The organism is Streptacidiphilus melanogenes, assembly GCF_000787835.1.
GTDB lineage: Bacteria > Actinomycetota > Actinomycetes > Streptomycetales > Streptomycetaceae > Streptacidiphilus > Streptacidiphilus melanogenes.
This window is the reverse complement of sequence record NZ_BBPP01000002.1, coordinates 187,437-244,919: the sequence shown is the minus strand read 5'-3', so window position 1 is coordinate 244,919 and position 57,483 is coordinate 187,437. Positions and strand designations below refer to the sequence as shown.

The window sequence follows — 57,483 nt, the reverse complement described above, 5'->3', positions numbered from 1 at the left end:
CCGAACGACAGCACCGCGCCGACGCAGTTGATCTGGTCGATGGTCGGCGTCGGGCTGTTCATCGCCGTCGTCGTCCTGCTGCGCGACTACCGGGTCCTGCAGCGCTACGCCTACGTGCTGGCCCTGAGCACCTTGCTGCTGATGATCATCCCGGCCTTCCTGCCCGCGGTCTACGGGGCCAAGATCTGGATCAAGATCGGCCCGCTCTCCTTCCAGCCGGGCGAGATCGCCAAGATTGCGCTGGCGATCTTCTTCGCCTCCTACCTGGCCCAGCACCGCGACGCCCTCGCCCTGACCGGACGCCGGATCTGGCGGCTCGAGCTGCCCCGTGGCCGCAATCTCGGCCCGATCCTGCTGATCTGGTTGATCGGCGCCGTGATCCTCTTCCTGGAACAGGACCTCGGGACCCTGTTGATCTTCTTCGGTCTCTTCGTGGTCATGCTCTACGTCGCGACGGCACGGACGGGCTGGATCGCGGTGGGTCTGCTCCTCGTCGGCGTCGCGGTGGTTCCGGTGGCGCTGTGGGAGCCGCACGTCCACGTCCGCTTTCTCGACTGGCTCGACCCGATGCGGACCATTCGACTGGGGCAGGGGCCCAGCCAGCTCGCCCAGTCCATGTTCGCCTTCGCGGCGGGCGGCCTGCTCGGCACCGGCCTCGGGCTCGGGCACTCGTACCTGATCGGCTTCGCGGTGAAGTCGGACTGGATCCTGGCGACCTTCGGCGAGGAGATCGGCCTGGTCGGCCTGGCCGCTCTCTTTCTCCTCTACGCGATCGTCGTGGTCCGCGGCTACCGGATCGGCCGCGAGCTGCGGGACCCCTTCGGGCGGCTGCTGGCCATCGGCCTCGCCTCCCTGCTGGCACTCCAGGTCTTCGTGGTGGCCGGCGGTGTCACCGATCTCATCCCACTCACCGGGATGACCATGCCGTTCCTCGCCCAGGGCGGTTCCTCGCTGGTGACCAACTGGATCCTGATCGCGCTGCTGGTGAAGCTCGGGGACGCGGCACGCCGCCCCCGCCCGCCGGTCCCGCAACTGATCACCCCGCCCCCGGGCACCGACGCGGGTGTCGCGTCCCGCACCGGACCTGGCCGTGACGACAACGACCGCGACGACGCCGGCCGCGACGCCGACCGCGACGACGGCAGCGAAGGCGAGCGGGCCGACGAAGACCGGGGCGACGATGAGGCGAGGGACGACGACGAGACGCTGGCGGTGCCGCACGCATGAACCGGAGGACCACGCGTGGGCAGGGCGACCAGGGCGGCCGACCAGGGCCGCCGCCCGGCGCCGTGCGGCTCTCGCTGAGCCGAACCGGCCGCCGGGCCGGGCTCTTCTGTCTGGCGCTGATCCTGCTCCTGCTCGCCAACGCCACGCGGCTGCAGGTCTTTCAGGCCAAGTCGCTCAACGAGAACTCGGCGAACCAACGCAACGTCATCGCCCGGTACAGCCAACCCCGCGGGAACATCATGGTGGCGGGAGATACCGTCACCGGGTCCAAGAAGACCGGCGGCACCCTCGCCTACCAGCGGACCTACACCGACGGCCCGCTCTACGCGCCGGTCACCGGCTTCTCCTCACAGACCTACGGCAACACCCTCCTCGAAGGCGTCGAGGACCAGATCCTCACCGGTCAGGACAGCCGGCTTTCGACGAACCCGGTCTGGGACGCGGTCTCCCGGGCCACCGTGCCGGGCGGCAACGTGTTCACGACGATCAACCCCAAGGCGCAGCGCGCCGCGTTCCAGGGGCTCGGCGGCAAACGCGGCGCCGTGGCCGCGATCGAACCGACGACGGGACGAATCCTGGCCCTGGCCAGCACCCCGTCCTACGACCCGAACGGGATCACCGGCACCGGACCGGCCACGGTCGCCGACTGGACGCGGCTGAATGCGGACACGACCCAGCCGATGCTGAACCGCGCACTGCGCCAGACCTATCCGCCGGGCTCGACCTTCAAGGTCGTGACGCTCGCCGCAGCCCTTCAGTACGGGCTCTACAGCGGGGTCGACGTCCCGACGAACTCGCCGGACCCGTACACGCCCAAGGACACGGACCACCCCATCACCAACGAGTCGGCGAGCGACGCCTGCACGAACGCGACGCTCGCCTACGCGCTCCAGGTGTCGTGCAACACCGTCTTCGGCAAGGCCGGTGTGGACGTCGGCGAGCAGAACATGGTGCGGATGGCGGAGGCACTCGGCTTCAACCAGTCCAGCCAGACGATCCCGGTGGGAGTGGCAAGGAGCAACTTCGACACCGACCTGACGAGTCAGGCCTTCCTGGCGCTGTCCTCCATCGGTCAGTACGACACCGCCGCCACGCCTCTGGAGATGGCCCAGGTCGCGGCTGCGGTGGCGAACAACGGGACGCTGATGCAGCCGCGGCTGGTGGACAAGCTGACCCGGGCCGACGGCAGTACCGTGCGGACCTTTGGGAACAGGACGTTCAGCCGGCCGTTCTCGGCGGACGTCGCCGCGCAGATCCAGCAGGCGATGGTGGGCGTGGTCGACAGCGGTACGGGCACGAACGCGCAGATCCCCGGGGTGGTCGTCGGCGGGAAGACCGGGACGGCGCAGAACGGCGTCGGCAACAGCGGCACGCCCTACGCGTGGTTCATCTCGTACGCCAAGCCCAGCGCCACGGCTGCCTCGCCCGTCGCGGTCGCGGTGGTGATCGAGGACAGCGACGCCAACCGTGCCGACATCAGCGGCGGCGGTCTGGCGGCTCCGATCGCGAAGGCCGTCATGCAGGCCGTCCTGTCGGGTTGAGCCCACGCATGGCGGCCCGGAACCGGGATATGGCGGCCCGGACCCGGATATGGCTGGCCACGGTCAGAAGACTCGGCGGCGGACGGGTCGGGCGGGGCGCCCAGGGCCTAGGGTGGCTGCATGCCGAAGATCGCTGTCGTCGGAAGCATCAACCTTGACCTGGTCGTGCCGGTGCCCAGGCATCCGCGACCGGGGGAGACCGTGCTGGGCGGCGATCTCGCCGAGCATCCGGGCGGCAAGGGTGCGAACCAGGCGGTGGCCGCGGCGCGGCTGGGCGCCTCGGTGGCGATGCTGGGGCGCGTCGGGGCCGACGACGCGGGTGCCCGGCTGCGGCGTGTGCTGGATCTGGAGGGCGTGGACACCACTCGGGTCCTGCCGGTCGACGGGCTTCCGACGGGTCGGGCGTTCATCGCCGTGGATCACACGACCGGTGAGAACTCGATCATCGTGAGTCCGGGTGCGAACACCGCTCTCTCCCCGGAGCACTGCGCCTCCGAGGGAGCACTGCTCCGCGATGCGACCGTCACTCTCCTCCAGCATGAGGTCCCGCCCGAGACCGTCGCCGCAGCGGCCCGGCTGGCGGGCGGAACGGTCCTGCTGAACCCCGCCCCGGCCCGCGAGTTGACCCTCGATCTCCTGCACATGGTCGACATCCTGGTGCCGAACCGCGAGGAGTTGGCGAGCCTGGTCGGGCACAGCCTCCCGGACCTGCACGCCGTCGCCGACGCGGCCCGGCAACTGCGCGGCCCCGGCGCTGTCGTGGTCACCCTGGGCGCGGAGGGCGCGCTGCTCTGCGAGGACGGGGCGGTTGCCTTCGTTCCGCCCCACCCGGTCACCCCGCTCGACACCACCGCGGCGGGCGACGCCTTCTGCGGTGCGCTGGCCTGCAGCCTGGTCGACGGTCACGGACTCCACGAGGGTGTCCGCCGGGCGAATGTCGCCGCAGCGCTCAGTACGACGCTCGCAGGGGCTCAGCCCTCCCTGCCGACCCGGTCGGAAGTCGCCCACGCACTCGGGGAGTAAGCCGGCTCCGGCGCCGCAGCCGCCGTGCCGCGCCGGATGACGCCCGCAGGTGCGCCACCCAGGCCCGGGGTTGTCCGTGGCCTGGGCGGCGACAGCGCGAGGCGAAGGCGCAAGCACCGTGCGGGGTCAGCGACGTGACGAGGACTCCGAAACGTCAGTGGTTCTGGCCGGTGCCCAGCGCGGCGCCGAGTGCGGCGGTCAGGCTGCCATCGGCGGTGTCGCCGTCCATCGACCAGACGAAGGTGCCGCGCAGCCCCTGCTCCCGGATGTACTGGCCCTTGTACCAGAGGGAGAGCGGGTTGTCGTAGGTGTAGAAGGTGCCGCTGGCCTGGTCGTACTTGTAGGGCTCTTTGGCGATCGGATCCCAGTAGGTCTGCCCCGGGGCGGTGACGACCTGGTTGTAGTTGGGCGTGCCGCCGCCCGCGGTGGCGGGCTGGAAGAGCCCGTCGCCACGCGGGCCGGGCGCGACGCCCGTCCAGGTGTGGGCGTAGTAGGGGATGGCGAGACCGATCTTGTCGGGCTGCACGCCGTGCTGCTCGTAGTAGCGCACAGCCTGATCGATGCTGAACTGGTTGTCCGTCGGATTCGGGTCGCGCGGGTCCTGGTGGAGCGCGGAGGCGAAGTCGGTGGGGCCGGCCGCCTCCCAGCTGCCGTGGTAGTCGAAGGTCATGACGTTGAACCAGTCCACGACCTTGGCGAGCTGCGGCAGTTGCAGCTTGGCGGCGGCGGTGGGGTTCGCGGAGGTGTTGGCGGTCAGCAGGTAGCGCTCGCCGCTCGCGCGTCCGGCAGCGTCGAGCTGGTGGCGGAACTCCTGCATGAGCGCGGTGAAGTTCGGCGTGTCCTGCGGGCCGTAGGGGTTGCCGTTGCCGGGCAGGCCCGGGTACTCCCAGTCGACGGCGAAGCCGTCGAAGATGCCCGCGGCGGTTCCCGCCGGGAGGCCGGGGATGTCGCCCTTCAGGTACTGGTCGACGCAGGAGGCGACGAACTTCTGCCGGGACGCCGCGCTGGCGGCGAGCTGCGAGAACTGGCCGGACCAGGACCAGCCGCCGATGGACATCACGATCTTCAGGTGCGGGTAGCGCGCCTTGAGCTCGCGCAGCTGGTTGAAGTTGCCCAGCAGCGCCTGTCCCGGAGCATCCGCCTGCCCGTTCACGGACTCGGAGGCGGCGAAGGGGCGTTGGTAGTCGGCCCAGCTGTCGCCGCTCGAGCAGAGGCCGTCGGTGGAGATGTCGCTGAACGCGTAGTCGAGCTCGGTGATGTGGCTGATCTCCCCACTGCTGATCAGGTTCTTCTCGAACGAGCCGGAGTAGATGCCCCACTGGGTGAAGTAGCCGATGAGCTGCTTCTGGGAGTGACCCTGGTCGTCGCCACCGCCGAACGCGGGGGAGGCGGCGTGGGCGGGCGTGGTGCCGATCAGCGCGGCGGCGCAGGCGGCGGTCGCCGCGGCGACGGCAGCACGACGGACGGCCGCGGAACGAACGGCGGCACGACGGTTCGCTGGCATGGACTCTCCTCGACGGGATGCCTCGAAGCAGAAGGGGGCGCAGCGCGGGAAGGGCGGTGCGCGGGAGGAGCGAGACAGAGCGGACGAGACGAAGATCGGAGCATTGGCATAGACCAATGAGAGGGAAGGTATAGGCCTCTCTGGCGAGGGGTCAATGGCTCTACGGCCTCCGAACGACAGGGCCTCCGGGCGGCGCCCGGGCCAGGCGTGCCCGGAGGTACGAGCGTGGGCGCAGGCGGCATACGCACGAACCGACGAACCGACGAGCCGGTCGGCCGGTGGTCGGGCGAACGGACCACCGGACGGCCCGGGCGATCGGTAGACCCTGCGGGCCGGCGATCCTCCGGCCCTCCGGCCCTCCGGCCCTCCGGCCCTCCGGCCCTCCGGCCCTCCGGCCCTCCGGCGCCGGGGCCCGGCGGCCTCCGTGGCTCGGACAGCGGCCGCGTGGGTGAACGGATGCACCGACCGAAGGAAAACCGGGCCGGAGGCGATCTCAGGCTGCGCCCCGGGTGTCCGCGACCTGGGAGCGGATTACGCTGGCCCCGTCATGGGGAGCGCACTGCGGAACGCTGTGAGCCGCGCGTGGGGGCGGGGTCGCCGCGTCGCGCGGCTGCTCTGGGATGCCGCCTGGGCGGCGCCGGACCGGCATGTGCCGTTCGCGCCGCAGCTCGGGCGGACGACGCGGCTCGCGCTGGGTGTGACCGGTCTCGTCGTCGTGCTCGTGCTCGCGGCCAGCGCGGACCAGCAGCTGGTGCAGCTCGTGCCCAGCAGCCTGGCCTGGGCGCTGGCCGCACTGCAGGCGCTGCCGCTGCTGCTGGTGGTCTCGCGGCCGCTGGCCGCCTGGCGCCTGAGCACGCTCGGGCTGACGCTGGCGACCTTCGCCGAGGTGGGGCACGCGCCGACGCCGTTCTGGCCGTGGCCGGTCAGCTCCTGTATCGCGTTCGTGGTCCTGGTGTTCGTCACCGCCCAGCGCTACGGCCGTGACATCGCCATCGGAGTCGACCTGCTCACGGCCGGGGCCGTGCTGCTGCCCGCCCTGCTGCTGGTCGACCTGCCGCCGGTGGTGCTGGGTGTCGCGGTCGTCGCGGTGACGCTGGTGCTGGTGCTGGGGGAGTCGATCCACTCGCGGCTCGAGGCCGAACGGCATCTGGAGCAGGCCGAACAGCAGCGCCGCGCGGGGCTGGCCCGGCAGGCTGTGCTGGAGGAGCGCAGCCGGATCGCCCGGGAGCTGCACGACGTCGTCGCGCACCACATGTCGATGATCGCCATCCAGGCGGAGGCCGCCCCCTACAAGGAGCCGGGCCTGCCCGAGCAGACCCGGCGCACGTTCACGGCGATCCGGGAGGCGTCGACCACCGCGCTGACGGAGATGCGGCGGGTCATCGGTCTGCTGCGCGAGGAGGACGAGGGAGCGGAGCGCGCGCCCCAGCCCGGCATCGACGGAATCCCGGACATGGTCCGAGCTGCCCGCGGGGCCGGGATGCAGGTCGACCTGACGCTGACCGGCGGCCCCGACCGGGTTCCGTCGGTCGTGGACGTGTCCGTGTACCGGATCGTCCAGGAGGCCCTGAGCAACGCCGGCCGGCACGCGCCGGGCGCGCATGTGGCCATCGAGGTGGAGCGTTCCGCGGGCGGCGTGCGGATCGAGGTGATCGACGACGGCGGCCCCGGCGGCAGTCGCGCGCCGTTGCCGCCCGGCGGCAACGGCGGTCACGGGCTGACGGGCATGCGCGAGCGCGCCGCCCTGCTCGGCGGGACGCTGCGCGCCGGCCACCGCCGCAGCGGCGGTTTCGCGGTGACGGCGTGGCTGCCGATGGACGGCCCGCGTGTGCGGACCCGCGAGGGCCGTGGAGAATCGAGCACGAACGGCATCACCATCAAGGACCTCACCGCCAACGGCCTCGGTGACGAGGACACCGGCACCACGAGCACCAGCTCGGACGGAAACAGCAGGAACGGAATCGGCGGACCGGCCGGTGTCGACCTCACCGGAGCCGGACACCCCGGCGGTGGCGGCCTCGATGCGCTGGGTGGCCACCTCGACGTGGAGATGGGCGACAGGCACGTGAACGGACAGCGGGACGGGCGCGCCGGTGAACGGCCGAACGGACAGGGGGAACGGTGACACAGGCGGCGGAGCCCGCGGACACGGCACAGCCCGAGGGCATCACGGAGACCGTGCCCGAGGTGCACCCGGGTGTGTACGCGGACGTACACGCGGACCAGCGTCAGAGCGGGCAGCGGGACGCGCGGGATGCACAGGAGACGATTCGGGTGCTGCTGGTCGACGACCAGGAGATGGTCCGGGACGGGCTCGGCGCGCTGCTGTCCAGCGCGCCCGACATCGAGCTGGTCGGCGAGGCCGGCGACGGGATCAAGGCCGTCCATCTGGCCCGGGAGCTCTCGCCCGACGTGGTCGTCATGGACGTCCGGATGCCGGGGATGGACGGGCTCACCGCGACGGGCGCGATCGTGGACGCGGGCGGCGAGCAGGGGCCGCGTGTCCTCATCCTGACCACCTTCGACCTCGACGAGTACGTGTACGAGGCGCTGGCACGAGGGGCCAGCGGATTTCTGCTCAAGGACGCCCCGGCGCGCGACCTCATCAACGCCGTCCGTGTCATCGCGGCCGGTCAGGCGCTGCTCGCGCCGTCGGTGACGCGCCGTCTCATCGCGGACGTGGCGCGCCGCCGGCGCGCCGGGAACCTGCGGCCCGAGGCCGTGGCGAGCCTGACCGCCCGCGAGCTGGACGTGCTGCGGCAGGTGGCCCGCGGGCTGTCCAACTCGGAGATCGCCGACGAGCTGGTGCTGTCGGAGCAGACCATCAAGACCCACGTCGGGCGCATCCTCGCCAAGCTGGAACTGCGCGACCGCACCCAGGCGGTCGTGTTCGCCTACGAACACGGCCTCGCGGGCGGGGAGTGACGCGCGGGAGGCTGTGAACCGCCGTTCGGGTGGCGTCCGGATGGCGGTTTTGCGCAGGCTGGACACGTCGTCACCCAGCGTGCCCGCGCATGCGTGTGCCCCCTACCCGGGAAGGATGGGTGAACAACCCTGTGGTGTGACGACAGGCCGGGCCGGGGCTTCCTAATGTGGCACCGTGACGACGACTCATGCCCGTTCGGGGGAGACACGGCGAGCCGCCGCGCGTCTGCCGCTGCCGCGTCAGCGTGTGCAGCAGCTCGGTGCAGGGCTGCGGGGAGGCGGCGCGGCGGGGGCGTACGGCCGTGCGCCGTGGGTGCTGGGGGCACTAGTCTGCGCCGGGTGGGCCTTCGCGTTCCCCCTGATCTCGAACCTCGCTTCGCAGCGCGCCTGGGGTTGGTCGGCGGGCTCCGGCTACCTGCTGGCCGCGCTGGTCGCCGCCCTGCTTCCGCGCGGGCGGTCGGGGAGCGCCGCCCGGCCGATCCGTGTCGCGGTGGGCATCGCGTTGCTGGGCGGGGTCGTGGTCCCACTCGTGCTGCTGCTGGTGCTCGGTCAGGCACAGTCCGAGGTCTTCGTGGTGCAGCAGTCGGCCGTCCGGCTGGTGCACACGGGCAGCCCGTACCTGCCGCACCCGGCCAAGTGGACGGGCTACACGCCGTACCTGCCGGGCATGGCCATGTTCGGCTTCCCGCATCTGGTGCTCCCCGCCGTCCTGGGTGACGCGCGCATCTGGTTCCTGCTGGCCTTCGTGGTCTGTCTCGTCCTGGCCTGGCGCATCCTGCGGGGCGGACCGCTCGCGGTGCCGTTCGCGGCCGTGGTGGCGTCACCGCTGGTCGCGCTGCCCGCGGCGGTGAGCGGGGTGGACCTGCCGATGATCGGCGGCTGCATCCTGGCGCTGGCCCTGGCCGGACGCGGGAACGCGGCGCGCGCCGGGGTGGTGCTGGGTCTCGTCTGCGCGCTCAAGTGGACGGCGTGGCCGGCCGTGCCCGTCGCACTGCTGCTGCTCCTGCAGGTGGGCGGACGCCGGTCGGCGTTGCGCGGGCTGCTGTGGACTGGGCTGGTGGGAGGCGTGCTGGTGCTGCCCTTCGCCCTGGCCTTCCCGCAGGCCATGCTGGAGCAGGTGGTCCGTTTCCCGCTGGGTCTGTCGAAGGTGCGGACGCCTGCGGGCAGCCCGCTCCCGGGCCACATCCTGGCCCAGATGGGCCCGGACGGGAGGACTGCCTCCCTGGTCCTGTTCGCGCTGAGTGGTCTGGCCGTCTGCCTCTGGCTGGTGGCCCGGCCGCCACGCGACGCGCGTGTGGCGTGCGACCGGCTGGCGCTGGGTGTCGCCCTCGCCTTCCTGTTGGCCCCGGCGGGGCGGTTCGGCTATCTCCAGTTGCCGGTCTTGCTCGTGCTGTGGCCGCGCCTGGCCCTGCGGACCCGGCGTCCTGCCGTCCCGCCGGTTCTGGTGGCGAGCAGTGAGGATCCCGCGGGCGATGCCGCCACGGTTCACAGCGAGGCATCGCGGCTGGCTGTTCACAGTCCAGCCGGGATTCACGGCATGGCCGAGCCCGACGACTCGGTTCACAGTCGGGATGTGGTGCACGCGGGGCCGGTCCACTCCGACCGCCTGCTGCGTCCTGCCGCCACGCGCACCGACCGGGCTGCCCATGCCGACCGCGCCGCCCACGGTGACCGACCCGCACGCGCCGACCGCGCGGACCAGGCCGGTCACGCGGCCAGTGCCGCGGCTCGGTCGTAGCCGAAGTACCGGGCCGCCACGGCACCATCGCGCCGTCTGCGCACCTCGCCTGATGAGGCTTCCGGCCGTGGGTGGCCGCCTCGACGCTCCCGAGTGGCCGTGTCGTCCCGTGCGCGTAGTGTCGTTCGATGACGACCCGAGGCTGAGCATGGGCTGAGAGGAGGGCGGGGCGGGTGGACCATGGCACCGAGACGGGCGAAGAAGCCGGCGCAGTAGCGGGCGCGGGCGCGAACACCGGCGAAGAGGCGAGTGCGGACGCGGGGGCGGTCACGCCCACCGCCACGGAACGCGGACTGACACGTCGAGGGGTGCTGGGGGCGGCGGCGGTCGCGGGGGCTGTCGTCGGGGTGGCCGGCCTGAGCGGCTGCGGGTCGGGCGACGCGACCCCCCGCTCGGTGCACGGGAACCGGCACACCCTGTCGGCGGGGCCGGTGCCGACAGGCGTGCAGTCGGCGGCCACGCTCGCCGAGAACGCCAAGCCCGGGGCAGCCGACTGGCGGATCGCCAGACTCGGTGCGCCCGAGGCCATCGAGGGCTACACCGACAAGGCGTCGGCCCGGCCCGGAGAGCCCGTCGCCCTGAGTGTGTCGACGACCGCGTCCGGGTTCACCGTCTCCGCCTACCGTGTCGGCTGGTACGGGGGCACGCAGGCCCGCCTGGTGTGGCGGTCGGCGCGCATCCGTGGCGAGCGGCAGGCCGCGCCCGTCATCGAGTCCGCCACCCGGACGGTCAAGGCGAGCTGGAAGCCGTCGCTGACGCTGGACACCCGCGGCTGGCCCGAGGGCGCCTACCTGCTGCGGCTCGACGCCGTGAACGGCAGTCAGCGCTGGGTGCCGCTGGTGCTGCGTTCACAGGACGCCCACGGGCGGGTCCTGGTCATGCACGGCACGGCGACCTGGCAGGCGTACAACACGTGGGGCGGTACCAGCCTCTACCAGGGTGTGAACGGCAGCTACGGCAGCCGGGCGCTGAAGGTCTCCTTCGACCGCCCTTACGCGGACGAGGGCGCGGAGAAGTTCCTCGCCTACGAGCGGGCCGTGGTGGTCCTGGCCGAACGCCTCGGGCTGCCGCTGGCCTACACCACGGGCATCGACGTGCACACCGACCCGTCGATACTCGGTGGCGCGACGGCCGTGCTCTCCCTCGGGCACGACGAGTACTGGACGCCGCAGCAGCGACAGTCCGTCACCAAGGCCCGGGACGCGGGCACCAACGTCGCCTTCCTCGGCGCGAACACCTGCTTCCGCCGGATCCGGGTGGAGGACGCGGGCCGCACCGTGGTCTGCTACAAGACGGACTACCGCGACGACCCCGCCTATCTGCAGGACCGCGCGCTCACCACGACAGACTTCCGCTCCGGCCCGGCCGCCGACCCGGAGTCGTCCATGACGGGCGTCCTCTACGAGGGCTACCCGACCGACGCGCCCTACGTCGTGCGCAGCCCCGACCACTGGCTGTTCGAGGGCACGGGCGTGCGTGCCGGCGACTCCTTCGACCACCTTGTCGGCGTCGAGTACGACCGGGTCACGCCGGGGGCGCCGACGCCGCGGCCGATCGAGATCCTGGCCCACTCGCCGCTGGTCTGCAACGGCGACCACAGCCACTCCGACTCCGCCTACTACACCGCGCGCAGCGGCGCCGGGGTCTTCGCCTCGGGCACCATGCGCTGGGTCGAGGGCCTGATGGCGGGCGGTCACGACGACGGCGGCGACCACGGCATGAACGCCCGCACGGCCGCCTTCGTCGCCAAGGTCACGGAGAACCTGCTGAACGCCTTCGCCCTGGGCCCGGTCGCGAACCACCGGCCGGAGCCCAAGGACAACGTCCAGGCCGTCTACGGCTGAGCACCCCTTCGGGGCTGCCGCCTGAGGAGGGGCCGGGCTCGCCCCTTCGGTTCAGGAGCCGGTCGCCTCAAGCAGCTTCTGTACGACGTAGCCCGCGGTCCCGGCACCCGAACTGCCGCCGATCACCACGGACGACACGGCGATGCGGTCGTTGTACGCGGTCATCCAGCCGTCCGTGCCGTTGTTCGGAGTCTCCGCGGTGCCCGTCTTGGCACCGACCGTGCCGGACAACCCGCCGAGAACCGGATTGGCCGTGCCGTACGGTTGCCGGACCACGGCGCGCATCATCTGCTGGAGATAGGCGTCCGTGCTGCCGGACAGGCTGGCAGGAGCGGACGTCTGCTTCTGGCCCGGTATCAGGATGGGCTGCTCGAACGAGCCGTGCTGCACCGTCGCCGCGACGGAGGCGAGGAGCAGCGGAGTCAGCACGACCCGTCCCTGGCCGATGAACTGGGCCGCGTTGTCGCCCCCCTGTTCGTCCGTCGGGATCTTGGGGTCGGCCGTCTGCACGCCGCCGCCGACGGACCACGAGCCGAAGCCGAAGACGTTCGTGGCCTCGTCGGCGAGGGCGGAGGAGGGCTGACCGTGCGTCACCAGCTTGTCGTAGCCCGCCCAGATGAACCCGGTGTTGCAGGAGCGGGCGAAGTCGTCGATCAGTGACGCATTCGGGTTGTTCGGGACGTCCTGTTCGTTGTGGAACTGCTCGGACGCCGCCGTCTGCTCGGTGCTGCAGGGGGCCGTCGAGGAGGGCGACATCCCGGCATGGTCGAAGAGGGCGGCCGAGGTGAGGATCTTCATCGAGGAACCCGGCGCCTGAGGGTTGTTGATGGCGATGTCGCCGACGCCGCCGCTGTACGCGATCGCGAGGATGTGACCGTCCGAGGGGCGGACCACGACCACCCCGGTGCTCTTGCCCTTGACCTGCGGGAGCTGCATCGCGGCCTCCGCCCGGGCCTGAAGCGTCGCGTCGATCGTGGTCCTGATCGTCGCCGCCTTCGGCTGGCTGAACACCTTGGCGGCGGAAACGTTGGAGCCCGAGCTGTCCACGACCTCGACGCCGGTTCCGCTCGCTCCACCGGCGGCCGTGCCGTTCTGGGCGATCGTGGAGAGGATGTCCCCCAGGGAAGGGAACTGGGCCGCGGTGAGCAGGGCGCCGTTCTGGTCCGTGATCGTCGTCGACGCGGCGCTCGTCGTGACCGGTCCCGCCTGGAGCGACTGCCCGGCGGCCAGCGACGGGTACAGCACCGACGGCGCCCAGCGGACCGCCGTCTTGCCGTTGCCGCTCTGCACCACGTCGAGCGAGCCCTTGTAGGTCCAGGTGCCGCCCTTGACCTGCGCGGAGACGTCGAAGCCGACCGTCTCGGCCCCGCCGGCCGAGGAGGTGCCGGTCGCGGTGATGTGGGAGAAGGAGACGCTCGTCAGACCGAGGCCGTCGTGGTACTTCTGCAGGGCCGCCTGGGTGGTCAGCGGGGAGTCGGAGGCCTTTCCGGCATCCGCGTAGTGGCCGGGGCCCGCCTGCCATGCCTGCAGGAACGTGGTGGCCTGCGCCTGAGCCGCCGTGGAGCTAGGCGGCGCCGTCGAGAGGTCCGACGCGTTGAAGGTCGCCGGGCCGCCCGGCGAGCCGAGCAGCGCGTGCCCGATGTTGAAGGCGGCGTATCCCCCGCCCGCGAGCATCGCCGCCACCACTGAGGCGACGGCTATCTTCGCTCCCTTGTTCACGACCCCGTTCCCCCTGTCTCCGTGACGGTGCGCCTGTGACGCCTGTGCCCCCGTGCACCGTCAGCTTGTCGCAGGGATGGTACGTGTGCGTTCACAGTCCCGGAAGGAGAATCGGAGAACCGTTATTCGTCCGCGTTCAGCTGACGGCCCGCCATTTCCGACTCGGGTTCCGAGGCCGCCGGACCCGTCAGATCCACGAGGGCCACCACATTCGGGCGCGCCAGTCGTCCACCGGAATGACCTGGGCGTCGTAGAGCGGGAGGAAATACAGGAAATTGGCCATGATCGCGAGGATGAGTACACCGGCTCCGATCGCGCCGAGCAGACGGCGGTCTCCCCGGGCGCGGGCGTGCCCCAGCATGGCGCCGATCATGAAGGCGACGGCCAGGGCGAGGTAGGGCTCGAAGTCGATCGTGTAGAACAGGAAGATCGTCCGCTGCTGCCACTGGAACCAGGGCAGGTAACCGGCCGCGACGGCGACGCAGATCGCGGCGGCCCGCCAGTCGCGGCGGAAGAACCACCGGTACAGGCAGTAGAGCAGCGCGAACGTGGCCGTCCACCACAGCAGCGGCGTGCCGATGCCGAGCACCTCGCTGGAGCACTGCGCGACCGTGCAGCCGCTCTTCCCCTGCGTCGGCGACTCGTAGTAGAACGACACCGGCCGCGCGTTGACCAGCCAGCTCCAGGGGTTGGACATGTAGGTGTGCGGGGTGTGCAGGTTGGTGTTGAAGTTCCAGATCTCCGAGTGGTAGTGCCACAGGCTGCGCAGCGCCGCGGGCACCCAGGTCATGTCGAACTGCGGCAGGTGGTGCAGCGGTCCGATGGAGTCCGGGGACAGGCCCTTGCGGCCCGCGGCCCAGTTGCGGTCGTAGCCACCGGAGGTGGCCAGCCAGCCGGACCAGGAGCCGACGTAGGTCAGCAGCGCCACGACGACCATCGACACGACCGCCCAGGGTGCGTCGTGCAGCGCGGCCGTCAGGTACGGACGGCGGGCGCCGGCGGCCTTGCGGGCCGTCGCGTCCCAGACCACCGTCATGACGCCGAACAGGGCCAGGAACCACAGGCCGTTCCACTTGGTCGCGCAGTCCAGGCCGAGGCAGACACCGGCAAGGATCCGGTAGGGACGCCAGCCGAGGCGGGCGGAGGTCGCCAGCTCGTGGTTCGGCGGCGCGTCGGGGTTGTCGACGGTCGCGCCGACCGCGTCGGCGAGGCGCGCGCGGCTGCGGTCGCGGTCGATCAGCAGCAGGCCGAAGGCGCACAGGGCCCAGAACATCACCATCTGGTCGAGCAGCCCGGTGCGGCTCATCACGTAGTGCATGCCGTCCACGGCCAGCAGCAGGCCCGCCAGGCAGCCGAGCAGCGTGGAGCGAAACAGCCGGCGGCCGATCCGGCAGACGATCAGCACGGCGAGGACGCCCAGCAGCGCGACCATGAACCGCCAGCCGAACGGGTTCAGGCCGAAGAGCTCCTCGCCGATCCCGATCACCCACTTGCCGGCCGGCGGGTGCGCGATGAACTCGGGGCCGGTGGGCGTGGGGATGTGCTGCGGCGTCTGCATGATGAGCGTGTTGGCGTTGTCCGCCCAGTTGCGCTCGTAGCCGAAGTGCCAGATGGACCAGGAGTCCTTGGCGTAGTACGTCTCGTCGAAGATGATCGCGTTCGGGGTGCCGAGTTTCCAGAACGTCATCGCGGCGGCGAACCCGGTGAGGATCAGCGGTCCGATCCAGCCCGCCCAGCGGCAGACGAACTGCCACAGCCCCGCCGGGACGTGCAGGCCAAGCCGCGCCAGCACGGGCGAGGGCGCGCCGGTCGGCACGCCGGGCCCGTCCGGCATCGGCGGCACCAGCCGCGCCCGCAGGGACGTCCGCTCACCCGGCCGGTACCCGTACCGCGTGAGTCTGCGCGCCCACGGCGAGGGCGGCGTCGTCCCCTGCGCGGTGGCGGCGGTCAGCGTGTCCGTCCTGTCTTCATGCACGCGAGCATCGTAGGGGCCGATCCTGTCCAGACCAGAGGATCGACGGGATCTTCGGCACAAGGAGACACTTCGGCCCGCTGCTTCCGAAGGGCGCGACTCCGTCCGGCGGGGCGGACGGCGCGCCTGCGGGCGGGGATGTGTGCACCCGGTCGGGGCAGGGTGGAACCGATCCTCCCCCCAGATCCTCCCCCAGACCCTCAGCCCGCAAGAGGGGCCCGCCTCGACCTGGTCCTGAGGTGGGGCGTCCCGCCGCCCTCGCGCCCAGGGCAGGCACTGAGCCCTCCGGCCGACCGGCGTCGCGCCCCCGCAGGCGGGAGCGCTCGTAGCCCGGCCACCTGTCCGGCGGGCACCGGACAGCACGGCGGAGCCGGGCCCGGCTCCGCCGGACGGGTTGTGCGGACCCGCGCCGCGGACGCCGGATGCGGCGGATCCGCAGCGCGTGCGGGCCGGGTCGAGCTGCGAGGGCGGGGCTCGGGCAGATGGGAGGATGGGCGTGTGACAGGTCTACTCGTGCTGGCTGGAACCCCCATCGGTGACGTCGAGGACGCGCCGCCGAGGCTGGCGAAGGAGCTCGCCGAGGCGGACGTCGTCGCCGCGGAGGACACGCGGCGCCTGCGGCGGCTCGCGCAGGCGCTGGACGTGGCGCCGACCGGGCGGATCGTCTCCTACTTCGAGGGCAACGAGGTGGGCCGCACCCCCGAGCTGGTCGACGCCCTGCTCGGAGGCGCGCGCGTGCTGCTGGTGACGGACGCCGGGATGCCGTCCGTGTCCGACCCGGGCTACCGGCTCGTCGCCGCCGCCGTCGAGGCGGGCGTGCGGATCACCGCCGTGCCGGGGCCGTCCGCGGTGTTGACCGCGCTCGCGCTGTCGGGGCTGCCGGTGGACCGTTTCTGCTTCGAGGGCTTTCTGCCGCGCAAGGGCGGTGAGCGCGCCGCCCGCCTGCGGGAGCTCGGCACCGAGCCGCGGACCATGGTGTTCTTCGAGTCGCCGCACCGGATCGAGGAGTCGCTGAAGGCGATGGCCGAGGCCTTCGGCGCCGAGCGGGACGCGGCCGTCTGCCGGGAGCTGACCAAGACCTACGAGGAGGTCAAGCGCGGACGGCTCGGCGAGCTCGCCGCCTGGGCCGCGGACGGGGTGCGGGGCGAGATCACCGTCGTGGTCGGGGGAGCGCCCGCGGCCGCGCCGGCCGCCGTGGACGCCGCCGAGCTGGCCAGGCGTGTCGCGCTGCGCGTGGACGCCGGCGAGCACCGCAAGGAGGCGATCGCGGCCGTCGCGGTCGAGGCGGGGCTCCCCAAGCGGGAGGTCTTCGACGCCGTCGTGGCGGCCAAGTCGGCCCCCTGACGCGCTGCCGAGCCGCTGCCGGGGCCGCTCCCGACCCGATCCCGACTCCGCTTCCGAGCCGCTCCTGACCTGGGTCGTTGCCCCCTTTCTGGCGGTCTCACGCTCCGCTTACCTTTCCTCCGAACGGGGCGTACGGTGACGGAATAGGCAAACAGCGAACCAAGAGGCGCCCCCGCAATCCCCACGCGAGGTCTCGGGGACGCCAAGAAGAGCCAACTCTCCCCAAAGAAACCCCGTGGCACTGCGGATGGCCTGCGTCGCGGGGAAATCATTGAGGACGAGAAAGTCCCGCTCCGGGCGGACGCCCGCCGGGCACTGGGAGCACGTCATGAGCGAAACCTCCGCGCCCACACGTCGACCGAAGCTCGAGCCGGCCCACGAGGCCTACTCCTTCGCGTGCCTGAACTGCGGTTTCGTCTGGGAACAGGCGTACGAGATCGAGCACGTCGTCGACTACAACGGCCAGATGGTCTACCGCTACAAGGCCAACGGCGTACCTGTCGCCTCGCCGCTGACGCACCCGGCCTGTCCCGGCTGTGGCGGCCCGCATGTGCGGATCATGGCCTCCGGGCGCGTGGCCAGGGCGAACGCGGGGCGGTACCAGGACGAGAGCGCCCGTCAGGCGGAACTGCTGTCGCAGCACATGGCCGACGCCCCGGACGAGACCGGGTCCGACGCCAGGGCGGCGGCCGGGCCGTCGCCCGCGGTGGCAGAGGCAACGGGACCGGAGCCGGGGACGTCGCGACGCCGGCACTGGTGGAGCCCGCGTCGAGCCGACTGACCGAAGGCCGGTCACCCGGACAGGCCCACCCCCGGCGGCCGATACCATTGCGGCATGACCGCCGTCCAGAACCCCGGCAAGAGCTACTACGTCTCGACGCCGATCTACTACGTCAACGACCGACCGCACCTCGGTCACGCGTACACCACCGTCGCCGGAGACGTGCTGACCCGCTGGCACCGCCAGCGCGGCGAGCGGGTGTGGTACCTGACCGGGACGGACGAGCACGGCCAGAAGATCATGCGCACCGCCGAGGCCAACGGCGTCTCGCCGCAGGAGTGGTGCGACAAGCTCGTCGAGGAGGCGTGGAAGCCCCTCTGGGAGCACCTGGAGATCGCCAACGACGACTTCATCCGCACCACCGAGGACCGGCACACGGCCCGGGTGCAGGAGTTCGTCCAGGACCTCTACGACAAGGGCGAGATCTACCAGGGCGGCTACGAGGGCCCGTACTGCGTGGGCTGCGAGGAGTACAAGGCTCCCGGCGAGCTGCTGGACGGCGAGGGTGAGTTCGCGGGGCAGAAGATCTGCGCGATCCACAAGAAGCCGGTGGAGATGCTGAAGGAGGAGAACTACTTCTTCAAGCTCTCCGAGTACGGCCCCAAGCTGCTGGAGTTCTACGCCGCCAACCCCGACTTCATCCAGCCGGAGTCGGCCCGCAACGAGGTCGTGCGCTTCGTCGAGCAGGGCCTGCAGGACCTCTCGATCTCCCGCTCCACCTTCGACTGGGGCGTGCAGATCCCCTGGGACCCGAAGCACGTCATCTACGTCTGGGTCGACGCGCTGCTCAACTACGCCACGGCGGTCGGCTACGGCGCCGACCAGGCCAAGTTCGAGGACACCTTCCCGGCCGACGTCCACCTCGTCGGCAAGGACATCCTCCGCTTCCACGCGGTGATCTGGCCGGCCATGCTGATGGCCAACGGTCTGCCGCTGCCCAAGCGCGTGGTCGCCAACGGCTGGCTGATGGTCGGCGGCGAGAAGATGAGCAAGTCCAACCTGACCGGCATCGCGCCGCAGGACCTGACGGCCCACTTCGGCGTCGACGCCTACCGCTACTACTTCCTGCGCGCGATCCCGTTCGGCACGGACGGCTCGTTCTCGTGGGAGGACTTCTCCGCCCGCTACACCTCCGAGCTCGCCAACGACTTCGGCAACCTCGCCTCGCGCGTGGCGGCGATGGTCGGCAAGTACTTCGGCGGGGTCCTGCCCGAGGCGACGGCCTCCGGCCCGGCCGAGGCGGCGCTGGCCCAGGGGCTGGCCAAGGCCGTGGCCGAGTCCGACGAGAAGATCGGCGAGAGGCTGGACTTCGCGGGCGGCATCGCCGCGATCTTCGACTTCGTGAAGCAGGTCAACGGCTACCTCACCGAGCAGGAGCCGTGGAAGGTCGCCAAGGACGAGTCCCCCGAGGGCCAGGCGCGTCTGGCGACCATCCTCTACGCGGCGGCGGAGTCGCTGCGCGGTGTGGCGATCCTGCTGAACCCGGTCATGCCGCGCGTCTCCGGGCTGCTGTGGGACTCCCTCGGCGCGGAGGCCGTGCTGGGCGCTCTCGGCGACCAGCGGATCGCGGAGGCCGGGCAGTGGGGCCGTCTCCCGGCCGGGGTGACGGTGACCAAGGGCGAGATCCTCTTCCCGCGCCTGGAAGAGAAGAAGGACTGAGCGGTCGTTGCACGGTTCAGGGGCGCGGAGCCCCGCTGACCGCGGTTGTGCGGTGGCGGTTCCGCGCCCTTCGAGTGGTTGAGGAAGGTTTCCGACGTGGCCCGCTCCAAGGGTGACAACAGCACACCGCCGCCCGTGCCCGAGCCGCTCCGCGTGCCGGTCGCGGACTCGCACACGCACCTGGACATGCAGGACGCGTCCCCCGAGGAGATCCTCGCCAAGGCGGCGTCCGTCGGTGTGAACACGGTCGTGCAGGTCGGGTGTGACATCCCGGGTTCACGCTGGGCGGCCGAGATCGCCGCGAAGCACGACAACGTGCACGCCACCGTCGCGCTGCATCCGAACGAGGCGCCGCGGATCGTGCTCGGGGACCCGGACGGGTGGAGCGGGCAGCGGCGCGGGCCGGGCGGGGCGGCCGCCCTGGACGCCGCGATCGAGGAGATCGACGCGCTGGCTGCGCTGCCGCAGGTGCGCGGCGTGGGGGAACGGGTCTGGACTATTTCCGGACCGGTCCGGAAGGCGTGGAGATCCAGCAGGAGTCGTTCCGGCGGCACATCGCGCTGGCGAAGAAGCACGGCAAGGCGCTGGTCATCCACGACCGGGACGCGCACGAGGACGTGCTGCGCATCCTCACCGAGGAGGGCGCGCCCGAGCGCACGGTCTTCCACTGCTACTCGGGTGACGAGGCGATGGCCCGGGTCTGCGGGCAGGCGGGCTACTACCTGTCGTTCGCCGGACCCGTCACCTTCCCGGCCAACCATCACCTGCGGGCCGCGCTGGCCGTCACCCCGATGGACCGCATCCTGGTGGAGACGGATGCGCCGTTCCTCACCCCCGCGCCGTTCCGGGGGCGGCCGAACGCGCCGTATCTGATCCCGGTCACGCTGCGCGCGATGGCGCAGGTCAAGGGTGTGGAAGAGGACGAGCTGGCGGCCGCGGTGGCGGCGAACACGGCACGGGCGTTCGACTACTGACGGTGGCTCCGCCTGAAGGAACCACCCTCAAGGTGACGTGACGGTCGCGCGGGGAGGTCGTTGGACAGTCCGCGGTCGAGGGGACCGGGCGTGGACGTACGGCCATGTGGGAGCGCGAGTGAACGTTTCTTCAGACACCTCCAGGCGGACGCTGCCGCAGGCGCTGATCCTGGCCCTGCTGGTGGGCGGCACCGGCGCGTTCCTGGTCGAGGAGTCGCAGAGCGCAGAGGGCGACCGTGCCACCGAGGCCGCCGACGTCCTGCCGGACGGCGCGGTCGCGGGCGTGGGCGCACCCACGACAGGCGCCCCGTCGACGAGCACGAGCATCGCGGCGAAGGATGCGTCCACCGGTGCCGACGGCGCGCCGACCGGTCCGCGCACGGTCGAGGGGCTCGTGCTGCCCCACGTCCCGGGAGCGCCCTCCGCGCCGCAGCTGCCGTCCCAGCCCCGGCCCCGGCACGCCAGACCGCGCGTCCGCGCGACCGAGGAGGTCCGGCCGCCGGAGCTCGAAGGCCGCGCCGCGAGCCGTGGCCGCCACCGTGCGGCCTCCCCGCTGGTGCGCTTCGGAAGCGGTGAGGTCGACTGGGCGGCCCTGGCACGCTGCGAGTCCGGCGGCAACCCCCACATCACCGACCCGAGCGGCCGCTACGGCGGGCTCTACCAGTTCGACGCCGGCACCTGGCACAGCCTCGGCGGCCACGGCCTGCCCCAGAACGCCTCCGTCGCCGAACAGACCACCCGCGCCCGCGCCCTCTTCCACGAACGGGGCATCTCCCCCTGGCCCGTCTGCGGCACCCGCGCCGAGCACTGAAGCCAAGCCCCGAGCGAGCCGGACCGAGCCGCGCCCCAGCCCCGCGCACTGGCGAGCCGAGCCGCGCGGGGAGGCGTGAGCGCCGAGGGCCGGAGTATCGACGGCGGATGACCGCAGGCGAACCGCCATGGGCGGGGGCCGACGGACCGAGCGCCACGGGGGCGCCGGGGACGCGGGGCGGCGAACGGAGGCGCGCGGGCCTCGTCCCGGGGGCAAGCGGCGGCGCATCGCTCCGGGGTCGGCCCCGTATCCTTGGCGGGTGAGCACCACCGATCCCGAGTCCGTCGATCCTTCCGCCGCGTCGAACGACTCCGCACTGCTGAGCCCCGCAGACGTCCGTGAACTGGCCGGTCGGCTGGGAGTGCGGCCGACCAAGCAGCGCGGCCAGAACTTCGTCATCGACGCGAACACCGTCCGCCGCATCGTGCGCGCGGCGGAGGTGCGGCCCGACGACGTGGTCGTGGAGGTCGGGCCGGGCCTCGGCTCGCTGACTCTGGGGCTGCTGGAGGCGGTCGACCGGGTCACCGCGATCGAGATCGACCCGCTGCTCGCGGAGCACCTGCCGAGCACCGTCGCCGCCCGGATGCCGGAGAAGGCGGACCGGTTCGCGCTGGTCCACGCGGACGCGATGACCGTCACCGAGCTGCCCGGCCCGGCGCCGACCGCCCTGGTGGCGAACCTGCCCTACAACGTCGCGGTCCCCGTGCTGCTGCACATGCTGGAGACGTTCCCCACCATCGAGCGCACGCTCGTGATGGTGCAGTCCGAGGTCGCCGACCGGCTGGCCGCGCAGCCCGGCAACAAGGTCTACGGCGTGCCGTCGGTCAAGGCCCAGTGGTACTCGCGGGTCAAGCGCGCGGGGGCGATCGGCCGCAACGTCTTCTGGCCCGCGCCGAACGTCGACTCCGGGCTGGTCTCGCTGGTCCGGCGTGACGAGCCGCCGAAGACGACCGCGTCGCGCAGGGAGGTCTTCGCCGTCGTCGACGCGGCGTTCGCGCAGCGCCGCAAGACGCTGCGCGCGGCGCTGGCCGGCTGGGCCGGCAGCCCGGCCGCGGCGGAGACGGCGCTGACCGCTGCCGGGATCGACCACCGCCTGCGCGGCGAGGCGCTGACGGTGGAGCAGTTCGCCGCGATCGCCGAGCACAAGCCGCAGCCCTCGCCGCAGGCCTGACCCGCGGCACAACCGTCCTGCCTGCCCTTGCACCTGATTCCCTCGTCCCAGGAGCTCCGCCGATGAACGCGTCCGAGTCCGTGCTCGACCCGGCGTCCGCGTCCGCGCCCGACAGCGTCACCGTCCGGGTGCCGGCCAAGGTCAACGTGCAGCTGGCGGTGGGCGGTCGGCGCGCCGACGGGTTCCACGCGCTGGCCACGGTCTTCTTCGCCGTGGGCCTCTGGGACACCGTCACGGCGCGTCCCGCGAAGGGGCTCTCGCTGACCGTCGCCGGCCGCGACGCCGACGTGGTCCCGACGGACGAGAGCAACCTGGCCGCCCGCGCGGCGCGGGCGCTCGCCGCGCACCACGGCGTCGAGGCGAACGTCGCCCTGCACATCGACAAGGACGTCCCCGTCGCCGGCGGTATGGCGGGCGGCAGCGCGGACGCGGCGGCGGCCCTGCTCGCTTGCGACGCGCTGTGGGGGCTCGGGACGGATCGCTCCACGCTCTTCGCGCTCGCCGCCGAGCTCGGCAGCGACGTGCCGTTCTCCCTGCACGGAGGCGTCGCGCTCGGCGAGGGGCGCGGCGAGGTGCTGACGTCCGTGCCGGTCGGCGGCACCTTCCACTGGGTCTTCGCCGTCGCTGACGGCGGCCTCTCGACACCCGCCGTCTACGGGGAGTGCGACCGCCTTCGCGAGGAGGCGGCGGGTCCCGGTGGCGCAGACGAGTCGCGCGTTCCCGCGCCCGCCGCCGACGCCGCGTTGCTGGACGCCCTGGCCTCGGGCGACGCCGCCGCGCTGGGCGCCGCGCTCAGCAACGACCTGCAGGCCGCCGCGCTGTCGCTGCGCCCCTCACTCGCCGAGACCCTCCGAGTCGGGACGGAGGCGGGCGCCATCGGCGCCCTCGTCTCCGGCTCCGGCCCGACCTGCGCCTTCCTGGCCAAGGACGCCGCTGCGGCTTCGGCGGTGGCCGCCGCTCTCGCACAGTCCGGCACCTGCCGCGAGGTCCGCCGCGCGGAGGGCCCGGTCCCGGGCGCGACGCTGGTCTGAACCGGACGCCACGATTTCCTCGCGTGGTCGTGACAGCCCCGCCACGCTGACGTGGTGAGGAATCGTCATACAATCCCTCCAGCGGACGCTGGCAAGGGGGATGCATGGCGATCGAGCTACCTGGCGAGCTCGTCTGGGTGATGAACCTGCTCGGGCTCAACTGGCCGCAGGTCAACGAGGACAAGGTCCGTGAATTCGGCGGCCATGTCCGGGAGTTCGGACAGAATCTGCAGTCGTCGCACGACGCGGCAAGTCAGACGATCAGTCAGTTGGGCGACGCCTACCAGGCTTCGTCCTACGAGGCTCTGGTCGAGGCCTGGGCGCAGCGGTCCAGCAGCCACATGTCCGAGCTGGTCGAGGCCTGTTCGGTGACCGCGGACGCGCTGGAGATCGCGGCCGACGGGATCATCGCGATGAAGATGGCGGTCATCACCGAACTCGGCATCATGGCTGCGGAGTTCGTCGCCGACCAGGCGGCGGCCGTGGTCACGCTGGGCGCGGCCGAGGCGGCGGAGGCGCTGCTGGTCGAGGCGACCAAGAAGATCGTCAACGCGCTGATCCAGCAGGCGGAGCAGGAGTTGATCGGCGCGCTGATCAACGAGGCGGTCGCCCCCCTGGAGCAGGTGGTCGAGCGAGCGCTCACCGGCCTCGTCTTCCAGGGCCTCCAGGCTGCGCTCGGCGTGCCCGACCCGGGCGACATGGGCGGCGGAGGCGCGGGCGACGGATTCCACGTCCAGCCGGACGAGATGATGCGCCACGTCGCCCTCATGCACGGCCACGCCGAAGAGGTCCAGGGCCACGGCGCGCGCTTCGCGGCGGTCGCGCAGGGGGTGTCCTTCTCATGACCCACCCCATAGCGGAGGCCCTGGAGAAAGCCGCCGCGCGCGTAGGCCGCAGCCTCAGCCACGACGCGGCCGAGGCGGTCGCGGACATGTACCACTCGGTGGGCCATGGCACGGAGCAGGTCGTCAAGAACATCGCGGAGGCCGACGAACGGCATGCCCACGAGCTGATCACCCTGGCCCAGAAGGTCGCCAAGAACGACGGCAAGACCGGTCGTGGCTCCCGCAAGCGGGTCAGGACGCAGCGCGACGCCAGGTCGAAGATCGACCAGGCCCTGGGCGGGACGCGGGAGTACGACGTCGAGATGGTCGTGGACTCCTCCAAGTACCCCGAGTCGGCGCAGCACATCCGTGAGGCGCAGCGGGGCATCAACTCGCGCGGAGGCCCTGATCCGCGCAACAAGACGCTCCAGCCCTCGATCCTGCGGATCGACACCGACGGGGCCGACAAGAACCGGCTTGCCTCGCTGCGCGGCATCCTCACGCGAAGCGGCAAGGACCGGGACGAATACCCACCGGCGATGTTCATGGAGGGCGGGACGGGGGCCAGCGTCAAGTACATCGACCCGTCGGACAACCAAGGATCCGGCTCGGCGATGGGGAACGCCCTTCGGGGTCTGCCCAAGGGAACTAGAGTGAAGATCACGGTACGGTAGCGGTCGACAACCGACTGGATGGTGCAGATGGACGCGGCAGAACTGGCGTCGCAGGCACGACGGGGGCGCTTCGTCGAGGTGTTGCCACAACTGCTCGACGTCGCCCGCAGTGACGCGGACCCGGAGCAGGCCTGGCAGGCCGCCATGGGAGCGATCGAGATCCTCTATTGGCAGGACGGGTTCGTGGAGGCGGCCGAGCTCGCCGAGCGCGTGGTTCGCGGGGCTCCACCCGGCAGCGAGGTCAACGATCAGGGCTTCCCCTTCGTGGACGCGATCATCGATGCCCAGCTGCGCGGGGGTGTGCCGGCTGAACCGCGGCTGCGGGATCTCGCGGACCGGCTCGCGCCGGACAGCTACCTGCGTGAACGGCTCCTCAGCGCCGCCGACGAGTCGGCGGCCGGTTCATGGGAGGCGCCCGACCGCTCCTACGACTTCGGTGCGCCGGTCCGCCCGGTCGACGACTCGGTGATCGGCGGGGAGCTCCTCTCCGAGGACTTCTCCACGCTGAACCCGAAACAGAAGCGTGTCTACTGGCAGGCCCTGTACGAGACCCGCGACTTCCCGCGGGCCGACGACATCTTCCGCACCCTCGGTGAGTCGCCGGAACAGTTCGACCTCTGCAGCTGGATGGCCGGCTGCTACGCCCTGCAGGGCGAGGTCACGCTCGGTGAGGAGCTGCTGATTCGGGCGCACCGCGACTACTGGCCTTTCACGATCTGGGACACGCTGCCGACGAGTCAGGTGGTCGATCCGGTCATCGGGAAAGCCATCACCGCGCGAGTCCGGGAGTACTACCTCACACAGCCCGTGGGGCCGGAGGCGGAAGCATGACGCAACTCGCGCAAGAAGCAGGGGAGACCGAGGCATGAGCACCGAACAGTCCGCGCTGGAAACCCTGCTGGGCCGGGCCCGTGGCCCGATGGGTCCCGCGATCGAGATCGACTTCGGCATTCCGGACGGGCCGCTCGCCGAACTCGGCAAGGTGCTGTCCCGGATCAACGGATTCTTCCTCTTCAATGCCGGTGTGCAGGTCTTTCGCGCGGGCGAGGAGGGGCTCGGCCATGACCTGCTGAGCTGGAACAACGAGGACGCCTGGAAGGACACCTACGACGGCCTGGCCGACGACCTGTTCTGCTTCGCGCAGGACATCTTCGGCGTGCAGTTCGCGATCGTCGAGGGCAAGGAGGTCGTCCGCTTCGACCCGGAGACCGCTCGGGACGAAGCGCTGGGCGAGAGCCTGGAGGACTGGGCGGCTTGGCTGCTCGCTGACCCGGACGCGAACGGGGCCGAGTCGTTCGCGTACGCGTACCAGCAGCAGAGGGGTGCCCTCGACCCCTCGGAGCGCCTGGTCCCGCGCACCTTCTTCGTCGGAGGCGGGTCCTACGACTTCGACAACTTCGTCGCGTACGACGCGGTCACGGCGATGCGCATCCGCGGCCCGATCGCGCAGCAGGTGCACGACCTGCCGGACGGCGCGACGATCCGGCTCCGCACCGAGTAGGACCTCGTCGAGGCGAGAGAACAAGACAGGCCAAGGTCGGCGAGCCCGCTGCGCCTCGCACGGCCCCGGGCACGCAGCGGACGGCCGCGCGAACGGGGGTGGCGCGGGACGACTAGGCTGGGACGTCTGGTCATCCGTAGTCGCTCAGGAGCGCAGCACTCGTGGCAGTCAACCTCGTCACCGTCGAAGGCGTCAGCAAGATCTTCGGCACCCGAGCCGTGCTCGACGGCGTGTCCGTCGGCGTCAGCGAGGGCGACCGGATCGGCGTCGTCGGACGCAACGGCGACGGCAAGACCACACTGACCCAGATCATGGCCAAGCGGGAGGAGCCCGACGGCGGTCGCGTCACCCATGTGACCGGCCTGGCGATCGGCGTGCTGGCGCAGGGCGATGATCTCGACCCCAAGGCCACCATCCGCCACGAGGTCGTCGGGGACAAGGCCGACCACGAGTGGGCGGGCGACGCCAAGATCCGGGACGTGCTCACCGGCCTCTTCGACGGCCTGGACCTCTCCGGCTTCCCGCAGGGCCTCGACACCGTCATCGGCCCGCTCTCCGGCGGTGAGCGCCGTCGCATCGCGCTGGCGAAGCTGCTGATCGAGGACCACGACCTGCTCGTCCTGGACGAGCCCACCAACCACCTCGATGTCGAGGGCATCGCCTGGCTCGCCGGCCACCTGCAGGCGCGCCGCAGCGCGCTGGTCGTCGTCACCCACGACCGCTGGTTCCTCGACCAGGTCTGCACCCGCATGTGGGACGTGCAGGCCGGGGAGGTCCACGAGTACGAGGGCGGCTACTCCGACTACGTCTTCGCCCGCGCCGAGCGCGCCCGCGTCGCCGCGACGGAGGAGACCAAGCGCCAGAACCTGGTCCGCAAGGAGCTGGCCTGGCTGCGGCGCGGCGCGCCCGCCCGCACCTCCAAGCCGCGGTTCCGCGTCGAGGCCGCCAACGAGCTGATCGCGGACGTGCCGCCGCCGCGCGACAAGGTCGAGCTGATGAAGTTCGCCAACTCGCGGCTGGGCAAGACCGTCTTCGACCTGGAGGACGTGACCGTCCAGGCCGGTGACAAGCTGTTGCTGGAACGTCTCACCTGGCAGCTCGGGCCCGGCGACCGGATCGGCCTCGTCGGTGTCAACGGCGCGGGCAAGACCTCGCTGATGCGCGCGATGCAGCAGGCGTGGGCCAGCGACGGCGAGAAGCAGCCGCAGGGCGGCAAGGTCGTCGTCGGGAAGACCGTCAAGCTCGCCTATCTCTCCCAGGAGGTGGCCGAGCTCCCCGGCACGCTGCGCGTGCTGGAGGCCGTGGAACAGGTGCGCGGGCGCGTCGACCTCGGCAAGGGCCGTGAACTGTCCGCGAGCCAGCTCTGCGAGACGTTCGGGTTCACAAAGGAGAAGCAGTGGACGCCGGTCGCCGACCTCTCCGGCGGTGAGCGGCGCCGGCTCCAGCTGCTGCGCCTGTTGATGGACGAGCCGAACGTGCTGTTCATGGACGAGCCGACCAACGACCTCGACATCGAGACCCTGAGCCAGCTGGAGGATCTCCTCGACGGCTGGCCCGGCTCGCTGGTCGTCATCTCCCACGACCGCTTCTTCATCGAGCGCACCACGGACACGGTCTGGGCGCTGCTCGGCGACCGCCGCCTGCGGATGCTGCCGCGCGGCATCGACGAGTACCTGGAGCGCCGCGCGGCCCTGGTCGAGGCCACGGCCCCGGCCCCGGCCCCGAAAAAGTCCGGTGGCGACACACGCGCGACGAAGAAGGAGCTCCAGCGCATCGAGCGCCAGCTCGCGAAGCTGGAGGAGAAGGAGACCAAGCTCCACGCCCAGATGGCCGAGCACGCCGCGGACTTCGGCAAGATCGCCGAACTGGACGCCCAGCTGCGCGCGGTCAAGGACGAGCGGGACGAGCTCGAGATGCAGTGGCTGGAGCTCGCCGAGGACGCGTGAGCGGTCCGCGCGCCAGCCGAGTCGCCCGACCGCACAACAGGTCGTACCGCCTCGCCTGCCGCCCCTCGGGCCGGTCCGCGCCCAGCACCTCGACGATCCCGTCGACGGCGACCTCCACGTCCCGGCAGTCCACCTCAGCCCGGGCCGGCGCCAGCGTGGTGAGCGTCAACTCGTCTTCCAGCAGCCCGAGGCACGTGGCGGCGTGGAACACGCCGGCCTTGTGTCCACAGCCGCGCTGGCGACCTCGCCGGACCGCTCGCCGAGCTGTGCCGGCAGCTGCGCCCGGGCGTCGTCGAGGCCGATGCCGAGGCCGATGCCGATGGTCACGCGGCGGAAGTCGGCGGGCCGTTCGAACTCGACGTGCAGGTTGACGGTGGGCGCGGCGTCGGTCACCGGGTTCGATCCTCGTCGGGGTAGGCGATGGTGTCGGGCGGAGGTGGGGGGAGCGCGCTCGGTGGAAGGTCTCGGGTCTCCTTCCTGCGCGTCAGAAATCTTGGCGTGCCGTACCTGTCGCGCATCATCTGCAGGTACTGGTTCCTGTTGTAGTCCAGCGAGCGCTCGACATCCGGCGTCACGACGAGTCGCGCTGCGAGGTGCCAGCCGGGCGGATGGAAGCCGGGTCCGCCGTTGAGGTGCCAGGCCACGGGCGGTGGAAAGGTCGGGTCCGCCGCCGGGTTGCGCATCCACTCCGCGCGGCGCCGCGCGCCGGGTTCGTCGACCCTGGTGAAGACCGCTACGAGGGTCAGATACCTGCCCCCTGGGTCGTCAGGGTTCTGCCGACGGATGACGACGTCGTAGCCGTAGAGTCGGCTGATCCAGACCGTTAGGGCGTATGTGTCCGCGTTGTCGTCCCACCAACGGGCGAAGCTCGGTGTGAGCCCGAGCATCTCCCCGGCAAGTTCATGGAGGTTCATCGTGGTGCCTCCCGTTCGTTCGGGTGCGCGACGGTGTCCCGCTCCCACTCATCGCTTGGCACCCACGGCGGACACGACGACAGCGGCTGCACCGAGAAGTCGAACCCCGTCGCCATCTTCCCCGTCGGTTCGTCCGGTTCGTCGGGGGTGTTGAAGTGTACACATCGGCGTAGTGGCAGGTCGGACGTGGTGTCGATCACCGAACGCAGGGGCCGGCTGGAATCGATGGGCCGTCAGCTCGGTGGGCGGCCCCTCGCCGGCGGAGCGCCGGGGGCGATGAAGATCACCGATTTCCCATCCGGTCGCTGACCAGGTATGGTCTTCCTCGTTCGCCCCTATAGCTCAGTCGGCAGAGCGTCTCCATGGTAAGGAGAAGGTCAACGGTTCGATTCCGTTTGGGGGCTCGCCGGAAAGGCCCGTATCCGATGTTCGGATGCGGGCCTTCGGCGTTTTTGCGGGAGTTCGCGAAATGATCCCTCGAACGAGGGCTGCGCTGTAGCGGTCCGCAGGCAGAATGCGTTGTGATGGTTCGTCACGCATCATGCCAGGGGAGGGCGGAGGGCGCTGTGGGCGTTCGGCTCGTGGTCGTGGACGACCACCGGTTACTCGCGGAGGCGCTGGCGGCCGCCCTGCAGTTGCGTGGACACCGGGTGCTGGCGGTCGGGACGCCGACCGGGGTCGCCGCGGATCTCGTGGTGAGCCGGCGGCCGGAGGCGTGCCTGCTGGGCGTGGCGCGGCCCGAGGACGGTGCGGCGTTCGACGCGATCCGGCGGATCCGGCGGGAGCGGCCCGAGGTCTCGGTCGTGGTGATGGGCAACGTGGACCACCTCGCGGGGGTGGCCGCGGCGTTCGCCGCCGGGGCGGCCGGGTACGTGCGCCAGGACGAGCGCATCGAGGTCGTGGAGCGTGCGCTCGGGCGCGTCCGCGCGGGGGAGGCCGCGGTCTCGCCGGAACTGTTGCGGGCCTCGTTCGACCACCTGCTGCGACCGGCGGCCGAGCCGGACGACGAGGCGCTGCGCCTGCTGCGGCTGCTGACCCGGCGCGAGGCCGAGGTGCTGGCGCGGATCGCCGACGGGCAGGACACCCAGGAGATCGCCGAGGGCATGCGGATCGCGCCCAGTACGGCGCGCACGCACGTCCAGCGCGTGCTGGTGAAGCTCGGGGCGCGCACGCGTCTGGAGGCGGCCGCCGTCGCGGCCCGGACCGGCCTGCTCGAGCAGGTGGCGCGCGCGGCCGACTGAGCCGGACCGGTCGAATCTCCACACCGCGCCGAAACCGAACACTTCCGCACAGCGCTTTCCGATTCTCAGGGGCCCGGGGATGCCTGCTGCTCAGTTGTGCCATGAACCTCACGCAAGCCTGTTGACTGCTGCTTGTTTATGTTCGATTATGTTGAACCGAGCGAGCGTGAACGTCAGCGTGAACGTCTGCGAGCGAGGCCGACCTTGGAGATCCCCGTAGTGAAGAAGACCAGCACGCGACTGGCCGACGGCCGTGAGTTGATCTACTACGACTCCCGTGACGACGCCGTCCGCAGCGCCGAGGACCTGCGGCCGCTGCCCCACACCGAGACCCTCTCCGAACTGCGTCACGACCCGGTGCTCGACGAGTGGGTGGTCGTCGCCGCGCACCGCCAGGGACGGACCTACCATCCGCCGGCGGACGAGTGCCCGCTCTGCCCCTCACGGGACGGGCGGCTGAGCGAGATCCCCGAATCCGACTACGAGGTCGTCGTCTTCGAGAACCGCTTCCCGTCGCTCGCCGCGCACCCGCACCCGGAGGAGGTGCGGGCCGCGCCGCCGAACGCGATCCGCCCGGCCGCGGGGCGCTGTGAGGTGGTCTGCTTCACCTCCGACCACGACGCCTCCTTCGCCGACCTCAGCCCGCGCCGGGTCGGCACCGTGCTGGAGGCCTGGACGGACCGCACTGCCGAGCTGTCCACGTTGCCCGACGTCGAGCAGGTCTTCTGCTTCGAGAACCGCGGTGTGGAGATCGGCGTCACCCTGGAGCATCCGCACGGGCAGATCTACGCCTACCCCTTCGTCACCCCGCGCACCGAGCGGATGATCGCCACGGCCGTCGCCCACCGCGCCGGAACGGGCCGGAACCTCTTCGAGGACCAGCTGGAGGCGGAGCGCCGGGACGGCGAGCGGATCGTCGTGGCAGGCGAGCACTGGACGGCCTTCGTGCCCTTCGCCGCGCACTGGCCCTATGAAGTGCATGTGTATCCCCACCGCCGGGTCGGCGACCTGCTCGCCCTCGACGACGCCGAACGCGAGGAGTTCACCCACCTCTACCTCGACCTGCTGCAGCGCTTCGACCTGCTGTTCACACCTCACGAAGCCGTGGACGCCGTCAACAGCACGCCCCATCGGACGCCGTACATCGCCGCCTGGCACCAGGCCCCGGTGCGTCGCGGCCCCGGCGGCGTCGAGGGCGCCGAGGAGCTGGCACTGCACATGGAGCTCTTCACCATCCGTCGTACCGTAGGGAAGCTCAAGTTCCTGGCCGGTTCGGAATCCGGCATGGACGTGTTCATCAACGACGTCGCGCCCGAGCACGCAGCGCGACGCCTGCGGGAGGTCAAGGCATGAGTCAGTACCTGGTCACCGGCGGCGCCGGCTACGTCGGCGGCGTGGTCGCGGCGCACCTGATCGAGGCGGGCCACCGGGTCGTCGTCCTCGACGACCTGTCGACGGGCTTCCGCGAGTCGGTGCCGGCCGGGGCGACCTTCGTGCAGGGCCGGGTCCAGGACGCCGCCGAGGTGCTGGACGGATCCTTCGACGGAGTACTGCACTTCGCGGCCAGCTCCCAGGTCGGCGAGTCCGTCGTGGACCCCGAGAAGTACTGGCGCAACAACGCGGCAGGCTCGCTGGAACTGCTGACCGCGATGCGCAAGGCGGGCGTGCGCCGCCTGGTCTTCTCCTCCACCGCCGCCGTCTACGGCGAGCCGGAGCAGACGCCGATCCTGGAGACCGCGCCGGCCAGCCCGACCAACCCGTACGGCGCGAGCAAGCTCGCCGTCGACCACATGATCACCAGCGAGGCGAACGCGCACGGCCTGGCCGCGGTCTCGCTGCGCTACTTCAACGTGGCGGGCGCCTACGGCCGCCAGGGTGAGCGGCACGATCCCGAGACGCACCTGATCCCGCTGGTGATCCAGGCCGCGCTGGGCCGCCGTCCGCACATCTCCGTCTTCGGCGAGGACTACCCGACCCCGGACGGCACCTGCGTGCGCGACTACATCCACGTCGCCGACCTGGCCGAGGCCCACCTGCTCGCCCTCGACGCCGCGGCGCCGGGCCGGCACCTCATCTGCAACCTCGGCAACGGCAACGGCTTCTCGGTGCGCGAGGTCATCGAGGCCGTCCGCCGGGTGACGGGCCGTGAAATCAAGGCCGTCACCGCCGAACGCCGCCCCGGCGACCCGGCCGTGCTCGTGGCCTCGGCCGAGCGTGCCCACGAGACCCTCGGCTGGCGTCCGCGCCGCGCCGACCTGGACGGCATCGTCGCCGACGCCTGGGAGTTCGCTCTCTCCCTGGCCGGAGAGAGCACGTCCGCGCCGCAGCACCCCTGACCCTGCCGGCGCGCCGACACCCCGGTGCACCGGCAGAACCGAGACGGAGGAGAGCCCGCCAGTGAACGAACCGCACGCCGCCGTGGTCGCCGAGGAGTTCGTCGCGCTGTACGGGCGGGAGCCCGAGGGCGTGTGGCAGGCGCCGGGACGCATCAACCTGATCGGCGAGCACACCGACTACAACGACGGCTTCGTGCTGCCGGTGGCCCTGCCGCACGCCGCCCGGGTGGCCGTGGCCCGGCGCGACGACGGTGTGGTGCGCGTGCACAGTTCACAGGGCGACGGCGACGTCGCCGAGTTCACAGTGGACTCGCTCGCGCCGGGCTCCGTCGCGGGTTGGGCCGCCTACCCCGCGGGCGCGCTGTGGGTGCTGCGCGAGGACGGGCACGCGGTGCCCGGCATCGACCTGCACCTCGACAGTGACGTGCCGTTCGGGGCCGGGCTCTCCTCCTCCGCCGCGCTGCAGTGTGCGGTCCTGCTGGCCTGCGACGACCTGCTCGGGCTCGGCATCGAGCGACCCCGCCTGGCCAGGCTCGCCCAGCGCGCGGAGAACGACTACGTCGGCGCGCCCGTCGGGGTGATGGACCAGACCGCCTCGCTGTGCTGCGCCGAGGGCGCGGCGCTCTTCCTGGACACCCGGGACATGTCGCAGCGCCAGGTCCCACTGGACCTGGCCGCAGCCGGACTGGTGCTGCTCGTCGTCGACACCCGCGTCGAACACGGGCACGCCGACGGCGCCTACCGGCACCGCCGCGAGGGGTGCGAGCGCTCCGCCGACCTGCTGGGCGTGAAGGCGCTGCGCGATGTCGAGGCCGCCGGTCCTGAACTGAACGCGCTGCTCGCCCGGCTCCCCGAGCCGGAACTGCGCCGTCTCACCCGGCATGTCGTCACCGAGAACGAACGGGTGCTGGAGGCCGTTCGGCTCCTCGACGACGGCCGACTGCGCGCCCTCGGTCCCGTCCTGACGGCCGGCCACGCCTCGCAGCGCGACGACTTCGCGATCTCCTGCCCGCAGTCCGACACCGCCGTCGACGCCGCGCTCGTGGCCGGCGCCCTCGGCGCGCGGCAGACGGGCGGCGGCTTCGGCGGCTGCGTGATCGTGCTGACCGAGCCCGCGCGGGTACCCGGCATCACAGCCGCGATCGCGGCGGCCTACGCTGCCCGGGACGGCTGGAACGCCCCCGCGTTCTTCACCGCGACGCCCGCGCCGGGCGCGCGACGCCTGCGGTAGGCCTGGAGCAGGCCTGGAGCAGGCCTGGAGCAGGCCTGGAGCAGGCCTGGAGCAGGAATGGGGCGGCGGCCCGACACGGGCGTCCTGGGACGTTCCCGAGGCCGGGCCGACCGGGGACGTACACATAAGCCGAACTTATGGGGTCATAAAGTAGGACTGACTACTGTGGCAGGCTGGCGGAGGTGAGGGTTGCCTTACCGGGTATCCCTCATCGCCCTCCTTTCCGGTCCCCGTCGTCACTCCAAGGAGTCCTCCGTCATGACACGCACTCTCCGGGTCGCCGTCGTCGGGTCCGGTCCCGCCGGCATCTACGCCGCCGACGCCCTGCTCAAGTCGGACGTGGCGCAGGACCCGGGCGTGTCCATCGACATCTTCGAGCGCATGCCGGCCCCCTTCGGGCTGATCCGCTACGGCGTCGCGCCCGACCACCCCCGGATCAAGGGCATCATCACCGCGCTGCACCAGGTCATGGACAAGCCGCAGATCCGCCTCTTCGGCAACGTCGACTACCCGAACGACCTCGCCCTGGACGAGCTGCACCAGTTCTACGACGCGGTGATCTTCGCGACCGGCGCCAACGCGGACCGGGACCTGGACATCCCCGGCATCGAGCTCGAGGGCTCCTACGGCGCGGCCGACTTCGTGTTCTGGTACGACGGGCACCCGGACGTGCCGCGCACCTGGCCGCTCACGGCCGAGAAGGTCGCCGTGCTGGGCGTCGGCAACGTCGCCCTGGACGTCGCCCGCATCCTGGCGAAGACGGCGGACGAGCTGCTGCCGACGGAGATCCCCGCCAACGTCCACGCGGGCCTGAAGCAGAACGTGGCGAAGGAGATCCACGTCTTCGGTCGCCGCGGACCGGCCCAGGCGAAGTTCAGCCCGATGGAGCTGCGCGAGCTCGACCACTCGCCGAACATCGAGGTCATCGTCGACCCGGAGGACATCGACTACGACGAGGGCTCGATCGCGACCCGGCGCGGCAACAAGCAGGCCGACATGGTCGCCTCCACGCTGGAGAACTGGGCCATCCGCGATGTCGGCGCCCGCCCCCACCGGCTCTACCTGCACTTCTTCGAATCTCCCGTGGAGGTGCTGGGCGAGGACGGCCGAGTCGTCGGTCTGCGGACCGAGCGCACCGAGCTCGACGGCAGCGGCAACGTCCGCGGCACGGGGCAGTTCAAGGACTGGGACCTCCAGTCCGTCTACCGCGCGGTCGGCTACTACTCCGAGGAGCTCGAGAAGCTCCCGTTCGACCCGGACTCCGGCACGGTCCCGCACGACGCGGGCCGGGTCGAGCCCGGCACCTACGTGACGGGCTGGATCAAGCGCGGCCCGGTCGGCCTGATCGGCCACACCAAGGGTGACGCCAACGAGACCGTCGCCTCCCTGCTGTCCGACCACGCGGCGGGCGAGTTGACGCCCGCCGCACTCCCGGAGCCCGAGGCGCTGGACGCCTTCCTGCGGGAGCGCGGCGTCCGCTTCACGACCTGGGAGGGCTGGCAGCGCCTCGACGCGCGCGAGCGCGAACTCGGCACCGCGGAGGGCCGCGAGCGCATCAAGATCGTCCCCCGCGACGAGATGCTCGACGCCTCGGGGGCGTAGCGGTCTCGCCGCACCCGCTCCCGACGCACAGGCCCTCCCGCGGCACTGCTCTCCCGCCGCTGCTGACCAGGGCTGTCAGCCCTCCGCGGGGTGGCGGCCCCCGCAGCGGACGGCGGCGCCGCCCTCGGCAGAGCCGCGCACCGCCGGGCGATGCCGCTCCCTCTGCACCTTGGTGACCGCACTCGTTCGAGTGATAACGCCGCGTCATCGCGGGCGCGACCCTACCCTGGGTGCTGGAGGAGGCGGTGCTGCGTCGGGGGGAGTGCGTGTGGGGCGGATCAGAGTGCTGGTGGCCGACGGCCACCGGATCTTCGCGGAGGCGTTGGCGACCGCGCTCGCCGCGGAGCCGGATGTCGAGGTCGCGGCGGCCGGCAACGTCGTGGGTGCGGAGCGCGCGCTGGAACGCGCCGCCGCCGAGGCACGAGAGTTCCAGGTGATGCTGGTCGACGCGGATCTGGGTGCGGGCCCCGCGGGCGGGGTTCCCGCGCCCGCCCCCGGCCGTGCCGTGCACCTGCCCGCCCAGCGGCGGACGGGCGGCGCCGCGTCCCCGCTGTCGGCGGTGCCCGGTCCGGCCGCCCCGGCCGGTGGCGACGGCATCGCGTTGATATCGCGGGCCCGTGCCGCCCATCCCGAGCTGCGGGTCATCGTGCTGGCCACTGCGGACGACCCGCACCGCGCCGTGCGCGCGCTGCAGGCCGGGGCGGGCGGCTGGGTGGCCAAGGAGAGCTCGCTCGGACGGCTGATGGCCGTGATCCGCGGCGTGATGCGGGACGAGACGCACCTCCCGCCCAGCCTGCTCACGGGCGTCATACGCGAGCTGACCGCCGCACGCCGGGACCGGACCGAGAGCGAGCGGCTGGTGGACACCCTCACGCCTCGCGAGAAGCAGGTGCTGCGCTGCATGGTCGCGGGCCTGGGCCGACAGGCCGTCGCGGACCGGCTCTACCTGTCGCCGCACACCGTGCGCACGCACATGCAGAACGTCCTCGGGAAGCTCGGCGTCCACTCGACGCTGGCCGCCGTCGCGCTGGCGCGCCGCGCGGGCGTCGGTCCCGCGGCGGAGGCCTGACGCGCCTCCGACCGGTGGACATCGTGGGTCGGACGGGGGGCTCAGGTTCGGCGGCGCACCAGCAGGAGGGCGTTGACCGCGGCGCTCGTGCGCTGCGTCTGCCGCTGGACCAGTTCCGCGCTCAGGGCCATCGTGAGTGCGGTGAGGATGGCGACGAGGTGCTCGGCACCGGCCATGTTCGGCAGGATCAGAGCCTCGGTCACCATCGACGCGACGACCAGCGCGCCCGTCACCAGTGCCCGGTAGCGCCAGGCGATGCAGACGGCGAGGGCGACGACGGCCACGGACGGGCCGGTGTCCCGGACGAACTCGGCGTTGTAGGAGAGGCCGAAGAACCGGTCCGGCCCCATCGAGATGCCCAGGCGGGTGTACATCGTCGCGGCGAGAGTGGCCGCGTAGCCGATGGCCAGTGTGCGCACCCGGCCTAGGGTGAGCTCGGCGATGCCGAAGACGAGGAACACCTGGAGGGCCGCGCCCCAGACCGGCAGGTCGGGTGCGGGCACGAAGAGCGAGAGGGGAGTGCGCGACAGCGCGACGCCGAGCGGCAGCGAGGCGCGGACCACGCCCACCTGCTCGACGATCGCCGCGCCCGACGGGGCCTGCTGCCAGATCTGGAACGCGAGGACGGCGAGGGTGGCGCAGATCGTGAGCGGCATCGCCGCCAGGCCACGCCCGCGTAGGCCGGTGCGTAGCGCGCGCGTCAGCGCGCCCCATTCCCGCTCCGCGGCGGCATGTGAGGTCGACCGCAAGGTCGCTCCCGTGCCGCCGCCGACGGTTGCCGTTCCGTCCCTCTGCATGCGCGCTGCTCCTCCGCGGCCAGGCATGTTCGAGGAAGTGCGAGGAAGTTCGAGGACGAATGCCCTCACTCCACGGTAATCCGGAATGGCGCCGCGCCGGTCCTCGGGCGGACGGAGATACAGCTCATTCCGGAGGAGGAGTCGCTGCCCTCGACCCGGGACCTTCGGCGGGGGCGGCAGAGGCCCGCGAGGGCTCCGCAGGGTGGTCCCGCCCGCCGTGACCGTTCGTCTCCGGTGGTCCGGTCCGTTCGCTCGGTTCGGTTCGTTCTCCCGGTTCGGTCCGGCCCGTCCGTTCGGCAGGCGGCCCGGCAGCTGCACGGTCGGACGTGGCCGGTCGGTTTCCCGCCGCGCCTCCCGGGCCGGGCCCGGATCCGCCGCTCGCTGCGCCGGGCGGAGAGCCGTCCGCATCCGCGGCGCCCGACGTCACCGCAGCCGCGGGGCCGTTCGAGCTCACGGCTTCGGCCACGGCGGCCGGGACGTGCCGTCGCTTGAACAGGGCCGGCAGGCTGGGCGCGGTGATGAAGCCCTCGGCGCGTGCCGAGGCGATGCCGATGCGGGGGAGGTCGCTGCTGCGCTCGAACAGCAGGTAGCGCGGCTCCCAGATCGGCCGGTACTTGGCGTTGGCCCGGTAGAGGGACTCGATCTGCCACCAGCGAGAGAGGAAGATCAGCACCTCCCGCCACAGGCGCAGCACGGGGCCTGCGCCGAGCCTGCCGCCGCGCTCGAAGACGGCGCGGAACATGGCGAAGTTCAGCGAGATCCGCTTCACGCCGACGACGTCGGCCTGCCGGATCAGCTCGATGACCATGAACTCCATCAGGCCGTTGTCGGACTCGCGGTCGCGGCGCATCAGGTCGAGTGACAGGCCCTCGCGGCCCCAGGGGACGAAGCTCAGCAGGGCGCGCAGCCGCCCCTCACCGTCGTGGCACTCCAGCATCACGCACTGACCGTCGGCGGGGTCGCCGAGGCGGCCGAGGGCCATGGAGAATCCGCGCTCGGTCTGGCCGTCCCGCCAGTGGTCGGCGAGTTGCAGCAGCGCGGCCATCTCCGCCTCGGGGATCGCGGCGTGGCGGCGGATCCGCACGGTGTAGCCGGCCCGTCCGACGCGCTTGTGCGCCTGCCTGATGCCGCGCATCGCGCGACCGTCCAGTGTGAACTCGTCCACCTCGACGATCGCCTCGTCGCCGAGTTCCAGCGCGTTCAGGCCGTGGCGGGCGTACACAGTGCCGCCCTCCTCGCTGGCGCCCATCACCGCAGGAGTCCAGGCGTGCACCTGCGCCTGCTCCAGCCACTGGTCGATCGCACCCGGCCACGCCTCGACGTCGCCGATCGGGTCCCCGGAGGCGAGCGAGACGCCGCCGACCACGCGATAGGCCACGGCGGCCTTGGCGCTGGAGGAGAAGACGACGCTCTTGTCGCGGCGCAGCGCGAAGTAGCCGAGGGAGTCACGGTCACCGTGCCGGTCGAGCAGCTCCCGCAGCCGCCGCTCGTCGTCGTCACACAGGTACTCCTTGCCCTTGGGGGCGCGGAAGAGCACGTAGAGGACGAGCAGGAAGAGGATCACGCTGAGCACGTTGATCGCGATGTCCACCCAGTGCGGGATGTGCACGCCCGCGTGCTCGGAGCCGGCCGGAGCGAGGGTGTAGACGCGCATCAGCGCGTAGTTCATCCGGTCCCAGAGCGTGGAGCCGCTGGCGGTGTTGGTGAGGGTGACGAGCCCGGTGCCGATCAGCATGCCGACGGCGCCGCCGAGGATCAGCGTCAGGATGGCGAGCAGCGGGTTGGAGCGGTCGCCCTTCGCGTGGAACTCGCGCCGACCGACCAGCAGCGCGGCCACGAAGAAGGTGCTGATCGCAGCGGAGATCCAGTTGAAGGTGTGCTCGCGCACCTCGGGCGCGACGATCAGCGCCAGGGCGACCAGCACCAGGTAGGCGCCGGACAGTCCCACGTTGAAGATCCAGGCGGCCCGCTTGCGCCGCCGCATCATGATCGCCAGGAACCAGGCGAGCGCGGCGGAGGTGAAGCCGGCCGTCAGCAGATAAGGGGTGAACAGTTCACCGGTGTTGTATCGGGTGACCTGGCGGCGGAAAGGCGCAGAGAACGCCCCGAGCAGGTTGAGCGCGGCGGCGAGGCGGAGATACCAGATGGCCGCCCACGCGGCTCGGTGCTGCCATTTCTCACGGTTGCTGGCCGGACTATCGTTCGACACGTGCGCATCCATCCCGTTCTGGGGCAATCTTCATGATTGCACACCAGAACGGGATGAATCAGACCTCGGCTGGTACAGCCGGGGGACAGCGGCGGCGGCTCAGGAGCGGCTCAGCGGCGAGTCAGCGGCGGTGGTGCCGGAAGAGGTCCAGGAACACCCCGGCGATCACCGCGTGGCCGGTCGGAGTGGCGTGGATGTCCTGGTACGGCGTGCACATCCACGTCCAGGTGCAGATCCGGGCCACGTTCAGGGGCACCTGTCCGATGCCCGGCAGGGTGGCCTGGTCGGTGAAGTCCAGCGTCGAGAACGCCGTCGACACGTCGGCCAGCCGGAAGCCGCCCGCCTTCAGGCCGAGCTGGATGGCGCCGTTCAGCCCGACGCTCAGCTGGGCCGACTCCTGCGCCGCCTGCTGCCCGGCCGGGCCGGTCAGCCAGACTGCGAGGAAGGGGTCGTAGTAGTTCATCGCGGCGTAGCGCGGGTGGCTGCCGCCCGCCCGGTGCAGCGCCGTGGTGATCTGCGGGACCTGCGCCGCCACCGTGGCGATGCCCTTGGCGGCGCAGGCGACGTCGACGGTGCCGCCCGTCAGGCAGCCGTCCACGTCGTTGGCGCCGATGTCCAGCGTCACGTAGCTGACGTGGCCGCGGTGCGCGCGCAGGAACTTCACGGCCGCGTCGAGCTGCGAGGTCGCGCCGGGGTAGTGGCAGATGCCGCCGTCGATCATCGTCTCGGTGGTCTCGCCGGAGCAGCCGAGCTTGATGTGGACCAGGTCCGGGTCGTGCTTCTTGAGCTGGGCGTAGAGCTGGTCGGTGTAGGAGACGTTCGTGTCGTGCCCGACGTTCGGCTGGTAGCCGGCGGCGAGCGAGTCGCCGAGCGAGACGTAGTACTCGGGGCTTCGGTGGTGTGACGCGGCGCTCGACCCCGAGGATGCCGACGGCGTCGAGCCGTCGGCGAAGGCCGGGCCGGCCAGGCCGGCGGCGAGCAGGGTGGAGCAGGCGGCTGCGGCCAGAACGCGCGCGAGCCGCGGCAGTGCGGTCATCGGGTGGTCCCCCCTTCGGGAGCCCGCTCGGTCGCGGACTCATGGGAAGGGAGTAGACAACCGGCCGGTAACCGCTGACAAGAGTCGTGCAGCAGGGGAACGGCGAGCGAAGCGGACGCGCCGTCCGGTGCTCCGGCCGCCGGGGTGTCAGTCCGCCAGGTTGTCGAAGGGCGCCACGAGTTGACGCAGCAACGCGGCCAAGTCGTCCCGCTGGGAGGGGGACAGCTCGCCGAGGATCGCTCGTTCGTGGTCGAGCAGGCCGGCGAGTGCGGCGTCCGCACGCTCCTGCCCGCCCTGGGTCAGCCGCACCAGGACGCCGCGGCGGTCGTCCGGGTCGGGCAGACGCTGGACCAGGCCCTTGCCTGCCAGGCGGTCGATGCGGTTGGTCATGGTGCCGGAGGTGACCAGGGTCTGCGTCAGCAGCTGACCCGGGGAGAGCTGGTAGGGCGCGCCGGCTCGGCGCAGCGCGGTGAGCACGTCGAACTCCCACGGCTCCAGTGCGTGCTCGGCGAAGGCCGTGCGGCGGGCGCGGTCGAGGTGGCGGGCGAGCCGGCTGACCCGGCTCAGTACCTCGAGAGGTTCCACGTCGAGGTCGGGGCGCTCCCGGCGCCATGCTGCGACCAGTCGATCGACCTCGTCCTCCATGCTGATCAGTGTAGTCGGATATCTATCGACATGAAGTCTCTTGACATCAAGAATTTACTGACGCCATGCTGGAAATGTCTCGACATCAAGATACTGGGAGGCCGCGATGGCAGCCGTGCAGTGGGACCCGCAGCAGTACCTGCGCCACGCCGACCTGCGAAGTCGGCCCTTCTACGAGCTCGTCGACCGGATCCCGGGGACGCCGACGCGCGTCGTCGACCTCGGCTGTGGCCCCGGCAACACCACGGCCACACTGCCCGCCCGCTGGCCCGACGCCGACATCGTCGGTGTGGACAACTCGGCCGAAATGATCGACCGGGCGCGGCGCGACTTCCGCTCGATCGACTTCCGGCTGGGCGACATCTCGGACTACGACCCGACCGCGGACGCCCCCGACCTGATCGTCTCCAATGCCGCACTCCAGTGGGTCCCCGGCCACACCGCGCTCTTCCCGGCCTGGATCGACGCGCTGCCGAGCGGAGGCGTGCTCGCCTTCCAGGTGCCCGGCAACTTCGACGCGCCCAGCCACGCGCTCCTCCACGACCTGCGCAACTCGCCGCGGTGGGCCGAACGCCTCGGCGGACCGCACCGCGCCGCCGCGCCGGAGCCGGGGGAGTACCTCGACGCGCTGGCCGGGCTCGGCTGCACGCCCGACGTCTGGGAGACGACCTACCACCAGGTCCTCCAAGGCGAGCGGCCGGTACTCGACTGGATGCTCGGCACCGGCCTGCGTCCCGTCCTCGGCGCCCTGACCGACCCCGAGGAGCGTGCCGCGTTCCTCGCCGAGTACGCCGCACTGCTCGACCACGCCTACCCGCGCCGCCCGTACGGGACGGTCCTGCCCTTCCGCCGCATCTTCGCGGTCGCGACCAAGCACTGAAGGAGACCACCCATGATCGTCGCCCTCGACCACGTCCAGCTCGCGGCTCCGGCCGGCAGTGAGGACGTCCTGCGGGCCTACTACGTCGACGTGCTCGGTCTCACCGAGATCCCGAAGCCTCCGGTGCTGGCCGTGCGGGGCGGCTGCTGGTTCGCCTCGGCCGACGGCGCGGTCCAGGTGCACGTCGGCATCGAGGCCCCGTTCACGCCCGCGAAGAAGGCTCACCCGGCGCTGCGGATCCGCGGCATCCACGCCTATGCCGAGACCCTGGCGGCCAAGGGGGCCGAGGTGGTCTGGGACGACAACCTGCCGGGGCACGACCGCTTCTACTCCTTCGACCCGGTCGGCAACCGGATCGAGTTCCTCGAGCCGCGCTGACGGACGGCCTGCGCTACTCCGGCGCTGCTCCCGGAACTAGGCCTTGCGGCGGCCGACCAGATGCGGTCGCCGCTCCATGCCCTCCAGGCCGTGCCAGGCCAGGTTCACCAGATGGGCCACGACCTCGGCCTTCTTCGGCTTGCGGACGTCCAGCCACCACTGACCCGTCAGCGCCACCATCCCCACCAGCATCTGCGCGTACATCGGCGCCAGCTTCGGGTCGTAGCCCCGCGACTTGAACTCCAGGCCCAGGATGTCCTCGACCTGGTTCGCGATGTCCCCGATCAGTGATGCGAAGGTGCCGGTCGACTGGGTGACGGGCGAGTCCCGGGTCAGGATGCGGAAGCCGTCGGTCGACGTCTCGATGTAGTCGAGCAGTGCGAACGCGGCCTCCTCACACAGCTCACGAGGGTGACCACCGGTCAGGGAACCGGTGACCATGTCCAGCAGCAGCTGCATCTCACGGTCCACGACGACCGCGTACAGCCCCTCCTTGCCACCGAAGTGCTCGTACACCACCGGCTTGGAGACACCCGCCTTCGCCGCGATCTCCTCGACCGAGGTCGCGTCGTAGCCGCGCTCCGCGAAAAGGCTCCGCCCGATGTCCAGCAGTTGCTCGCGGCGCTCCTTGCCGCTCATCCGCACGCGAGTGCCCCGACGTGTCGACGCCCCCCGCTTGGACGAGGGGGCGTCGCCGCCCGCGTCCCTGTCGCCACTGCTCTCGTTCACAGGACCATCATGCCGCGCCGCTCCTCCGGCCCTCGCCCCCGGGCGCTCGTGGCCCGACGCACCCGGTTTCTCGGGCCCTTGCTCTTGTCTCGCATGCTTTCGGGGTGCTGCGGCCTTCGAGGCGCCGCAGCGGTCCGGGCGCTACAGCGTGGCTGCGCCCTTCGGTTCGCCGGCCCGCTTCATCCGGAGCCGGTCCGCGCTCGGCCACCGCACGTCGCGGGCCCAGCCGAGCAGCTCGAACCAGCGGATCATGCGGGCCGAGGAGTCGATCTGACCGCGCAGCACCCCGTGACGGGCCGAGGTCGGGTCGGCGTGGTGCAGGTTGTGCCACGACTCGCCGCAGGACAGAACCGCCAGCCACCACACGTTGCCGCTGCGGTCACGCGAACGGAACGGGCGCGCCCCGACCGCGTGGCAGATGGAGTTGATCGACCAGGTCACGTGGTGCAGCAGCGCGATCCGGACCAGCGAGCCCCAGAAGAAGGCCGTCACCGCACCCTGCCAGGACCACGACCACAGCCCACCGACCAGCGGCGGCAGCAGCAGGGACGCGATCGTGAACGCGAAGAACTGACGCGAGATCCAGTGGATGGCCCGGTCCTTGACCAGGTCCGGCGCGTACTGCTGCTGCGGCGTCTGCTCCTCGTCGAACAGCCAGCCCATGTGGGCCCACCACAGGCCGCGCAGCAGCGCCGGCACGGTCTCGCCGTAGCGCCACGGCGAGTGCGGGTCGCCCTCGCGGTCGGAGAACCTGTGGTGCTTGCGGTGGTCGGCGACCCATCTCACGACGGGTCCCTCGACGGCGAGACTGCCGGCCACCGCCAGGGCGATCCGCAGCGGACGGGTGGCCTTGAAGGAGCTGTGCGTGAAGTACCGGTGGTAGCCGACGGTCACCCCGTGGCAGGTCAGGAAGTACATCACCGTCGCGATCGCGACGTCGTGCCAGCCGATGCCCCAGCCCCAGGCCACGGGGACGGCGGCGACGAGCGCCACGAACGGCACGACGATGAAGATCCCGATCGCGAACCGCTGCAGCAGGCTTGCCCGCTCACCGCCCCGGGTGGCGTCGGGCAGCGGATCCATCGACGGGCGTGCGTCCACCACCGGACGCAGGTCGGTCTCTGTGCTCGGCATGCTGGTCATGGGTCGCCCCTCGGCCTCACCTACGGAACCGTAACTTACGGCATCGTAGGTTCTGTGCCCGTGCGGGTGGAAGCCCACCCTCGCCGGACGTGTCGAGCGAGTGAATTGTCGGAATTTTCGCCGTGGCGGACATTCGGGCGCCATTCCAAGTGCGTCGTCTCCGCCGAGTCGCACCGTCGCGTGAAGGGTGGGCGGTACGGCATAGTAGGAGCCGCCGTTCGGCCGCGAGGCCGGAGGGACGATCCGCCGTGGTGTAATTGGCAACACACTGGTCTTTGGATCCAGTTTTCAAGGTTCGAGTCCTTGCGGCGGAGCACAGCTCCCGATCGATTCCGATCGGCCCCCGCGGTGACAGCTATCCTCACTGTGTTCGGGCACGTCCGTGCGGCTCCCTGTGCGGGGAGCGCGACGCGCCCGGCGGACCCTCCCAGTCCCCTGCAGAGGAGCCTGCGTCCCATGACTCCCACCGCTGTGATCGTTCTCGCCGCCGGCGAGGGCACCCGAATGAAGTCGGCCGTGCTGCCGAAGGTGCTGCACCCCCTGTGCGGGCGGACGCTCGTCGGGCACGCCGTGGCTGCCGGGCGGGAACTGACGCCGGAGCAGCTGGTCGTGGTCGTCGGCCACATGCGGGACAAGGTCACGGCCCACCTGGCCGAGGTGGATCCGGGTGTCCGCACGGTCGTCCAGGAGCAGCAGAACGGGACCGGCAACGCCGTCCGCGTCGCGCTGGAGGCGCTGGGCGCCGAGGGCATCGCGCTGGACGGAACCGTCGTGGTCACCACCGGCGACACCCCGTTGCTGACCGGGGCCACCCTGCAGGCGCTGGTCACCGCCCACGGCCACGACGGCAACGCCGTCACCGTGCTGACCGCCGAGGTGCCTGACGCGACCGGCTACGGCCGGATCATCCGCGGGGCGGACGGCGCCGTGCAGGCGATCGTCGAGCACAAGGACGCCACCGACGAGCAGCGTGCCGTGCGGGAGATCAACTCGGGCGTCTTCGCCTTCGACGGCAAGCTGCTGGCCCAGGGCCTGGCGGAGGTCCGGACGGACAACAGCCAGGGTGAGGAGTACCTCACCGACGTCCTCGGCATCCTGCGCGAGGCGGGGCACCGCGTGGGCGCCGTCGTGGCCGGTGACTACCGCGACATCCTCGGCATCAACGACCGGGTGCAGCTCGCCGAGGCCCGCCGGATCATGAACGACCGCCTGCTCGACGCCGCCATGCGGACCGGCGTCACGGTCGTCGACCCGGCCACCACCTGGCTGGACGTCCAGGTCTCCTACGAGCGGGACGCGGTGATCCACCCGAACACCCAGCTGCACGGCGTGACCAGCGTCGGCGAGGGCGCGGAGGTCGGTCCGAACTGCACGCTGCGGGACACCGAGATCGGCGCAGGCGCCGTTGTGATCAATGCCACAGCCGAGCGCGCGGTGATCGGCGCGGGCGCGAACGTGGGCCCGTACGCCTACCTGCGACCCGGCACGGTGCTCGGCGCCAAGGCCAAGGCGGGCACCTATGTCGAGATGAAGAACGCCGTGGTCGGTGACGGCGCCAAGGTGCCGCACCTGAGCTACGTCGGGGACGCGACGATCGGCGAGGGGACCAACATCGGGGCCGCCTCGGTCTTCGTCAACTACGACGGCGTCAACAAGCACCGCACCACCATCGGCGCGCACTGCCGGACCGGCTCTGACAACATGTTCGTCGCCCCGGTGACGGTCGGGGACGGCGCCTACACGGCAGCCGGTTCCGTGATCTACCAGGACGTGCCGGCGGGCGCTCTGGGCGTGACCCGTCCGCAGCAGCGCAACATCGAGGGCTGGGTCGAGCGCAAGCGTCCGGGTACGGCGTCGGCGCAGGCCGCGGCTGCTGCGAAGGCTGCGGCCGACGGGGCCGAAGGGGCGTCTTCGACCACTCCTTGAGGCGACCCGGGCGCGACGGGAACCTCCATGGCCGCGTAACCTGGTGGTCATCCACACACCACAGGGCCGCGCCAGGCCAGTGTCCGCCTGCGGATGTTCAGCAAACCTGGGTGCCAAAGCAACAAGGAGACGGTTGCAGTGACCGGGATCAAATCGTCCGGCTCTCGGAAGTTGATGCTCTTCTCCGGCCGTGCACACCCGGCTCTCGCGCACGAGGTGGCCGAGCAGCTGGGTGTCGAGTTGGTCCCCACCAAGGCACTGGACTTCGCCAACGGTGAGATCTACGTCCGCTACCAGGAGTCGGTCCGTGGCGCGCACGCCTTCGTGCTGCAGAGCCACACCGCTCCGATCAACCAGTGGATCATGGAGCAGCTGATCATGATCGACGCGCTCAAGCGCGCGTCGGTCAAGACCATCACCGTGATCATGCCGTTCTACGGCTACGCCCGTCAGGACAAGAAGCACCTCGGTCGCGAGCCCATCTCCGCCCGCCTGATAGCGGACCTGCTGAAGACGGCGGGCGCTGACCGGCTGATCTCCGTGGACCTGCACACCGCGCAGATCCAGGGCTTCTTCGACGGCCCGGTGGACCACCTGTTCGCGCTGCCGATCCTGGCCGACTACGTCGGCTCCAAGGTCGACCGCGACAAGCTCACCGTCGTCTCCCCGGACGCCGGCCGCGTGCGCGTGGCCGACCAGTGGTCGGACCGCCTGGCCGCGCCCCTGGCGATCATCCACAAGCGCCGCGACCCGAACGTGGCCAACAAGGTCATGTCGGCCGAGGTCGTCGGTGACGTCAAGGGCCGCGTCTGCGTCCTGGTCGACGACATGATCGACACCGGCGGCACCATCGTCGCCGCCGCGGACGCGCTGTTCGAGCAGGGTGCGGAGGACGTCATCGTCGCCGCCACCCATGGTGTGCTCTCCGGCCCGGCCGCGGACCGCCTGAAGAACTCGCGGGCCAGCGAGTTCGTCTTCACCAACACCCTGCCGACCCCGGGCGAGCTGTCCCAGGAGATCGACAAGGTCACCACGCTCTCCATCGCCCCGCTGATCGCCCGCGCGATCCGCGAGGTCTTCGACGACGGCTCGGTCACCAGCCTCTTCGACGAGCGCGCCTGATCACAGCCCCTGCGGCTGGGCTGATCGTTTTGGCTCCCTCGGCGGGCTTGGGTACTCTGGGTACCTGCCCGGCGAGGGAGCCTTTTCTGTGCCCTGCGCACATCACTGAGCTCCGTTATCGACGCGCTTCTTGTTCCAAGACGTGTGAGATGGCCGCCGAGCGCTCACCGTTCACCACGAGACAAGGAGCGCTTCCATGTCCGAGATCCGCCTTGCCGCTGAGCCCCGCAACGAGTTCGGCAAGGGTGCCGCCCGTCGCGCCCGTCGCGCCGGCCTGGTCCCCGCCGTCGTCTACGGCCACGGCCACGCCCCGGTGCACCTGAACCTGCCGGGCCACGACCTGATGCTGGCGCTGAAGACCCCGAACGCGCTGATCTCCCTGCCGATCGACGGCAAGCAGGAGTTCGTGCTGCCGAAGGCCGTCCAGCGCGAGGCCATCAAGCGCACCATCGAGCACGTCGACCTGATCCTGGTCAAGCGTGGCGAGAAGGTCACCGTCGAGGTCCCGGTCCACACCGAGGGCGAGCTGGCCCCCGGCGGCAACCTGCTCGAGCACGTCCTGAACGCCCTGCCGATCGAGGCCGAGGCGACCCACCTGCCCGAGTCCGTCACGGTCTCCGTCGAGGGCCTGGAGGCCGGCGCCTCCATCCTCGCCAAGGACATCACCCTCCCGTCCGGCTCCTCGCTGGCCGTCGACGGGGACGCGGTCGTCCTGCAGGTCATCGGCGCCCAGGTCGAGGCCGTCGAGGAGGAGGCCGAGGAGGCCGCCGAGGCCGAGGTCGAGGCCTGAGCCCCATCCGCGTGAAGCTGCCCCGGCCGTCCGCTGTGACGGCCGGGGCAGTCCCGCGTTCACACCAGCCGCAGCACGACAGGAGTCGCAGCAGATGAGCGAGCAGGGCCCCTGGCTGGTGGTCGGCCTCGGCAACCCCGGTGGGCAGTACGAGGGCAACCGCCACAACATCGGCTTCATGGTGGCCGACCTGCTGGCCGAGCGGGTCGGCGGGAAGTTCAAGGCGCACAAGAGCCGCGCCCAGGTGCTGGAGGGCCGTCTGGCCGGTCAGCGGGCGGTGCTGGCCAAGCCGATGTCCTTCATGAACCTCTCCGGCGGCCCGGTCGTCGGGATGCGCGACTTCTACAAGTCCGGCGTCGACCGGCTGATCGTGATCCACGACGAGCTCGACATCGACTACGCGACCCTGCGCCTCAAGCGCGGCGGCGGCGACAACGGCCACAACGGGCTCAAGTCGATCACCAAGTCCCTCGGCCCCGACTACCTGCGGGTCCGCGCCGGCATCGGCCGCCCGCCGGGCCGGATGGAGGTCGCCGACTTCGTGCTGCGCGACTTCTCCGGAGCGGAGCGCAAGGAGCTCCCGTGGTTCGTCGACCGCTGCGCCGACGCCGTGGAGTCGCTGATGCAGGACGGCCTGGAGCGGGCGCAGTCCGTCTACAACAGCTGAGCGCCACGCGAGACGTGTGAAGGGCCGGACCCGCACCGCAGGTCCGGCCCTTCAGTGTTCACGACTCGTCACCGGCGCCGTGGCGCCGGGCCGTGTGAACTCCGGCGTCAGCCCGTGTTGCGCAGGCCGGCCGCCACACCGTTGACGGTGAGGAGCAGGGCCCGGGAGCGCAGCGGGTCCTCGGAGACGTCCTTCGCCGCGTCCTCGCGCTGACGGCGCAACAGGGCGACCTGGAGGTAGGAGATCGGGTCGAGGTAGGCGTCGCGGATCGCGAAGGTCTGCTTGAGCACCGGCTGGTGCTGAAGGAGTTCGGACTCGCGGGTGACCCGCAGCACCTCCCTGACGGTCAGTTCGTGCTCGGCCTCGATGAGGGCGAAGACGTGCTGGAGCTCCTTGGGCACCAGCTGCTCGACGTAGTGGCGGGCGATCCGCAGGTCCGTCTTGGCCAGCGTCATGGTGACGTTGGACAGGAAGTTGCGGAAGAAGTGCCACTCGCCGTGCATCTCGTCGAGGATCTCGCCCAGCCCCGCCTCGCGCGCGGCGGCGAGGCCGGAGCCGACGCCGAACCAGCCGGGGACGATCTGGCGGGTCTGCGTCCAGCCGAAGACCCAGGGGATGGCGCGCAGGCCGTCCAGGCCGGCGCCGGAGTCGGGGCGGCGGGACGGGCGGGAGCCCAGGTGCAGCGAGGCGAGCTGGTCGACCGGGGTGGCGGCGAAGAAGTACGCCGGCAGGTCCGGGTCCTCGACCAGGCGGCGGTAGGCCGCGTGCGCGCCGTCGGAGACGGTGTCCATGGTGGCGTCCCAGCGCGACAGCGCCTCGGCCGACTGACGCGGGGAGGTGTGCAGGGCCGAGGCCTCCAGCGTCGCCGAGACGGTCAGCTCCAGGTTCTCCCGGGCCAGCGAGGGGATCAGGTACTTGTCCGAGATCACCTCGCCCTGCTCGGTCACCTTGATCGCGCCCTCCAGCGTGCCCCAGGGCTGGGCCAGGATCGCCTCGTGCGAGGGGCCGCCGCCGCGGCCCACGGTGCCGCCGCGGCCGTGGAAGAGACGCAGCCGCACGCCGTAACGGTGCGCGACGTCGCGCAGCCGGCGCTGGGCGCGGTGGATCTCCCACTGCGAGGTGGTGATCCCGCCGAACTTCGAGGAGTCGGAGTAGCCGAGCATGACCTCCTGCACGTCGCCGCGCAGCGCGACCAGGCGGCGGTAGGAGGGGTCGCGCAGCATCTCGTCGAGGATGGTGTCGGCGGCGCGCAGCTCGTCGGTGGTCTCCAGCAGCGGCACGATGCTGATCCGGGCGACGCCCGCGTGCAGGTCGATCAGCCCGGCCTCGCGGGCCAGCACCGCCGCCGCGAAGACGTCGTCCGCGCCCTGGCACATGGAGATGATGTAGCTCTCCACGATCTCCGGCCCGAAGCGCTCGAAGGCCTCGCGCACGGTCTCGAAGACGCCGAGCGTCTTCGCGCCCGCCGCGTCCAGCGGAGCCGGCGTCGGGGCCAGCGGACGGCGGGACTTGAGCTCCTTGGCGAGCAGCCGCTGCCGGTACTCGCGCGGCATGTCCGTGTAGCGCCAGGCCTCCTCGCCGAGGCGGTCGAAGAGCTGGCCGAGCGCGTGGTGGTGGGCGTCGGCGTGCTCGCGCACGTCCATCGTGGCCAGCTGCAGCCCGAACGCCGAGACGGTGCGGATCGCGCGGCTCATCCGGCCGTCCGCGATCAGGCCGCCCTTGTGGGCGCGCAGCGACGCCTGGATGACCTCCAGGTCCGCCAGCAGCTCGCCGGTGCCGAGGTAGTCGCGGCCGGGCACGTGCGGGGTGTTGCCGGCCAGGCGCTCCTTGGTGTTGACCAGCTTCTGCCGCACGCAGGTCGCCTTGAGCCGGTAGGGCTCCTCGGCGTTCATGCGCTTGTAGCGGGGGCTGATCTCCTTCAGCACCTCCAGGTCGGCGGCGAGGCTCTGCAGCAGCTCCTCGCTCGCGCCCGAGAGCCGCACCGAGGACGAGAGCGTGGCGCGCAGCTCGTCGATCAGGTCCAGGGCGTCGTTGATGCCGTACTCGTGCTGCAGGATCAGCACGTCCAGCGTCACGGCGGGGGTGACGTTCGGGTTGCCGTCGCGGTCGCCGCCGATCCAGGTGCCGAACGTCAGCGGACGCGAGCCCTCCGGGAGCTGGACGCCGACCCGGGCCAGCTCCTCGTAGAGCTCCTCCAGCACGTCAGGGACGGCGCGCTTGTAGAGCTCGTCCAGGTAGTAGACGGCGTTGCGGGCCTCGTCGGCCGGCTCCGGCCGGGCGATGCGCAGCTCGTCGGTCTGCCACAGCAGATCGATGACCTCGGCGAGGCGGCGGTCGGCCTGGCGGCGGCCGGTGGGGCGCGACGGCGTGTCGTGGGTGTCCAGCAGCTCGGCGATCCGGCGCAGCTTCTGCAGCACGCTGCGGCGCGCGGCCTCGGTGGGGTGCGCGGTGAACACCGGGCGCACGTTGAGGTGCTGGAGCGTCTCGGCGAGGTGCTCGGGGTCGGCGTCGGCGAGCTTGTCGACCGTCTGCGAGAGCAGGCTGCCGTTGTCGTCGCGGTTGGCGTTCAGCTCGCGGCCGCGGTGCACCTGCTCGGCCACGTTGGCGAGATGGAAGTAGGTGGAGAAGGCCCGTACCAGCTTGGCCGCGGTGGCCAGGTCGGTCTCCTCCAGCAGCCGGGCCGCGGCCGCGCCGTCGCTGCGGGTCAGGGCGCGGACCTCTTCGACGAGGTCGAGCAGCTCCTGGCCCTCCTGTCGGACCAGGGTCTCGCCGAGCAGGTCGCCGAGGCGCCGGATGTCGGCGCGCAGCGCGCTGTTGTCGGGTTCGGCGGTCGCCGGGGCGGTGGCGGGGACGGTGGCCTCGCGGGCGTCGCTCACGCTGGTGCTCCCTTGCGGGGTGGGGGAACGGACAGGGGCGTGTGCGGACCACGCTGTCCGCCCAAGATGCAGTCGCCTGCCTTGCGCTCGAGATGGTTGATCTCTCGCGGTCCAGCATAGGTTGCGGCGTGTGACCGTCCACGGGAATGGCCGCTATCCGGACAACCGGGCGGTCGCCCGCGCCGCCTTTGGGCTTCCTTTTACCCTTGTCGCATGAGGGTGGGAGCGTGGACGCGCCGACGGAGCATGTGGCTGGACATCGGCCTGGCGACGGTCGCGGCCGGTGAGTGCGCGTGGTCGGCCGCTGTCTTCGCGTTCCGCCAGGGCCTCGGCACCGCGGCGGTCGCCGCCGTCGCCGTGTTCGGGCTGGTCGCGGGCTCGACACTGGTGGTGCGGCGGCGCTGGCCGCTGATCCCGGTCGCGGCGGCGCTCGCGACGATCCCGCTCGACGCCGGCTACACGCTGCTGATGATCGGCCTCTACACGCTGGGCGCGTACCGCCCCGAGGGCGCCGCCAGTCGCTTCGCCGAACGGCGCGTCATGAGCGCGCTCTGCGCGGTGGCGATCGCCGAGACCGTCATCGTCTCCACGCTGACGCTCGGCACCCAGCAGCAGGAGGCGCTGCGCCACGGCGTGGCGGAGTACGTGCTGGTCATCCTGTCGGTGCTGGTGGCCGTGGCGATCAGCGTGCCGCCGGCCATCCTCGGCCTCTACATCGGGGCCAAGCGACGGCTGCTGGTCGCGCTCACGGAGCGCGCGGAAGGACTGGAGACGGAGCTCGGCCTTCTGGCCGACCAGGCGCACGAGCGTGCGCGGCGCGCGCGCATGGAGGAGCGGACGCGGATCGCCCGTGAGATGCACGACGTGGTCGCCCACCGTGTCAGCCTGATGGTCGTGCACGCGGGCGCGCTGGAGCGGGTCGTGCACAAGGACCTGGACCGCGCCGCGCAGAGCGCCAGGCTGATGGGGGACATCGGCCGGCAGGCGCTGGACGAGCTGCGGCAGATCCTCGGCGTGCTGCGGACCGTCGAGCCGGAGGAGGAGACCGACCCGACGGGAACGACCGGGACAGCGGTCGGCATGGGCTCTCCGGTCGACGAGGGCGAGGCCGCCGCCCTCGGTCTGGCGGACCTGCCGAAGCTCGTCGACGAGTCGCGGGCTGCGGGCCTCGGAGTCCGCTACACCCTCGGCGGTCCGCGCAACGCCCTGCCGGCGCAGGCCGAGCAGACCGCCTACCGCGTCGTCCAGGAGGCCCTCACCAATGTGCTCAAGCACGCGCCGGGCACGGACGTCGAGGTGGTGGTCGCCTACGTCACCGGTGGCGTCGCCCTCGCCGTCTCCAACACCTGTCCTGCCGCTGACATCGTGCCCGCCGCCGACCGCGGTCTGCCCAGTGGCGGCAACGGCCTGGTCGGCATGCGTGAACGCGTCCACGCCCTCGGCGGCAGCTTCGCCGCCGGCCCGACGGATGAGGGCGGCTTCCGCGTCGAGGCCCGCCTGCTGACGGCGACCTGACCATGTGCTAGAACACTCGCCTGACCTGCGAGGGACGCGGTCGGCGGGAGGGTGGGCGGCGATGTCCGCGGTGGAGATAGGTGTGGGTGCCGCTGTCGGCCTGGGGGTCGCCCTCGGCGGCGCGGGCATGGTCACACTCCTGCGGAATGGCGAGCGCGCCGAAACGAAGCGGGCGGACAGGTTCGCCCGCGAGCAGAACCTGTGGCTCCCGCCCGAGTTCGCCCGCGCGGTCGGCGCCAGGGTCCGCCGCCGCGAGGGGCTCGGCCAGCTCCTGTCGGCGCTGGTGGGTGCGCCCACCATGGGCTGGTACCTGACCTCGCTGGTCCACGTCCCCGACGTACCGGATCCCGGCCGGATCTACTTCTTTCCCGGGCCCATGGCCTACGCCGTGCTGGCGCTGCCGCTCGGGCTGGTCACCGTGGCGGTCCACGTGTGGGACGTCGCGCTCGGCGGCCGGGCCGCCGTCCCGCCGACCGCCGTCCCGGTGCCCGTGCGGCTGGCCGCCGTCGTGCCTCCGTGGCTGACCTGGATCTCCCGCCTGCTCGCCGTCCTTCCGCCCGTCGCCGCCGCCGTGGTCTGCGCCCTGCACGCGCGGACGGCGCAGACGCTGATGTTCGCTGCGCTCGCGGTCTTCGCGGGACTGGCGGAGTGGGGAGTCGAGCGTGCGCAGCTGCGTCTGATGAACGTCCCCCGGGCACCCGAGGGCGGACCGGAGCTCGCTTTCGACGAGGCGTTCCGGGCGTCCACGGTGCTGTCGACGGTGATGATCGTGCCGCTGCTGGTCACTCTGGTCGGTTCGGCGTGCTGCTACTCCATGAACGGCGCGGGCCCCTGGCTGTTGGCCTTGTTCGACGTCTGGACGGGCCTCGGCGTCCTGGGCGCGTTCGTCGTCAACGCGATCGTCAGCGCCCCCGGCGTGCGGCGGTACTACCGTAGGAGGCTGTCGTCGTCCTGAGTGCCGGAGAGCGCAGCGTGCTGATCGCCCTTGACCCCGCGTCCCACGTCCCGCCCTCGGAGCAGATCCGCGCGCAGATCGCCGCAGCGGCGACGAGCGGGGAGGCCCCGGTCGGGACGAAGCTCCCCACCGTCCGCAGGCTCGCCGAAGACCTGGGGCTCGCCGTGAACACGGTCGCCAAGGCCTACCGCGAGCTGGAGGCCGCGGGCGTGGTCGAGACCCGCGGCCGCGCGGGCACCGTCGTGGCGGCCTCCGGCGACCGCTCGCTCGCCGAGGTCGCGCGCGCCGCGGCGGCGTACGCGCAGCGCGCGAAGTCCCTGGGCCTCCCACCGGACCAGGCCCGCGCCGTGGTCGAGACGGCCCTGCACGAGGCGTACGACGGGGCGTAGCCGAACGCGCGGGACGGCCCGGCGGGGGGAAGCGGCGCACCGGCGCCGCGCCGCCCTCCTGGGCTACAGCGCCTCAGCTACAGCGCCTCCGTCAGGAACAGCAGCCGCTCCACCCGCAGGCCGTTGATCAGCACGGTGAGCGCCTGGTCCATGGTGTGACCCAGGAACCACTCGCCCGCGTGGTCGAGGCTGTAGACGCGGCCGACCGCGTCGATCGCCAGCAGCGCCGCGCCGTCGCGTTCCTCGCCGAGCGGGGCGACCGGCAGCTCCAGTGCACGGCCCAGGTCGGACAGTGTGCGGGGTTGGTGGAGACCTCGCAGCGGGTCGATCACGAAGGGCGTGCGGGCGACCTCGACGCCGGGACCGTCCAGCGAGACGGCTATCTCACCGAACTCCGCCCAGGCCTCCAGCGCGGCGGGGAAGACGGTGTGCCGGTGGCCTTCCGGGGAGACGTAGGCGGAGAGCCGCTCGGCCCAGGCCTCCGCCGCGGGCATGCGTCGGCGGTCCGGGTACCAGCCCGCCTTGGCAAGAGCGGACGCGACGTCCGCAGGGAAACGTGCCTGCATGGTGTCCGACCTCCCCTCGTCACTTCTTCTTCGGGTGCAGTGAGATGGTCCTGACCCCGAAGTGGGCCAGCAGCGGCTCGCAACTGCGGCACGGCGGTTGGTGGGTGCCGTGGGCCGGATCGCCCTCCTCGCGGATCCGGACCGTCGTCATCTTCGCGCCGCGCAGCGCCTTCCTGGCCTCCCCCTCGCCGAAGGACTTGCGCGCGGCCCTGCCGGAGCGCCCGGACTCCGCCTGGTCCAGGAACTGGGACAGCAGTACGGCCTCCGGGCAGCGCCCGGTGAACCGCTCGAGCTGTCCCACGGGCAGGCCGGCCAGGAAGTCGTCCACGAGCCGGTGCAGCTGCGGAGCCCCGCCCTTCTCGCTCACGTGCGTATAGGTATCACCCCGCACCGACAGCGCCGCGGCGACGATCGGCATCAGGCTGTCCCGGCGGTGGCGCAGCAGCGGTGCCGGCGCGTGTCTGTGCTGGTGCTGCATGATCTCCATGAACGGTCGTTCCCTTCCCCCGTCAACCCCCGTCAACGTGCTGTGGATCAGACTGCCAAATCCGAACGCAGATACTGAAGTCGGGGGCCTGTTCGCTGACGGACCGGTAGACGCGGTCTGCTCCCGGAACCGTTCCGGCCGCCCTCCCGTCGGCTTCCGGACGACAGGGGGAGAGCCCTCCGGGCCGATCAGCCCCTAGGCTTGGGCGCGGCAGTCAGTTCCAGCAGGGGGCAAACTCCATGACGACAGGTCGGCCCAACGCGGCCTACGCCGGGCAGGTCGTGCACTTTCCCGATCCGCTGCGCGCGCAGCAGTACCCGGCCGGGGTGAGGGTCGACGCGGACGGTTGTCCCGACTTCTCCCCGTACGCCCGAGCCGCGGCGGAGGTCGCGGACCCACCCGAGGGGTTCGGCGTCGACGAGCTGCGGCTCACCGACTACGTCTCCGCCAACGCCGCGCTGCGCGCCGACGGCCACGAGCTGTGGGCCGACGTGGAGAGTCCGGTCGGCACGCCCGTCGGCTGGACCTGGCACCACTCGGTCACCCCGGCCACGCCCGGCAGCCGCCGGCTCGAGCTGGTACCCGTCGAGGTCAAGGCGCTGCTGCGGCACCACGGGGGCCTGGCCGGCTCGCGCGCGGACCACGCCAAGCGGGGCACGCGTCCGCTGCAGGAGCGACGTCCCGTCCACTTCGTGCTCCCGGGCGCGTCGGAGGGCGAAGAGGGCGGCGAGGCACCCCCGCTGCCGACCGCGGAGGAGACCGAGCAGCGGCTGCAGACGGTCGAGGAGGCCCTCGGCTACACGCTGCCCGGGGCCTACCGGACCTTCCTGAAGGCCGCCGGCGGCCTCGCGCCCAAGGGCCTCGGACTCGACACGGAGCTGGGCGTCCTGGTGGACCAGCCGTTCTTCGGGCTGCCGACGGAGCGGTCCACGGCGGACCTCGCGTACGTCAACAAGTGCCTGCGCGACCACATCACCAAGGACTATCTCGGCGTCGGCTTCGCCCAGGGCGGCCTGCTGGCGGTCAAGGTGCGCGGCGACCGGACCGGTACGGTCTGGTTCCTGCCCTACGACGACGCCCGCGACGACGGCGACCCGTCCCTGACGCCGCAGCAGCGCTGCGAGCGGCTGTTGCTGCCCTGCGGCGACGACTTCGACGCGTTCCTGCTCCGGCTGGCGGGCAGTCCGCCGGAGCTGCAGACGGTGGCCGAACTGATGGTGGACGGCGGCTTCGCGCGCGCCGTCCCGGTGAAGGGTTGAGGGGGGCGTCGCCGTGGTGACGTACGCGGAGGCGCAGCAGCGCGCCGAGGAATGGATCAACGCCGGGGCTCCCGCCTGGCTGCGCCGCGAGGTGCGCGTGCGCGAGTTCGACCTGGGCTACGTGGCCTGGGCGGTCGACCGCACCGACGGCCCGTCCTCCGACGGCGGAGCGGCGCGCATGGTGATCGCCCGTGAGACGGGTGCGACGACGCTCTGGCCCGCTCTGCCGATCAACGACGTGGTCCGCAGCTACGAGGAGGTCTACGGTCGCCCTGCGGGCGCGACGCCGCAGTCGCCGGTGCAGGTGACCGGCGACCGGGATCTCGTCGAGGCGACGTCCTTCCTGCTCAGCCCGCCGCAGTGGCTGGAGGAGGCCGCTGCCCGGGCGCGCGAGGAGGAGGCGGCGAGCCTCCAGGTGGCCCCGCCCGTCTCGGCGGGCCCGCCCGCCGAGGTCCCGACGATGCTCGCGCCGCCGACGCCCGCGCCGCGCCCGAGCGCGCCGGTGCCCGCGC

At 71.6% G+C, this 57,483-nt stretch carries 48 protein-coding genes, 2 tRNA genes and 2 pseudogenes (1 of these 52 cut by a window edge); 38 read left to right on the top strand and 14 right to left on the bottom strand.

Annotated elements, in window-relative coordinates; all coding sequences use genetic code 11:
• The 3 genes from TR49_RS02970 to rbsK form a co-directional block, all read left to right on the top strand.
• On the top strand, window positions 1–1,227 hold the 3' portion of the coding sequence (locus tag TR49_RS02970; protein ID WP_152627044.1) for an FtsW/RodA/SpoVE family cell cycle protein. 180 nt of this gene lie to the left of the window's left edge; the window shows 1,227 of its 1,407 coding nt (coding positions 181–1,407); its start codon lies beyond the left edge, outside the window; it ends in the stop codon at window positions 1,225–1,227.
• Window positions 1,228–1,301: 74 nt separating this feature from the next.
• Entirely contained in the window at window positions 1,302–2,768 is a 1,467-nt protein-coding gene (locus TR49_RS02965; RefSeq protein ID WP_042377085.1) for a penicillin-binding transpeptidase domain-containing protein, read from the top strand.
• 120 nt (window positions 2,769–2,888) lie between these two features.
• The gene (gene rbsK, locus TR49_RS02960) at window positions 2,889–3,791 is read left to right on the top strand and encodes a ribokinase (protein WP_042376766.1); all 903 of its coding nucleotides are present in this window, start codon (window positions 2,889–2,891) and stop codon (window positions 3,789–3,791) included.
• Between the two features lie 154 nt (window positions 3,792–3,945).
• Here the strand turns inward: rbsK and TR49_RS02955 are convergent, their stop codons facing one another.
• Window positions 3,946–5,295: a glycoside hydrolase family 18 protein gene (locus tag TR49_RS02955; protein WP_042376765.1), complete on the bottom strand. Its 1,350-nt coding sequence runs from the start codon at window positions 5,293–5,295 to the stop codon at window positions 3,946–3,948.
• A gap of 547 nt (window positions 5,296–5,842) precedes the next feature.
• Here TR49_RS02955 and TR49_RS02950 point away from each other — a divergent pair.
• The 4 genes from TR49_RS02950 (at window position 5,843) to TR49_RS02935 (ending at window position 11,802) form a co-directional block, all read left to right on the top strand.
• On the top strand, window positions 5,843–7,420 hold the full coding sequence (locus TR49_RS02950) for a sensor histidine kinase (RefSeq protein ID WP_084724494.1): 1,578 nt from the start codon (window positions 5,843–5,845) through the stop codon (window positions 7,418–7,420).
• A 143-nt stretch (window positions 7,421–7,563) separates the two neighbouring features.
• Window positions 7,564–8,220: a response regulator gene (locus TR49_RS02945; protein ID WP_268874049.1), complete on the top strand. Its 657-nt coding sequence runs from the start codon at window positions 7,564–7,566 to the stop codon at window positions 8,218–8,220.
• Between the two features lie 175 nt (window positions 8,221–8,395).
• A complete protein-coding gene (locus TR49_RS02940; protein ID WP_152627028.1) occupies window positions 8,396–9,958 on the top strand; it encodes a glycosyltransferase 87 family protein in 1,563 nt (520 codons plus the stop codon).
• A gap of 173 nt (window positions 9,959–10,131) precedes the next feature.
• Complete coding sequence (locus TR49_RS02935) at window positions 10,132–11,802, top strand: N,N-dimethylformamidase beta subunit family domain-containing protein (RefSeq protein WP_236653195.1); 1,671 nt, start codon at window positions 10,132–10,134, stop codon at window positions 11,800–11,802.
• A 51-nt stretch (window positions 11,803–11,853) separates the two neighbouring features.
• Here the strand turns inward: TR49_RS02935 and TR49_RS02930 are convergent, their stop codons facing one another.
• Together TR49_RS02930 and TR49_RS02925 are read right to left on the bottom strand one after the other, a co-directional pair.
• Window positions 11,854–13,521 (bottom strand): penicillin-binding transpeptidase domain-containing protein, encoded by a 1,668-nt coding sequence (locus TR49_RS02930; protein ID WP_236653194.1) that lies wholly within the window; start codon window positions 13,519–13,521, stop codon window positions 11,854–11,856.
• A 187-nt stretch (window positions 13,522–13,708) separates the two neighbouring features.
• Entirely contained in the window at window positions 13,709–15,496 is a 1,788-nt protein-coding gene (locus TR49_RS02925) for a dolichyl-phosphate-mannose--protein mannosyltransferase (RefSeq protein WP_236653193.1), read from the bottom strand.
• A 495-nt stretch (window positions 15,497–15,991) separates the two neighbouring features.
• Between TR49_RS02925 and rsmI the strand changes: the two genes are divergently transcribed.
• From rsmI to TR49_RS02865, 12 genes and pseudogenes are all read left to right on the top strand, one after another.
• Window positions 15,992–16,837 (top strand): 16S rRNA (cytidine(1402)-2'-O)-methyltransferase, encoded by an 846-nt coding sequence (gene rsmI, locus TR49_RS02920; protein WP_042376762.1) that lies wholly within the window; start codon window positions 15,992–15,994, stop codon window positions 16,835–16,837.
• Between the two features lie 328 nt (window positions 16,838–17,165).
• On the top strand, window positions 17,166–17,618 hold the full coding sequence (locus tag TR49_RS39585) for a hypothetical protein (RefSeq protein ID WP_052433934.1): 453 nt from the start codon (window positions 17,166–17,168) through the stop codon (window positions 17,616–17,618).
• Window positions 17,619–17,672: 54 nt separating this feature from the next.
• Window positions 17,673–19,277 carry a methionine--tRNA ligase gene (gene metG, locus TR49_RS02910; RefSeq protein WP_042376760.1) on the top strand — a complete coding sequence of 535 codons (1,605 nt, stop codon included), beginning with the start codon at window positions 17,673–17,675 and terminating at the stop codon, window positions 19,275–19,277.
• 186 nt (window positions 19,278–19,463) lie between these two features.
• Window positions 19,464–20,251: pseudogene (locus TR49_RS02905) on the top strand (TatD family hydrolase).
• A 118-nt stretch (window positions 20,252–20,369) separates the two neighbouring features.
• Window positions 20,370–21,062: a transglycosylase family protein gene (locus TR49_RS46605; RefSeq protein ID WP_042376758.1), complete on the top strand. Its 693-nt coding sequence runs from the start codon at window positions 20,370–20,372 to the stop codon at window positions 21,060–21,062.
• Window positions 21,063–21,321: 259 nt separating this feature from the next.
• Entirely contained in the window at window positions 21,322–22,233 is a 912-nt protein-coding gene (rsmA, locus tag TR49_RS02895; protein ID WP_084724492.1) for a 16S rRNA (adenine(1518)-N(6)/adenine(1519)-N(6))-dimethyltransferase RsmA, read from the top strand.
• A 62-nt stretch (window positions 22,234–22,295) separates the two neighbouring features.
• The gene (locus TR49_RS02890) at window positions 22,296–23,264 is read left to right on the top strand and encodes a 4-(cytidine 5'-diphospho)-2-C-methyl-D-erythritol kinase (RefSeq protein ID WP_042376756.1); all 969 of its coding nucleotides are present in this window, start codon (window positions 22,296–22,298) and stop codon (window positions 23,262–23,264) included.
• Between the two features lie 104 nt (window positions 23,265–23,368).
• Window positions 23,369–24,109: a WXG100-like domain-containing protein gene (locus tag TR49_RS02885; protein ID WP_042376754.1), complete on the top strand. Its 741-nt coding sequence runs from the start codon at window positions 23,369–23,371 to the stop codon at window positions 24,107–24,109.
• Window positions 24,106–24,762 carry a NucA/NucB deoxyribonuclease domain-containing protein gene (locus TR49_RS02880; RefSeq protein ID WP_042376752.1) on the top strand — a complete coding sequence of 219 codons (657 nt, stop codon included), beginning with the start codon at window positions 24,106–24,108 and terminating at the stop codon, window positions 24,760–24,762. The genes TR49_RS02885 and TR49_RS02880 overlap by 4 nt, the downstream gene beginning before the upstream one ends.
• A gap of 18 nt (window positions 24,763–24,780) precedes the next feature.
• On the top strand, window positions 24,781–25,593 hold the full coding sequence (locus tag TR49_RS02875; protein WP_084724491.1) for a hypothetical protein: 813 nt from the start codon (window positions 24,781–24,783) through the stop codon (window positions 25,591–25,593).
• 34 nt (window positions 25,594–25,627) lie between these two features.
• Window positions 25,628–26,263: a DUF2625 family protein gene (locus TR49_RS02870; protein ID WP_052433933.1), complete on the top strand. Its 636-nt coding sequence runs from the start codon at window positions 25,628–25,630 to the stop codon at window positions 26,261–26,263.
• Between the two features lie 161 nt (window positions 26,264–26,424).
• The gene (locus TR49_RS02865; protein ID WP_042376748.1) at window positions 26,425–28,209 is read left to right on the top strand and encodes an ABC-F family ATP-binding cassette domain-containing protein; all 1,785 of its coding nucleotides are present in this window, start codon (window positions 26,425–26,427) and stop codon (window positions 28,207–28,209) included.
• Between the two features lie 165 nt (window positions 28,210–28,374).
• Here the strand turns inward: TR49_RS02865 and TR49_RS02860 are convergent, their stop codons facing one another.
• On the bottom strand, window positions 28,375–28,602 hold the full coding sequence (locus tag TR49_RS02860) for a hypothetical protein (protein ID WP_042376747.1): 228 nt from the start codon (window positions 28,600–28,602) through the stop codon (window positions 28,375–28,377).
• Window positions 28,599–29,123: a hypothetical protein gene (locus tag TR49_RS02855; protein WP_042376744.1), complete on the bottom strand. Its 525-nt coding sequence runs from the start codon at window positions 29,121–29,123 to the stop codon at window positions 28,599–28,601. The genes TR49_RS02860 and TR49_RS02855 overlap by 4 nt, the downstream gene beginning before the upstream one ends.
• A gap of 331 nt (window positions 29,124–29,454) precedes the next feature.
• Between TR49_RS02855 and TR49_RS02850 the strand changes: the two genes are divergently transcribed.
• From TR49_RS02850 to TR49_RS02820, 7 genes are all read left to right on the top strand, one after another.
• A tRNA-Thr gene (locus tag TR49_RS02850) sits at window positions 29,455–29,527 on the top strand.
• Between the two features lie 162 nt (window positions 29,528–29,689).
• Entirely contained in the window at window positions 29,690–30,364 is a 675-nt protein-coding gene (locus TR49_RS02845) for a LuxR C-terminal-related transcriptional regulator (protein ID WP_042376742.1), read from the top strand.
• Window positions 30,365–30,583: 219 nt separating this feature from the next.
• Window positions 30,584–31,717, top strand: a complete 1,134-nt coding sequence (gene galT, locus TR49_RS02840; protein ID WP_042376740.1) for a galactose-1-phosphate uridylyltransferase — start codon at window positions 30,584–30,586, stop codon at window positions 31,715–31,717.
• Window positions 31,714–32,700: a UDP-glucose 4-epimerase GalE gene (gene galE / locus TR49_RS02835; protein ID WP_042376738.1), complete on the top strand. Its 987-nt coding sequence runs from the start codon at window positions 31,714–31,716 to the stop codon at window positions 32,698–32,700. Before galT ends, galE begins: the two co-directional genes overlap by 4 nt.
• 61 nt (window positions 32,701–32,761) lie before the next feature.
• Entirely contained in the window at window positions 32,762–33,931 is a 1,170-nt protein-coding gene (gene galK, locus TR49_RS02830) for a galactokinase (protein ID WP_042376736.1), read from the top strand.
• Window positions 33,932–34,189: 258 nt separating this feature from the next.
• Window positions 34,190–35,533 carry an FAD-dependent oxidoreductase gene (locus TR49_RS02825; RefSeq protein ID WP_042376733.1) on the top strand — a complete coding sequence of 448 codons (1,344 nt, stop codon included), beginning with the start codon at window positions 34,190–34,192 and terminating at the stop codon, window positions 35,531–35,533.
• Between the two features lie 268 nt (window positions 35,534–35,801).
• Window positions 35,802–36,602 (top strand): LuxR C-terminal-related transcriptional regulator, encoded by an 801-nt coding sequence (locus TR49_RS02820; RefSeq protein ID WP_042376731.1) that lies wholly within the window; start codon window positions 35,802–35,804, stop codon window positions 36,600–36,602.
• A gap of 41 nt (window positions 36,603–36,643) precedes the next feature.
• On the opposite strand, the gene TR49_RS43480 is transcribed toward TR49_RS02820, so the two are convergent.
• The 4 genes and pseudogenes from TR49_RS43480 to TR49_RS02800 form a co-directional block, all read right to left on the bottom strand.
• A complete protein-coding gene (locus TR49_RS43480; RefSeq protein WP_160311525.1) occupies window positions 36,644–37,399 on the bottom strand; it encodes a hypothetical protein in 756 nt (251 codons plus the stop codon).
• A 475-nt stretch (window positions 37,400–37,874) separates the two neighbouring features.
• Window positions 37,875–39,620: pseudogene (locus tag TR49_RS02810) on the bottom strand (phosphatidylglycerol lysyltransferase domain-containing protein); the annotation flags it as partial.
• A 109-nt stretch (window positions 39,621–39,729) separates the two neighbouring features.
• A complete protein-coding gene (locus TR49_RS02805; RefSeq protein WP_042376730.1) occupies window positions 39,730–40,644 on the bottom strand; it encodes an SGNH/GDSL hydrolase family protein in 915 nt (304 codons plus the stop codon).
• Between the two features lie 147 nt (window positions 40,645–40,791).
• A complete protein-coding gene (locus TR49_RS02800; protein WP_042376728.1) occupies window positions 40,792–41,289 on the bottom strand; it encodes a MarR family winged helix-turn-helix transcriptional regulator in 498 nt (165 codons plus the stop codon).
• A 106-nt stretch (window positions 41,290–41,395) separates the two neighbouring features.
• Between TR49_RS02800 and TR49_RS02795 the strand changes: the two genes are divergently transcribed.
• Window positions 41,396–42,169, top strand: a complete 774-nt coding sequence (locus tag TR49_RS02795) for a trans-aconitate 2-methyltransferase (protein ID WP_042376726.1) — start codon at window positions 41,396–41,398, stop codon at window positions 42,167–42,169.
• Window positions 42,170–42,181: 12 nt separating this feature from the next.
• Entirely contained in the window at window positions 42,182–42,547 is a 366-nt protein-coding gene (locus TR49_RS02790) for a VOC family protein (RefSeq protein WP_042376724.1), read from the top strand.
• 36 nt (window positions 42,548–42,583) lie between these two features.
• On the opposite strand, the gene TR49_RS02785 is transcribed toward TR49_RS02790, so the two are convergent.
• Both TR49_RS02785 and TR49_RS02780 read right to left on the bottom strand, forming a co-directional pair.
• On the bottom strand, window positions 42,584–43,276 hold the full coding sequence (locus TR49_RS02785) for a TetR/AcrR family transcriptional regulator (RefSeq protein WP_084699620.1): 693 nt from the start codon (window positions 43,274–43,276) through the stop codon (window positions 42,584–42,586).
• A gap of 141 nt (window positions 43,277–43,417) precedes the next feature.
• Window positions 43,418–44,419, bottom strand: a complete 1,002-nt coding sequence (locus tag TR49_RS02780; protein WP_042376722.1) for an acyl-CoA desaturase — start codon at window positions 44,417–44,419, stop codon at window positions 43,418–43,420.
• Between the two features lie 242 nt (window positions 44,420–44,661).
• Between TR49_RS02780 and TR49_RS02775 the strand changes: the two genes are divergently transcribed.
• From TR49_RS02775 to pth, 5 genes are all read left to right on the top strand, one after another.
• Window positions 44,662–44,733: transfer RNA gene (locus TR49_RS02775), tRNA-Gln, on the top strand.
• Between the two features lie 142 nt (window positions 44,734–44,875).
• On the top strand, window positions 44,876–46,345 hold the full coding sequence (gene glmU, locus TR49_RS02770) for a bifunctional UDP-N-acetylglucosamine diphosphorylase/glucosamine-1-phosphate N-acetyltransferase GlmU (protein ID WP_042376720.1): 1,470 nt from the start codon (window positions 44,876–44,878) through the stop codon (window positions 46,343–46,345).
• Between the two features lie 138 nt (window positions 46,346–46,483).
• Window positions 46,484–47,467, top strand: coding sequence for a ribose-phosphate diphosphokinase (locus tag TR49_RS02765; RefSeq protein WP_042371973.1), 984 nt, complete (start codon window positions 46,484–46,486; stop codon window positions 47,465–47,467).
• Between the two features lie 196 nt (window positions 47,468–47,663).
• Window positions 47,664–48,257, top strand: a complete 594-nt coding sequence (locus tag TR49_RS02760; protein ID WP_042376718.1) for a 50S ribosomal protein L25/general stress protein Ctc — start codon at window positions 47,664–47,666, stop codon at window positions 48,255–48,257.
• Between the two features lie 94 nt (window positions 48,258–48,351).
• On the top strand, window positions 48,352–48,924 hold the full coding sequence (gene pth / locus TR49_RS02755) for an aminoacyl-tRNA hydrolase (protein ID WP_042376716.1): 573 nt from the start codon (window positions 48,352–48,354) through the stop codon (window positions 48,922–48,924).
• A 107-nt stretch (window positions 48,925–49,031) separates the two neighbouring features.
• Here pth and ppc read toward each other — a convergent pair whose 3' ends face one another.
• Window positions 49,032–51,800 carry a phosphoenolpyruvate carboxylase gene (gene ppc / locus TR49_RS02750; protein WP_042376714.1) on the bottom strand — a complete coding sequence of 923 codons (2,769 nt, stop codon included), beginning with the start codon at window positions 51,798–51,800 and terminating at the stop codon, window positions 49,032–49,034.
• Window positions 51,801–52,013: 213 nt separating this feature from the next.
• On the opposite strand from ppc, the gene TR49_RS02745 reads away from it, so the two are divergent.
• From TR49_RS02745 to TR49_RS02735, 3 genes are all read left to right on the top strand, one after another.
• Window positions 52,014–53,315, top strand: a complete 1,302-nt coding sequence (locus TR49_RS02745) for a sensor histidine kinase (protein ID WP_052433932.1) — start codon at window positions 52,014–52,016, stop codon at window positions 53,313–53,315.
• Window positions 53,316–53,397: 82 nt separating this feature from the next.
• Window positions 53,398–54,270, top strand: coding sequence for a hypothetical protein (locus TR49_RS02740; protein ID WP_042376713.1), 873 nt, complete (start codon window positions 53,398–53,400; stop codon window positions 54,268–54,270).
• Between the two features lie 17 nt (window positions 54,271–54,287).
• Entirely contained in the window at window positions 54,288–54,659 is a 372-nt protein-coding gene (locus TR49_RS02735) for a GntR family transcriptional regulator (protein ID WP_236653192.1), read from the top strand.
• A gap of 77 nt (window positions 54,660–54,736) precedes the next feature.
• Here TR49_RS02735 and TR49_RS02730 read toward each other — a convergent pair whose 3' ends face one another.
• Both TR49_RS02730 and TR49_RS02725 read right to left on the bottom strand, forming a co-directional pair.
• A complete protein-coding gene (locus TR49_RS02730; protein WP_042376711.1) occupies window positions 54,737–55,225 on the bottom strand; it encodes an SUKH-3 domain-containing protein in 489 nt (162 codons plus the stop codon).
• A gap of 19 nt (window positions 55,226–55,244) precedes the next feature.
• A complete protein-coding gene (locus tag TR49_RS02725; protein ID WP_042376707.1) occupies window positions 55,245–55,712 on the bottom strand; it encodes a YwqJ-related putative deaminase in 468 nt (155 codons plus the stop codon).
• 239 nt (window positions 55,713–55,951) lie between these two features.
• Between TR49_RS02725 and TR49_RS02720 the strand changes: the two genes are divergently transcribed.
• Entirely contained in the window at window positions 55,952–56,971 is a 1,020-nt protein-coding gene (locus tag TR49_RS02720; RefSeq protein WP_042376706.1) for an HNH endonuclease, read from the top strand.
• Between the two features lie 13 nt (window positions 56,972–56,984).
• Window positions 56,985–57,483: SUKH-4 family immunity protein (locus tag TR49_RS43475; protein ID WP_042376704.1), on the top strand; the 499-nt coding region annotated here is incomplete at its 3' end.

Bases quoted from the DNA above. Each gene is read 5' to 3' on its own strand.
- rbsK (WP_042376766.1), top strand. From the start codon at position 2,889: ATGCCGAAGATCGCTGTCGTCGGAAGCATCAACCTTGACCTGGTCGTG.
- TR49_RS02955 (WP_042376765.1), bottom strand. From the start codon at position 5,295: ATGCCAGCGAACCGTCGTGCCGCCGTTCGTTCCGCGGCCGTCCGTCGT.
- TR49_RS02950 (WP_084724494.1), top strand. From the start codon at position 5,843: ATGGGGAGCGCACTGCGGAACGCTGTGAGCCGCGCGTGGGGGCGGGGT.
- TR49_RS39585 (WP_052433934.1), top strand. From the start codon at position 17,166: ATGAGCGAAACCTCCGCGCCCACACGTCGACCGAAGCTCGAGCCGGCC.
- metG (WP_042376760.1), top strand. From the start codon at position 17,673: ATGACCGCCGTCCAGAACCCCGGCAAGAGCTACTACGTCTCGACGCCG.
- TR49_RS02890 (WP_042376756.1), top strand. From the start codon at position 22,296: ATGAACGCGTCCGAGTCCGTGCTCGACCCGGCGTCCGCGTCCGCGCCC.
- TR49_RS02885 (WP_042376754.1), top strand. From the start codon at position 23,369: ATGGCGATCGAGCTACCTGGCGAGCTCGTCTGGGTGATGAACCTGCTC.
- TR49_RS02880 (WP_042376752.1), top strand. From the start codon at position 24,106: ATGACCCACCCCATAGCGGAGGCCCTGGAGAAAGCCGCCGCGCGCGTA.
- TR49_RS02875 (WP_084724491.1), top strand. From the start codon at position 24,781: ATGGTGCAGATGGACGCGGCAGAACTGGCGTCGCAGGCACGACGGGGG.
- TR49_RS02870 (WP_052433933.1), top strand. From the start codon at position 25,628: ATGAGCACCGAACAGTCCGCGCTGGAAACCCTGCTGGGCCGGGCCCGT.
- TR49_RS02855 (WP_042376744.1), bottom strand. From the start codon at position 29,123: ATGAACCTCCATGAACTTGCCGGGGAGATGCTCGGGCTCACACCGAGC.
- galE (WP_042376738.1), top strand. From the start codon at position 31,714: ATGAGTCAGTACCTGGTCACCGGCGGCGCCGGCTACGTCGGCGGCGTG.
- TR49_RS02825 (WP_042376733.1), top strand. From the start codon at position 34,190: ATGACACGCACTCTCCGGGTCGCCGTCGTCGGGTCCGGTCCCGCCGGC.
- TR49_RS43480 (WP_160311525.1), bottom strand. From the start codon at position 37,399: ATGCAGAGGGACGGAACGGCAACCGTCGGCGGCGGCACGGGAGCGACC.
- TR49_RS02805 (WP_042376730.1), bottom strand. From the start codon at position 40,644: ATGACCGCACTGCCGCGGCTCGCGCGCGTTCTGGCCGCAGCCGCCTGC.
- TR49_RS02800 (WP_042376728.1), bottom strand. From the start codon at position 41,289: ATGGAGGACGAGGTCGATCGACTGGTCGCAGCATGGCGCCGGGAGCGC.
- TR49_RS02795 (WP_042376726.1), top strand. From the start codon at position 41,396: ATGGCAGCCGTGCAGTGGGACCCGCAGCAGTACCTGCGCCACGCCGAC.
- TR49_RS02790 (WP_042376724.1), top strand. From the start codon at position 42,182: ATGATCGTCGCCCTCGACCACGTCCAGCTCGCGGCTCCGGCCGGCAGT.
- TR49_RS02780 (WP_042376722.1), bottom strand. From the start codon at position 44,419: ATGACCAGCATGCCGAGCACAGAGACCGACCTGCGTCCGGTGGTGGAC.
- glmU (WP_042376720.1), top strand. From the start codon at position 44,876: ATGACTCCCACCGCTGTGATCGTTCTCGCCGCCGGCGAGGGCACCCGA.
- TR49_RS02760 (WP_042376718.1), top strand. From the start codon at position 47,664: ATGTCCGAGATCCGCCTTGCCGCTGAGCCCCGCAACGAGTTCGGCAAG.
- pth (WP_042376716.1), top strand. From the start codon at position 48,352: ATGAGCGAGCAGGGCCCCTGGCTGGTGGTCGGCCTCGGCAACCCCGGT.
- TR49_RS02745 (WP_052433932.1), top strand. From the start codon at position 52,014: ATGAGGGTGGGAGCGTGGACGCGCCGACGGAGCATGTGGCTGGACATC.
- TR49_RS02730 (WP_042376711.1), bottom strand. From the start codon at position 55,225: ATGCAGGCACGTTTCCCTGCGGACGTCGCGTCCGCTCTTGCCAAGGCG.
- TR49_RS02725 (WP_042376707.1), bottom strand. From the start codon at position 55,712: ATGGAGATCATGCAGCACCAGCACAGACACGCGCCGGCACCGCTGCTG.
- TR49_RS02720 (WP_042376706.1), top strand. From the start codon at position 55,952: ATGACGACAGGTCGGCCCAACGCGGCCTACGCCGGGCAGGTCGTGCAC.